Source organism: Haloprofundus salinisoli (assembly GCF_020097815.1).
Taxonomy (GTDB): domain Archaea; phylum Halobacteriota; class Halobacteria; order Halobacteriales; family Haloferacaceae; genus Haloprofundus; species Haloprofundus salinisoli.
Genome location: NZ_CP083663.1, coordinates 2,362,365 through 2,418,099, shown reverse-complemented (window position 1 = coordinate 2,418,099; position 55,735 = coordinate 2,362,365). Strand labels below are relative to the sequence as shown.

The following is a 55,735-nucleotide window of genomic DNA, read 5'->3' as shown; positions in this document are numbered from 1 at the left end:
TCGTCGTACACCTTGATGCCGCGCTTGACGAGCTGCTCGTACATCGTGTGGAGCAACTGGTGGCCCGTCTCCGCGCCCGCGTACGTCGTCCGCGGGAACGAGAGGCCGCCGAACGGTCGCTGACTGACGCGGCCGTCGTCGTCGCGGGAGAACGCCATCCCCCAGTGTTCGAGTTGGATCGTCTCCTTCGGGCTGTCCTTACAGAGCGTTTCGATGGCCGGCGCGTCGCCGAGGTAGTCCGACCCCTTCATCGTGTCGTACGCGTGGTCTTCCCACGAGTCGCCCTCGCGGAGCGCGGCGTTGATGCCGCCCTCTGCCGCGCCGGTGTGACTGCGTACGGGGTGGAGTTTCGAGACGATGGCCACGTCCGCCCCCTCTTCCTGCGCCGCGATAGCGGCGCGCAGGCCGGCGCCGCCCGCGCCGACTACGATTACGTCGTGTTCGTACATATCTGATTTTTGAGCGTTGTTAAGACTGGGTGAACTCGAGGTTCACTACCAGAACTTCAGGTTGTTCTTGACGGCCTCTCGCTTGAGTTCCTGGATGTGCGCCGTCAGCGGGATGTCTTTCGGGCACACGTCGGTACAGGAGAACTGTGTCTGACAGCGCCAGACGCCGTGTTCCTGTTCGAGGATGCGCATGCGATGCTCCTTCATGTCCGAGCCCTCGCGTTCGTCCATCGCAAAGCGGTACGCTTTGTTGATGGCCGCGGGGCCGAGAAACTTGTTGTCGCCGGCCGCGATGTTGCACGAAGACATGCACGCGCCACACCAGATGCAGCGCGTCGACATCTTCACTTTCTCGCGGTTCTCGCGGCTTTGACGCTGCTCGTCGAGTTCGCCGTCGGGCAGGTCGTTCGTCTGGAAGTACGGCTCGACCGCCTTCATCTGGTCGTAGAAGTGCTCCATGTCGACGACTAGATCCTTGACGACCTCCTGGTGCGGCAGCGGTTCGACGCGGACCGGCTCTTCGAGGTCCGAGAGCTGCGTCTTACAGCAGAGCCGCTGGCTCCCGTTGACGAACATCGCGTCGGAGCCACAGATGGCCTGTCGGCAGGAGTGTCGGAACGTCAGCGAGGAGTCGAAGTGGTCCCGCGCGTAGATGAGCGCGTCGAGGACGGTCATCCCCTTGTGGTAGGGGACGTGGAACTCGTCGAACCGCGGTTCCTGCTTCCCCTCGACTTCGGGGTCGTAGCGGAACACCTTCAGGTGGTAGCGACTCTCGTCGCTCGCGGTCTCCTCTTCGGTCCGCTCGCGTTCGCGTTCGGCGACGCGCTCGCGGCGGTCGGTCTTCCGCTGTTGGCGCTGCTGCTGTGCGACGGGGACCGACTCCGCCTGGGTCTCCGCCTCCGATTCGTCGGCTTCCTGTGTTTCGGGTACTTGCGTGCTCATGTTAGAGTGGGATGCCTCCGGCCCACGCGAGGGCGGTCCGGACGCCTTGAATGATGAGAACTGCGCTGGCGACGACGAGCGTCCACTTCACGACGCTCAGTCTCGTGCCAGTCAGCCCTTGGTTGACGAGTGCGTTGTAGACGCCGTTGACGCCGTGGAACGTCGCGGTGACGAGAAACAGGATCATCAACGAGAAGTACGTCAGCGTCTCCATCCGCGCCTGACTCGCGGCGAACGTCACTTCGGCGGCGTGGTTGACGAAGTGGAGCAGGAAGAAGTGGAACGCGAGCACGACGACGAGAAACGCCGCCGTGATGCGCTGCCACAGCCACCGCCGGCCGCCGCGCTCGAACGAGGAGTAACGCTCCGCCATCTCAGAACGCCCCCGCGACGAACGTCGGGATACTGGCGACGACGATCGCGCCCGTCAGTACCAGCGACGCGTAGAAACTCTTGTCCTGTGCTTCCAGTCCGACGCCGAGGTCGACGAACAGTAGCCGAAGCCCGTTGAGGATGTGGAACACCGCCACCGCGAGCAGCCCGACTTCGAGAATGCGCACGACGGCGAGTGCTTCCAGCCCCTGGATGGTGTTGGTGTACGCCTGTGGAGTCGTCAGCGCCGTCGAGAGGACGGCGATATGGGTGAACAGGTAGCCCACCAACACCCACCCGGTGAACTTGTGGAAAATCCAGGCCCACATGCCAGCCGAGAACTCCCGCCAACGGCCGAAGTCCTCCACGAGGCCTCGATTGTACGATTGACTCATACTCCCATGTGTCTCGGAACCGGGGTGCTATAGAAGTTACGTGTATCCGCGCGCCCAACCGGGTGCGCTCGCCTGCTTTGCCGCTTTCTATTCCGAACTGAAGTATTTCTTCAACAATGGCGAGAGCCCCTGCCCGGCGCGTTAGGTCTCGGCCTCCGCCGCGGGCGACTGCTCGCGTTCGAGCACCCGCCGCGTCGACGTGCTCAGTTCGACGAGGTGGCAGATGGGGTTGCCCGGATAGACGACCGGGTTCTCCAAGATGCCGACGAGCAACCCGGTAAACGGCGCTTCGACGGCGACGTTGTCGTCGAGAAACGGGTTCGTGATGGTGCAGACGCGGTCGCCCTCGTGGACGAGCGCGCCCCGCGAGTAGTGCATGTCGACGATGCCGCCGACGTCGGCGCGGATCCAGGTCTTCTCGCGGTCGCCCGTGATGACCGTCCGCCAGCCGGGCCAGCGGACGGTGTCCGTCGCGCTGAGACCGACCTCGGCGAAGACGCTCTCAACGCCCGCTAACGCCTCGTCGATGAGGCCGCGCTGGAACCGGTGGGCCTCGCCCATCTCCAGCGTGATCGTCGGGACACCCGCGCGCGTCGCCTCCCCGCGCAGCGACCCGTCCGGCCCCTCGCTGTCGAGGATGACGTTCGACCCGAACGCGCGAGCGAGGCGGTTCACCTCCTCGTCGGCGAGGTTGCCGCGGGCGTGGAGCATGTTCGTCCGGCCTCGGGTCGAGGTGTGGAAATCGAGGCCGAAGTCACACGGCGCGATGAAGTTGTGGAAGATGTGGTACGCCATCCGCTTCGCGCTCGTGGAGCTCTCCGACCCCGGGAACGAGCGGTTCAGGTCGCGGTCGAGAATCGGTAGGTACCGCTGCTGGGCGAGAAAGCCCGGCACGTTCAGTACCGGCATGCAGACGAGCGTCCCGCAGAGCTCTGAGTGGTCCCATCCGTGGGCGACGGTTCGCACGACCTCGATGCCGTTCAGTTCGTCGCCGTGCGCCGCCGCCGAGAGAAACACCGTGGGTCCGTCGCGCTCGCCGTTGACGATGGTGACCGGAATGCGTACCGGGTCGCCGAGATACGTCTCGCTCACGCTGTATCGGAGGTTCTGCGTTTCGCCCGGATCGACCTTTCCTCCGTTGTACGTGAAGGCCGAATCGTCGCTCATACTGTCTCTGTGGCAGGAGCCTATATAAGAGACACTACCGAACCGTCGGCCGTTCGCTCGGGCGAAGTTCGACCGCGCCTCGGCGAGCCGCTCGTCCCGAAGCGACGTAGCCCGACTCTCGCCGTCGCACACAGTGTTTTGGACCGGCATACCTTTGAAACTGCATTCGGTATATTCGTTCATATGGCTCTTTCAGATGACGAGGCTGTTCGCGTCGGTGTTCTCTCGCTTCACACCAGCAAGGAGACGAAAGCGATTCTGAACGCAGTCGAGGACCTCGGTCACGAACCGGTGTGGCTCCGTCGCGAGAACACCGCGATGAGCATCGAGGACAGCGAGGTGTCGATCGAACCGGGCGTCGACATCATCGCGAACCGCTTGCTACTCTCGAACACCGAGGAACCCGCAGAGGGACTCGGGCTGGCGGCGACGTTCAACCGCGTCCGGCCGATGCTGAACGAACCCGGGGCGGTGCTGACCGCCATCCACAAGTTCGCGACGGCGGCGACGCTGGCCGACTGGAACATCCAGGTGCCGAACGCGCTGCTCGCGCTCTCGAACGACCGGCTGAACCAGGACCGACAGAAGTTCGGCGACGTCGGCGTTTACAAGACCGCCATCGGCACCCACGGCGGCGGCACGTGGAAAGTCGACCTCACCGAGCCGGTCAACCCGAAGGTCGGCAACCGACAGGCGTTCCTGCAGGAGCTCATCGAACGCGACAGCGACCGACACCGCGACCTGCGCGTCTACGTCGTCGGCGAGCAGATCGTCGGCGCGATGCACCGCTACGCGCCGGAGGGCGACTGGCGAACGAACGTCGCCCTCGGCGGTGACGTGCAGAACGCGACCGAGACGATGCCGAAGGAGGCCGCCGAAACCGCGTTGTACGCCGCGGAGGTGATCGGCCTCGACTACGCGGGCGTCGACCTCGTCGAAGGCAACGACGGCTGGTACGTCCTCGAGGTGAACCCGACGGCCGGGTTCAAAGGGCTGTACAAGGCGACCGGCAAGAGCCCCGCGCCGTACATCGCACAGCTGGCTATCGAGCGCGTCGGCGGCGACGTCGACGACGAACGCGTCGAGGAACTGTCGGCGACGCTCGACGACTCGCGGCCGTCGTCGATGCCGCGCATCGAACCGCCGGAGAACGAGGAAGTGCCGATGATCGGCTACATCGAAGATGTAGTCGTCAGCGGGACCAGCGGGTCGTCGCAGACGCTCGCAAAGTCCGACACGGGTGCGACGCGGACGAGTATCGACACCTCGCTGGCCGCCGAAATCGGCGCGGGCCCCATCAAGAGTATGACGCGCGTCAAATCCGGGAGCATGAAGCGCGGGAAGGCCCGCCCGGTCGTCGACCTCGTCATCGGTATCGGCGGTACGCAGCACACGGTGACCGCGAGCGTCGAGGACCGCAGCCACATGGACTATCCACTTCTGTTGGGCCGCGATATCCTCGAACACTACCGCGTCGACGTTCGCCGCCGCGCCGACGTCGAGGCCAAAGACGACCTCGAACGCGAAGAGGAGTATCTGGAGTAACCGACTCGGCCGTCGGCGTCGCGGCGCGTTTCCCCGCGGGTTCCTCGTTTCCTCTTTTCACTGTTTCCGGTTCTCTCGGTTCTGGGGGAGTCTCCGCCTCTCGCTTCGTCTCTTCGTTTCACCGTCTCCCCATTTCGTCGCTCCCGGCTGACCGCGAGCGGGCATCGACGCGAGAACCGCGTCACTGCGCCGAGACGCGACCCGGGGCTCCGACCGAGACGCATTTCCCTTCGCACTCCCTGAATCACATCGTTCACAGTATGACAGACGAGGCCGAGTCCGTGCTCCGACGAGACCCAGTGATGGCGGAGCTCGTCGACAGGCACGACCCCTACTCCGAACCGAGCTGGACCGAGTACGAACGTCTCTGCATCTCCATCATCAACCAGCAGCTCTCGACGGCGAGCGCCGCCGCCGTCAGGAGTCGAGTGTTCGACCTGCTGGACGACGAAATCACGCCGGAAGCGGTACTCAGCGCGGACGAGGAGGCGCTCCGCGATGCCGGACTCTCCCGAATGAAGACCGAGTATCTGCGGAACGCCGCCCGTGCGTTCCAGCAGAACGACTTCACGAGAGAGGCGCTCGCGGGATACACCGACGCGCAGGTCGTCGACCTACTCACCGAAATCAAAGGTGTCGGGGAGTGGACCGCGCAGATGTTCCTCCTGTTCGTCCTCGACCGAGACGACGTCTTGCCGCTCGGGGACCTCGCGGTCCGGCGGGGCATCGAACTGCTGTACGCCGACGGTGAGGAGATGACTCGCGAGGAGATGCGCGAAATCGCGGAGCAGTGGCGGCCGTTCCGCTCGGTCGCGACGAAGTACATCTGGGCCGAGTACGAGTCCGATTCGTGAGGACGCGCGCGTCGACCGACTCGCCGAACCGAGGGTTCTCTGTACGAGAGGCACGTTCGGCGCTCCAAAATCCCTCACGAACCATATAAATAAACTAAATTCGAGTTGTCCGAATGCACGAGGGAAACGTTGAAACTGACGGCAGCCGAGGGTTCGGCCATGGACCTGGATGACGTCAACAGTATCACGGTTCTCGGTGCGGGGAACATGGGCCACGGCATCGCGGAGGTCGCGGCGCTCGCCGGCTACGACGTAGTACTGCGCGACATCAACGAGGAGTTCGTCCAGAACGGCTACGACCAGATCGAGTGGAGCCTCGGCAAACTGGCCGAGAAGGACCAGCTGAGCGAGGAGGAGGCCGACGCCGCGATCGACCGCGTCACGCCGGTCGTCGACCTCGGCGAGGCCGTCGCCGACGCCGACGTGGTCGTCGAAGCGGTGCCCGAGAAGATGGAGATAAAGAAGGACGTGTACGGGGAACTGGAGGAGAAGGCCCCCGATCGGACCGTCTTCGCGACGAACACGTCGAGTCTCTCTATCACCGAACTCTCGGAAGTCACGGAGCGCCCAGAGCAGTTCTGCGGGATGCACTTCTTCAACCCCCCCGTTCGGATGCCGCTGGTCGAGGTCATCTCCGGCACGCACACCGCCGACGAGACGATGGACCTCGTCGATGAACTCGCCGAGTCGATGGGCAAGACGCCGGTCCGCGTCCGCAAGGACAGTCCCGGCTTCATCGTCAACCGCATCCTCGTCCCCCTGATGAACGAGGCGGCCTGGATAGTCCACGATGAGGTCGCCACGGTCGAGGAGGTCGACAGCACGACGAAGTTCGACATCGGCCTACCGATGGGCAGTTTCGAACTCGCCGACCAGGTCGGCATCGACGTGGGCTACCACGTGCTCGAGTACATGCACGAAGTGCTAGGCGACGCCTACGAACCGTGTCCCCTCCTCGCGGAGAAGGTCGAAAACGAGAACCTCGGGAAGAAGACCGGCAAGGGCTTCTACGACTACGAGAACGGCGGCGTCGACGTGCCGACCGACGCCGCGCGCGAGGACGTGAAGCGCCGTCTGCTCGCCGTGATGGCCAACGAAGTCGCGGCGCTCGTCGAGAACGACGTCGCCGACGCCGATGCCATCGACCGCGCGGTGATGCTCGGCGGCGGCTTTCCCGACGGCCCGGCGAAGATGGCCGACGACGCCGGCATCGAGACGCTCGTCGAGACGCTGGACGAACTCCACGAGGAAACCGGCGCGGAGCGCTACCAGGTCGTCGACGCTCTCCGCGAACTCGCCGAATCGGACGAGGGGTTCCACGGCAGTGACGACGAGAAGTCGGGGACGCTGGAGTTCGACAACCTCCGCGTCGAGATGGAGGGCGCTGTCGCCCACGTGGTCCTCGACCGGCCGCACCGCCTCAACACCATCAGCGGCGACCTGATGGACGACCTCTCCGACGCCATCGACGCGCTGAGCGACGACGACGAAGTTCGCGCCATCCTGCTCACCGGCGCGGGCGACCGAGCCTTCTCCGCCGGCGCGGACGTGACGAGCATGGCCGCCGGCGGCGCGGACCCGATACCTGCGGTCGAGCTCTCCCGTAAAGGGCAGAAGACGTTCGGCAAACTCGAAAATTGCGACAAACCGGTCGTCGTGGGCATCGACGGCTTCTGTCTCGGCGGCGGGATGGAACTCGCCGCGTGCGCGGACCTCCGCATCGCCACCGAGCGCTCCGAGCTCGGCCAACCCGAGCACAACCTGGGTCTCATCCCGGGATGGGGCGGCACCGTCCGCCTCCAGCGTATCGTCGGCACCGGTCGCGCTAAAGAGATCATCTTCACCGCCGAGCGCTACGACGCCGAGACGATGGCCGACTACGGCTTCGTCAACCGAGTAGTGGAGAACGACGAACTCGAAGCCGAGGCGATGGAGCTCGCGCAGTCGCTCGCCGGCGGGCCGCCCATCGCCCAACGCTACACGAAACGCGCGATGCACCGCGGATGGGAGGACACCGAGGCCGGTCTGGAGGTCGAAGCGCAGGCGTTCGGCATCCTGTTTGCGACCGACGATCTGATGGAGGGCGTCATGGCCTTTTCCAGCGACCGCGAACCGGAGTTCGAGGGGAAATAACACGCACACTCGCCACGTAACGGAATCTTTAAACTCCTCTGGGCGACAGTTGAGAACGTCGCTCGGTTGGTGTAGTCCGGCCAATCATCTTGGCCTTTCGAGCCGAGGACAGGGGTTCAAATCCCCTACCGAGCATCCTCAAGGCTTCTACCGCCTGTTTTCAGCCGTGGAGTGACAAAACTATGTTCACCCCACAGGCCAATTCGATTCGACCGAATAGCTACCCCACTGCCGTACAGCGATTAGCATTTCTGTCAGGCTCAATTTACGAAACGGGAGACTCCCGATGAGTCTCAGCCCCGAAGATTTCCCGCTTGTGACGGACAAAAGTCGGGAATTACTGAAAGAGAAGCAGGTGGTTGACTACGAGGCTCACCGCATCGAGTTCGTTCGTTGGCTCATCCATCTCGGTAAGAATCCTGACCTCGCAGAAGGCTACGGACGAGACACTATCCGAGCGACGGCGTACCGTACCGACCAGTTCGCACGGCAGGTGTGGACAGAACAGGAGGACGGCTACACAGTCGCGTTCACCCACGACCACGCGGACGCCTACATGACCGAACTCCTCTACTCGGATAACTCAGCCACCCACAAGGCGAACACGCAGAAGGCTCTCAAGCGCCTGTTCAAGTGGCGTTCTAACGAGAAAGGTGATACCCTGTGGGAGCCAGAGCGTACCTTCAGCAACGCGAATACTGACGCTGGACCACGCGAGTTTCTCACCATCGAGGAGCGGAAACAGGTTCGTGAAGCCGCGCTGGACTACGGTTCCATACCATCGTACAGTAGTCTCTCTCCGGGCGACCGCGACGAGTGGAAAGCACTCCTCGCACAACGGTTCGGGAAGCCTAAGTCAGAGGTGACACCGGACGACTGGAAGCGAGCGAACAGTTGGAAGTTCACCTCGATCACGTGGGCGAGTCTCGACTGCGGGCTTCGACCCACCGAGGTGGAGCGTGCGAAAGTATCGTGGGTCGATGTGGAGAACAGCGTACTCCGTATCCCGAAGGAAGACTCCGCGAAGAACGAAGGGAACTGGGTCGTTGCACTCTCTGACCGTACCGCCGATGCCCTCGAACGGTGGCTGAGTGAGCGCGGACGGTACGAGAAGTACGACGATACCGATGAATTGTGGCTGACCCGCGAGGGAAATCCATACCAGACACAGAGTCTTCGGCGTCTTCTCGTGAAGCTCTGCGAGATAGCTGGGATTCCGACGGAGAACCGGCAGATGAGCTGGTATGCGCTTCGTCATTCCACGGGAACTGCGATGACCCACGAACGTGACCTTGCGGCGGCGAAGGCTCAACTCCGACACAAGAGCGAGCAAACGACGATGAAGTACGACCAAGCACCGGTAGAAGATCGACGGAACGCGCTTGACCGGATGGGATGAACACGATGACAGAGAACTACCTACACGACGTGGACGAGACTGAGCGGCTGATTGTGGAGTATGGCCTGTCGGGGTCGCACGCCGAGAAAAAACGCATCGAGGGGCGGATACTCGATGAGACAATCGGTACAGCGTATCGCGAGAACGCTCCCAAGGAAACTGGATTTCCGTCTGGAACACCACTCCTTGCGGCACTCCTGAAACTCCACATGGACACCGAAGAAGAAGAGATGCTCGGACTCATCGAGCAGGAGATTGGGGCGGTGACTGACGGGTTCGTTGAAGTGGCGGACTTTGGGCTTCGACCGCTTCCCTACGCCGCGTATTTCGACCTCATGGACTACGCCGATTACTTCGAGAGTCGTGACCCCTCGATAGGTCGGTACTTCCGGCTTCGGACGTTCGAAGAATTGGGCGCGTTCGACGACAAGGGATTGCTTCGACATTACGAATCCGAGAATGGACTCATCGAGGGGTTGAGTGAGATACTACACGATTACCTCCGAAAGATGCACGACTCGATACGATAGACCGGGGGTAGAAGAGGGCAGAACACGGCTTCAGTTTTTGATTTTCTCTTCGATAGTCGCTATGTTGCAGTCTGTTGTGTAGAAGTCGAATTGGCAATGCTACAGTCTTCACACGCCAGAATTAAGAAGCGGGACCCCGTCTAGTAAAGTGAGGACCTTTTCCGGCGGAATCTACTCTGAGTCTCAATGTCGTCCAGTAGTAGCTACTGCCGTAGCGTCCATTCCATCTATGAGTGTCGAACATATCACTACTGAGCCTGTACTACACTCCGAACCTTCTGACTCGCATTCTGCCACCCCTGAGGTTGCTCCAGAGACTCCAAAGTCTGATTTCGAGCAATTGTTGGCTGAGAAGGATGAAGAGGAGACGAAGCGAGAATTGCGCATCGACGGTGATGCGTACAATCAACTCACGAAACCAGACCCGCACTGGGCGACTCTATTTCGCGCCAAGGATGTTCGTGGGCAACGATGGAGTAGTGATTTCCTGAAGCTCGACAAGGAGTCGTACTTCAAGATGCTGGGTGAGATTCATCGTGGCGAGAAGAATGGACCGAAGTGGGAGCATTCAGAGCTGAAGACGTATCGGCTCAGAGTGTATCTCGTAGAGAATATCGGTGAACGACTGAACCTCACGTCCCTCCAGATCGACCGCGCGAAAGCGAGAGCAACGAACGTAGATGCCGAAAAATTCGGCAAGAAGCTGGAGCTAGTCGCGTTCTGTTCGTGCGCCTACGTTGTCCACCGTGACGAGAACACGCCGTATGCGGCCGAGAGGAAGTACCATCCCAACTGTGCCGAATCCGACGAGATATTCAATCAGGTCGCCCTTGAGTTCGGACTTCGACAACACGATATCGACCGTGTGTGTCGGCAGTTCGACCAGATGTTCTCTGAGCGACTCCCACCGAAGGGCTTCGACGAACGAAAACCGAACTGGACGCCAACCACCACTCGATGAAGCCACCACAAAGGGTGGTATATAAACCCCTTAGCATTACGTTAGGGTGGAGCGGCATTACGAGGATATACACGACTGCTTCTACGCCAAAGTTCGTTCGGATGGACAACTGCATCGAGGCGGGGGCCAAGTACGGACTACTAATCTATCATCGAACAGTAGAAACATCGAGTATTCAACGACAATTCCAAACCTCTACGAATCTTTTTCCTCCTAAACGCCTCGATGCGGTGAATCAGACAAGCTAAAAGGTTTAAATCTAAACATAATTAGGAGTCAACTTTTAATTCTGTCTAAAAAAAGAGAGATAGATGAGGTTTCCGGCGTTCCGGAGTAGGGTATTGCGACCCTGAATCTCCCTCGGAACGTCAGAATACTTCGAGGTAATCCTCAATGACGTTGCGTTCGTCTTCGGTGAGATTGAACAGGTCGTAGACTGTGTCGTCAATCTCTGCTTCGAGGTCTTCGATGCTCGTCTCTTCGACGGTCTGTTTGTCGGCTTCTAACGCCTCAATGAGTTGTTCCACGTCATCGGTACGCTTCGGGATTGGGATGTTCATCTCTTCTCCCTTTTTCATGTTCCGTCCGTTGACAGCCGCGTGAACGTACTTCGCTCTGAGCTTGCGGTCGTCACGGTCACCTTTGTCCATCTGAGGAGCGGTGATTTCGTCGGAAATTCCCGCTGTTACTGCAAAGCGACCATCATCAAGTTCCTCAATTTTCGCTTTTACCGGATAACGACGAGTCTGCCACTCATAATCAATGTAGTCGATTTCGCCACTCTGTCCACTAATATATGAACTGGGGAAATCCGTAATGTTGTTATGTTTTTTCACTATAGTTCTTATTTTGGCAACATAATCTGAGAGACCACTAATTTTTTTAGGTATTGGAACCTGTCTTAAAAGGTCCTCGCTAAGTTGATAGTAACCATTTGCTTTGCTTGGAGCTGACGCTTTCACGAACGCACCAACAAGTGTGGAATTGAGATATCCGAGTAGTTCATCTTCTGAAACTGAACTGTCGGGTATAATTCCAAGCACTCCTGCTGTACCGCCAACAAAGATTGACCCATTTCTATTCTTTGCAAAATTCATCTTGTTAGTAAGAGCTGGTGTCAAGATGCAAGTTTTGCTGTAGATGTCGTAATCGTCGATGTACATTGGAGCGTACCACTCGCCATGTAGTTCTACTGGACCCTGGTCGAACCAAACTCGTTCCCGAAGCTCAATTTCATGATTTTTGAAATGTTCATGTGTCTGTGGGTACTTTGTCTGTAGTGTTTTTTCATCAATTGCTGAATTATCCTTGAGTGGATAAATCATATATCGGCCTTTCCAGGCTTCTTCCCACCGTCTCACATCCTTTCCTTTTACAATTGGTTTAAGAATCTCATTTTCGATTTTTACGACCTCCCCACTCTGCATCTCGAATTCGTTGGACCCGTCAACAGATGTCTGAGTACCAATAAAGACGTCATCCTTACCGATACGAGCGCCAGAGATCGGCTCAGAGGCGCTATCAAGTCTCTTACCATTTTCTCTCATATTATCAAAAATCGAATAGAGGTTTGTAGGAATGAGTGACCAAATATTTTCAGACAAGTTTGATGGAGATACGTAGAAGCTAGTGTAGTCATCGCTTGAGAAGTCTTCTGTATTCACAACTTCTCGAACGGTTTCCATAGCTAGTTCGATCGGCTTGTGAACTACCACTACAGGTACTGGGCTAGTCGTCTTTCCGTGACCCAATGTTAGAATACATGGATAGTTTGTAGCGTCCTCAAAAACGCCAGTATCACCAAAGTCAATTATTTCTTTGATGTGAGACTTTTCGCTAAGATGCTTCCGTAGCTTTTTACCGTACCTTCTCGTCATAAATTGATCCGAAATAATATAAGAGAGCGATCCATCTTCTGTTAACATATTCAGACCCCGCTCAACGAACAAAACGTAGAGGTCATAGTGCCAATGTGGCGTTTCATAGATTTCTCGATACATTTGGTCCTTTGAATCCGGAATATACCTACGATTCACATAGGGTGGGTTGCCAACGATATATTCATATTTCATATAGTTCTTTACGACAAGTGACAAAACGGTGTCTTCGAAGATTTTGAACAGTCGCCCGTCTCCGTGTTCGGTACGAAGATAGCGTACCGTTTCGAGAATCTCCTCCAAGTACGGAACGAAGAACTCCTCAATACCGTCGTACTCTCTTGTCGTGTAACGGTCGATACCCTGTTTCAGACCGCCGTTGTAGTCCCATTCCCCTTCGTGGAGATACCACTTCGCTACGTCGAGGACACCCTGAAGGGCCGCAAAGTATTCTCCGAAGTTTCGAACACCAGTATTCAGCCGAATGTTTTTGAACAATGGCATCCGAATTTTCTGCACGAGGAACCCGTCTTCGTACTCGGACACATCGACCTCGTTTTCGTCCACTTCGACCGGCAGTGGAACAGGGATACGAACGTCTTGGTTGTCTTCAGTCATCGCATCAAGCGTCACCTGAGCAGAACCATCGTCACCGAGGTCGATACCACTTAGTTCACGTTCGTTCCGAAGCGAGTCCGTCCGGAAAATCGGAAGACGTCGGATAGTGAAGTCCCCGTTGCTCCGTTTCGCCTCTCGGTACTTCGGGAGGATAGCGACCATGAACCGAATCTGGGCCATCAGGACGGCGAACGGGTGAATGTCGAGGCCAACGATGTGGGGACGGGTGCAGAGCCTCGTCAGATGCTCTTCCCAGTCTGGGTCGTCGTTGTACCGCTCTACGTCCTCAATGTAACGTTCCACGGCTTCGACGAGAAATGTCCCAGAACCGCAGGAAGGGTCGATAAGTCGTTCATCGTGGATGCCCATGTCGTAGCCGACGCCGTCCATGATGTAGTCCACGACCTCCTGTGGCGTGTAGAACTCCCCGAGCGCCTTGCGAGTCTCAGGGTCGAAGTATCGCTGATACAGATCACCGAGTGGGTCGCCTTCGACCGCCGAGAAGTCGAACTTCAGAACGGAGAAGATGACGTGTGCGACAGCCCGGCTGAACCGCTCACGCGTAGCGGGAGAAACACGACTGACCTCTGTGCCCTCTTTCGCAACGTCGCGGAAGCGATTGAACTGGTTCTTATGTAGACTCGCTGTCTCTTTCGCGTAGCCGTCACTCCACCAGATGAAAATGTCGTCCTCGAACAGACTCTCAACCAGCTGGTTCCGCATGTCCTCTATCATCCCATTCGCCGCGACGGGGTACGCATCGAGGCTGACAGTACCGTCGAAACCGCCAAGTTCCTTGAAGTAACGTTCGAGGCCCCTGTCATCGGGGAAGAACTCGTGGTCGAGAGACGCCTTTGCGAGAAGCAGTCGGGCCAGAAGTGCGTGGCCACTTTCGAGAGCGAACATGAAGTCCCGAAGTTCCTGCTTTCCGCCGTCGATGAAGCTGTCCCATGAATCGGGAATTTCGTCAGGTTCCGATGCATAGCTCGCCTCCCAGAAGTCGTAGGCTCCCTTCACGAACTTCGCTTCGTCCTCGTCACGGAGTTCACGGAGCAGATCGACCATCGAAGTCACGAGGTCTGCGAACGGACTGTCGGGTTCGAGTCGGAATGTGTCGAAGAAGTGTTCGCGTCCGAGTTCTCCAGAGAGTTCCACCGCGTCGAGGCGGTTCAGGTAGTCGTTGACGCTCGATGGGTTGGTAATGTCCCACTCTGGCTTCTGGAGTGCCGCACTAAGGTCGGAAGCATGGCTCCCTGTTACTTCTGAGAGAGATACAGCAAGCATCCGAGCGTGTCCATCCCGAGAGTAGAGGCGAAGTTCCTCGCCGTTGGTCAGCACCCCGTAGTCGGCCTTGAGTTCGTCTACGTAGTGGAACAATTGATCTTCTTGCTTCTTCCCGAGTTGCTTACCCGACGTTTTGAACTCGTAGATTGCGGTTACTGACTCGTTCGCATCGAGGGTGACGTAATCTGGTCGTTTGTTGTCAGGAAGCGTCCACTCACTCCGGAGGTCGTGACCAGCACCGGAGTAACCAAGGAGGGAATAGAAGTTCTCGTTCAGAAATGCGTTCTCCACGTCCTTTTCGCTCATGTCCCCATCTATTCGGGAACCGATTCCATGGAGAGCTTCAAGGAATGCCGACGTGTCGGTCATATTCGGCCTCTCTCAATCATGCGGTATAACGTTTCATGTATGCTACCGGTCGTGGTTCAACACATCGAGCGTCGGTAAGCTACTGTTCGATATTTTTGGACATTTGTCCAGTATCCTGAGAAGATACCAGAAGGTAGACAATAAGCGCCAGTAACTATCGAGAGCACCGCTCCCAACATCAATCTCACAACCACTACTACAGTGTACTACTATAGTATATACAGTATAGTAGATAGTAGTGTTGAATAGTACTTCTTGTTACTATTTGTTGAACGTTTAGACCAAACTATTTGGTTAACATACCCCTCGATGTATTGAACCATCTGATTTTGCCAGTCTGTAGATACTCTACTGTATATCCTGTATAGTCGGAGGTCATCCACCCGGAGTGGGGGAAATACTCGGGGAGTACGGATTGTGGGGGAGACTTACTACCTCGTGATTGATTCTGATAGCCACAGGAGGCTTGCTATTCGATTTTTACGTCGAGTCTGGGTCTCCCGTCATTCTTTCCCATCAAATCCGTCTACGAATCACTGAGAGTGTCTCAGAGAATCCGAGAGAGACGGAATATCATTGAGAGCTGAAACATGCCCTCTGCCCTGTAAATTGGACGTATGTTCAATTCCTAACCACAGCTAATAGTACGTCTCTGAGAAGACGGGGAGTTAGAACATTCGACTTGGCCCGCCACTACGACATTTAGTAGCTCCGACTCAGAAATTGGGAGTTTCTGAGAGCGATCTCGGAGTTGCTGAAACGCTCGAAATTAGGCGTCTTTGATTCCGGGGAAACAGGCAGAATGGACGCCCGACTCGATGTAGTGATTCGCTCTTTTCGGTCGGGTTTCTCGCATTGGGATAGATATATCAGTTGTCCTGAGAGAATGTGTGTATGGTTGGCTTGGGACAGGGAGACAAACTGGAGGTAACGATCAACCGGGTCAGCAAGAAGGACAATGCGATTGTGTTTCTGGATGGAGGGGAGAAGCACATCAACCTCGGGAAGATCAACCATGGCGTTGGTGAGACGGTCGAGGTCGAAATTACTCGTGTCTGTGGTCATCACTACTACGCTCGGTTAGCGTCAGTCCGAGGCAAGAGCTTCAAAGCGTCAAAGTCACCATCAGTTGGAAAGACACGTTCGATGGATTCCAGCGATGCAAGCGTCCACGAGAGAGATTTCGATCCACGAACTTACGGTGCGCCCGAAATCAATCGACCTGAGCCGAAGTGGTACGAGGTAAGTGAGGAAGTGAAAGAAAGCGAAGCAAGAAGCTCTGCCCCCAATATGGCTTCGTTGGCCGAAATCGCACAGAACTGTGACGAACCCTTCACCGAGAAGCGAGAAAAAGAGGCGAGGGTGTGTATTCGGAAACGAGAATGGCACCAAAAGCCCCCGCTCGATGTGTCGAAGAAGCCGTAGGAACTACCGTGTATCTCGAAATCTACGAATTAAGGGCGACGCACTGGGTTGACGACAAGAAGTTCAGTGAAGTTCAATTCGAGCCGTACAGCTACACATACGACGGGTGGAATGACGCTATCGCAGATTACCTTGCAACAGAGCCGAGGTTTGGGAAGGTAGTTTCAGCTCCAGAAAGTGCGGGCGCACCAGAAATGCGAGAAGTAACTGATGAGAGGGAGCGACTGATCCGGTTGTCCGGGAAGTTGGTCTGTCGTGGGGCATCCCGATGTGAAATTGTTGATGAGTGAGTTTGCTCACTCGATATAGTGAGACGCTGTGAAGAGACAGATGAGACAGCCTACTTCTGACGGCACAGATTGGTCAAATGCGATTTGAGTTAGATTGGCCCGGAATACCAAGCAGGCTCTAAGAGTCATCTAGATAACATATATTGCCGGTAATCGCTCGAACGTCACTTGGCTGTCGGCCAAACAACTGGGTTTTAAATACCTACGGTTATTAGAATGTAGTATCCACTGCTGAAACAAACCCGATTTCGGGTATTTGGTGGTACTCACGCGCCGAAGGCGCGGGCCAATCATCTTGGCCTTTCGAGCCGAGGACAGGGGTTCAAATCCCCTACCGAGCACTTCTCGAAACGCCACGTTCGGAGCCACAGCGTAGATTCTCCCTGTATCCTCGCGTTCGCGGATTCCCTTTCGCGTGAAGAACTCCGTTACTCGTCCCGAGAGAGGGACATGTACGTTTCGTACGCCGTGAGAAGGGCAAAGAGCAGTCCGCACCCTACGGGGGCAGCGAGTCCGACACCGGGGACGAGCATCCAGAGGGCGATCAACAGCAAGCCCAGCACGCCAATACCCAGCGCGTACGGTGGCGCATCCGGTTCGTCGGTGCCGGAAAATCGCATGTAGGCGAGTACCCGGTCGGCGTTCCCCTCCAGCGAGACTCGCTTTGAGTTGTCGTCGTAGTCGACGACGCCGAGATCGTCGAGTTTCGGCAGGTGCGTCTGGTGCAGCGAGATGTAGACGCTCTGCCTGACGTTTCGCGGCGGTGGGTCCTCGCCGGACTCGATGGCACCGATATGCTCGGAGAGGTCCCGAACGGTCTCCTCGCCGGTCTCGGCGAGTCGCTCGAGCGTCAGGCGTCGCCGGTCGTTCCGAAGGACATCGTGAACGTCGGCCTCGGAGAGTTCGTCGGTCGGCGAGTTCTCGGTCTCCGTTCGCGTCATCGGCTGGTTGTCATACTGTCAGGAGTGGTCGGAACCGCGCGCCGCGTCGGTGCGCTACGCCGTCCGACGGAGGGGTAGGGTGATGAAACTGTACTTTCGGTGCCGCGTTCGGCCGGGAGAGACAGACGACCTCGCTTCACCGCTGGAGTGCGAGGAGACGACCGCGAGCGACGAAAAAGCCGGCCGCGAGCGCCGTCAACGACAGAAACGCCAGTCCGACGACGGACGGAGCGACCGACAGGACGGGTGCGCCGAGTACGCCGGCGGCGACAAGCGCCGACCCGACGACGCCGAGGCCGAGGTAGAGCTCGTCGTGTCGGGACCGATCGGTCGGTGTATCCATCAGATAGGCGGCGACTGTCTGGGTGTGTCGTCCGGGAGCGACGTCCTTCGCGTCGGCGTCATAGTCGACGATATCAAGATCGTCGAGTTTCGGGATGTGGGTCTGGCAGAGCGAGACGTAGACGCTGTGACGGACGTTGCGCGGGGGAGTGTTGCTGTCCGTCTCGATGGCGGCGATATGCTCGGAGAGCGCCCTGACCGACTGGGTCTCCGCTCTGTCGGCCAATCGTTCGACGACGTGCTGCCTGCGCTCGTTTTTCAACACGCCGTAGATGTCCGTCTCCGCGAGCGAGTTCCGTCGGTCGCTCTCCCCCTGTCGCTGCCGGAGCGCTGCTCCCATGATAGCCATTCGTCTCCACTGAAATAACAAGAAGTTATCGGATTTCTTTGTGCTTTTCTTCGTGGAGAAATATACACGAAGGCGAGAAGTAGCGGCCGACGGCTCGGAACCGGCGCGGCGGAAAAACCACTTACGAGAGCCACTCGTCGGGTTTCGTGTCGTAGTCGATGTCGCCGGCGGCGATTCGTTCTTCGAGTTCCGGTTCGAGGTCGTGGTGTTCGAACGTCTCGCCGTCGTACCGGATGCGGATGCCGTTCTCGACGGGCGTCGGTTCGCGGTTGCGCCGGCGGGCCACCTCCACGTCGTGGTCGTCGTACTCCTTGAGAATCGTCATCAGATTCACGGGGTGGCCCCAGAGGTCGTACGTCCGTTTCAGCACCTGTTTGGCCTCTCCCAGATCGAGCATGATGCCGTTGTACTGGTGGCCCAACAGCAGTTCGTTGCGGTTGCCGTAGTTACCGTCGTAGACGGCGACGGTCGGTTTGCCGAAGTTCGTGAACTGCAGCAGCAGTTTCTTCTTCACGTCCTGGTAGTCGGTGCTCGTCACGCGGAAGTCGCCGCTGGCGCGGGTGAACTCGTAGGTGAAGTAGTGGTTGTTCGTGACGAACTCCTGGGTGAGGAACGCGTCGAGGAACGTCACGTCGTTGTGACTCTCCCGAATCTCGCGCATCCGGTCCCAGCCGGCGGCGTAGTCGACGTCGGAGATCGCCTCCTCGACCGTCTCGTACTGCTCGTCGTCGAACATGTACCGCGAGAGCTGTTCGAGTTCGGAGCGCCGGATGCGCCCGAGGAACCCTCTGTTCTGGGGTTTGACGAGCGAGAAGTGCCGCTCGGCGAGCCCCTCGTAGGTGAGCACCTTCCAGGGGTACTTCCCGACGTCGACGGTCCGCTCCTCGTCGTCGAGAGTGTCGTCCGCGCCCTCCGACACCGCCCGGTCGAGCGCGTCGGGGTCGACGCGCGGGTCGTCGCCGAGCGCGACGAGTTCGTCCAGCGTGTCCGGGCGGATGCTGTCGAGGGCGGGGTGCGGCTTCAACAGCTCCTGCACCTCGTCGAAGTCGACGACTTCCTGGAAGTTGCGCCAGGAGATGCCCTCGACGCGCAGGAGCTTGTCGGCGACCTCGCGGCGGTTCGTCGTGTTCTCGATGTACTCCCAGAGCTCCTTGCCCAGTTTGTACGGGTTCAGCCCGGGTGAGCCGAGCACTTTGGCCTGGTGGTCGGCGTAGAGCAGGAACTCGTTCTCGCCGGCGAAGCGCTCCTCGCCCATCATCAGCGACTCCCAGTAGGCGGCCCAGCCCTCGTTCATCACCTTCGTCATCTTCTGGGGGGCGAAGTAGTACGCCTCCGTCCGGAGCATGTCGAGGACGTCGCGCTGCCACGGCTCCATCTCGGCGGCCTTCCCCTCCTCCTCGTCGTACTGCATGCCGTGGCGCTGGAGGTAGCCGAGGACGTCCTTCTGGGGGTCGGTGAGGTCGGCGGCGGCCTCTTCCGCCTCCGCCAGTCGGTCGAGCCACTCCTCGTCGAACACCTGTCGCCGCACCTCGTCGGAGATGTTCATCCCCTCCAGTCGCTCGCGGAGGTCCTCGGGCGTCGTTCGCTCGCGGGGGTCGGTCGCCTCGCCGAACGGGCGGTGCTGGTCGATGCAGTCCTCCAAGCAGAGCACCGCGTCGATGAACTTCTCGACCTCCGCGCGGTCGATTTCGGGATCTTCCATGTAGTTGGCGATGGCCTCGGAGTGGCGTTCGAGCATCGCCGCCGCGTCCAGGTCGCTGCCGAACAGCCCGAACCAGCTGTTGTTGGCGAAGAAGTCGGCGTGGGCCTCGACGTGGGTGATGACCGCCTTCTGGTCGGCCAGGGTGTTCGACTCCTGGAGGAAGGCGTGGCTCGGGTTGTCGTTGTTGACGATCTCGAACGCTTTGCCCATCCCGAACTGGTCCTGTTTCTGCTGGCGGTCGTACGTCATCCCCCAGCGCCAGTGCGGATACCGCGTCTGGAAGCCGCCGTAGGCGATGAGCGCGTTCATCTCGTCGTAGCTGACGACCCAGTAGTTTACCGGGTACGGTTCGAGACCGAGCTTTCGCGCGAGTTTCGCCGCCTCGCGCGTCGGTTCTTCGAGTTTCGTCGCTGCTTTGCGTGCGGTCAGTCGGTTCGGTCTCATTGGTCGTCGTCCTCCGTGCTCAGGATGTCGTAGATGGCGTCGATCACGTCCTCGGGGCGCGAGACGCGCGCGACGACGACGTTACCGCTGTCGCCGAGCGCCCGTTCGACCTCCTCGGCGTGCGTCGCGTTGATGGCGTTGCCGCCGGGTTGCGTCTCGACGTACGCGTGCAGGTTCGCCGGAATCTGTTCCATCAGCGGCACGACGTTCTCGGTCGTGTCGTTCGAGGAGTTCTCGCTGTCGCCCGCCGCGAACACGTAGCGGTTCCACTCGTGCCACGGGTACTCCTCTTCGAGAATCGCCGCGGCGAGCTCGTAGGCAGAGGAGATCTTCGTGCCACCGCCCGAGCGGATGCCGAAGAACTCCTCGCGTTCGACCTCCCACGCCTCGGCGTCGTGGGCGATGTAGACGAATTCGGCGTTGTCGTACTTGCCGGTCAGATACCAGTCCAGCGGCGTGAACGTCCGCTCGACGAGTTCGCGCTTCTTCTCGCGCATCGACCCGGAGACGTCGCGGATGTTGACGACGACGACGTTCTTCTCCTTCTTCTCGATTATCTCGGGGTGGCGGTAGCGCTCGTCCTCGCGGCGGAACGGCACCTCGCGCAGGCCGTCGCGGCGGATGCGCTGGAGCGTGGTCGTCTGCTCGACGTTCTCGTCCATCTCCTCGAAGCTCGACCACTTGCCGCGCTCCTCTTCGGGGATGTCGCCGTAGGCGTCGTCGACCCACGCCCACGAGACGAGGATGTTCTGGTCTCTGGCCCACCGGAACACGTCCTCGGCGTCCTTGCCTTCGACTTTCAGCGCCTCTCTGACGTACTCCTCGTCGAAGTCCATCGAGAGCTTGCGCTTCAGCCCCTCCTTGAACAGGCGCTCGAAGTCGAGCGTGCTGTTCGGGCCGGTCCGCGTCACGTCGGTGAAGTCGCCCTCTATCTCCTCGATGACCTCCTTCCCTTTGGGTTCGAGGTCGAGACCGAGCTGCTCGTCGAGCTCCTGGGCGAACTCCTCGGGGTCCATCTGGTAGTACTCGTGGTCGGCCCCCTCCTCGCCGGGGTCGCCCTCCTCGTCGCCGTCGCCGGGTTGCGGCTGCCCGACGGGTTGGCCCACGTCGGGCGTGCCGCCCTGACCCTGGCCGACGCCGCCGCGGTCGCGGACGTCGTAGGCGAACTCCGGGAGGTCCACCACTTTGATGGGGATGTTGATGCTGTTCGCACCCGACCCGCCGAGATCACCGTAGCTGATGAACTCTTCGAGGTCCTCTCTGCGCTCTTCGCCCACTTCGCGGAACCGTTCGAGGTCGTCTCTCAGTCCCATCTGTAGCTCACCTCTCGCATCACTTTTCGGCTGGTCAGCTCGGCGCTGGCCGCCGAGTAGCCCGCCTTCGTCATCCGCTCGATGGTCTTCTCCTTCAGCCGCGCCGTCTCGGTGTTCGCCGGCGGGTCCTCCCACTGTCGCGGGTCGAAATCCTCGAACAGACGCTTCACGTCGCTCCACTCGTGGTTCTCCAGAACCGCGCGAATGACCGGAATCTCGGTGAAGTCCACCTTGTGGACCGCGAACCCTTCGTCGCGGTTCTCCCACGCGTAGCGGTTCAACGCGGAGATGACCTTCTCGCGGCGGAAGCGCGCCACCTGCGGCGACGGGTCGTTGCCGGTGTACGCGCTGTCGTCGAACCGGCCGAGATGTTCGGTCTCGAACAGCTTCATCAGCAGCGCGTCGGGTTCGACGGGACCGCGTTCGGTCTCTATCTCCTCGTCGCCCGCCCACGCGTAGACGTGTTCGACGTACTCGGCGACCGTCTCCTGTTCGACGTGTTTCTCCGCGAGGATGGCGTCGAGCACGTCGCGTTCCTGCTGGTCGTAGATGTAACCTTTGACGCCGGCCAGCCGCGACTCGTACTCGGCGGCCTCGCCCCGGGAGAACACCGGTGCGGTGCGAAGCCCGTCGGCCATCGCGTCGAGCACGTCGTCGGGCATGACGACCCGTTCGACGGGCAGGTCGGCGTGGGCGCGCTCGCTTTCGGTCTGCAACAGGTCCGCGACGGTGTCGCGGGTGTACGTTACGGGGATGCCGTGAGTGCCCTCCTCGCCGTCGCGGTCGAACTCGAAGTCGTCGATGGTCTGGCGCTCGTCGCCCTCCTGCAGGTAGCCGCGGTCGAACAGCAGCGCCTTGTCGACGAGCGTCAGCCCGGAGGGGAGGTCCTCGCCGTCGAGGCGCGTGACGACGCTGTACAGCGCCGCCGCCTCGACGGTGTGCGGCGCGAGCTCCCGCTCGATGACGACGCCGCTCTCGTCGCGCACTGACACCGTCACCGGTTCGCGGATGCGCGCCTCCAGGTCGGCGTAGTCGCGGCTCTCCCACACCGCCGTCTCGTTCGTCAGTTCGCGGTGGACGAGTTGCGTCTCGAGGCTCAGGTTCGTCAGGTAGCGGAACTCGTGTTTGTCGAGGCGGCGCTTCAGCGCCTTCAGCGGGTCGCGCCCGTTCCGGTCGGCGAACTTGTCGAGTTCGACGCCCAGGTCGGGGTTCGAGATGATGAGCAACTGGGTGTCGAGGTCCATCCCGATACCTTTGTCCAGTTTCACGCGCCCCTCGTCGGGGACGTTCAGCAGTTTCTGCAGGAGGTCGGAGTGCTGCGTGGCGTCCTCGACGATGGTCAAGAGACCGTTACCCTGCGAGAGCACGCCGTCGTAGCTGAACGCCTGCGGGTTCTTCCGACCCCGCGAGTCGAGTTCGCGGAGCATCCCCGGCATCCAACTGCCGACGAGTCGCTCCTTCGGGCTCCCGTCGTCCTCGGAGTGGAGCACGCCGATGCCGCGACCCACGTCGACGACGTAGTTTTTCACCCGGAGGTGGCGCGTGTCGGCCACCGCCGAGAACAAATCGGCTTTTCCGTTGCGGCGGTACTGCTCTTCGAGGTAGGAGTACGCCTCCCGCGAGAACGGGTCGAGTTCCTCGTCGACGACGGTGGGGATGTGGTCGCCCGACGACTCGTTGAGGTCGGTGAGCAAGGTTTTGCGCACGTCCGGCGGGAACACCGTCAGCGGGTGGACCTGCACCGGACTCTCGTACCAGTTGTCCTCGTTCTCGCCCGACTCGTCGCCGCCGTAGCTCAGCCCCCGGGTGTCGGACGCCGTCGAGATGTTCCACTCGACGGTGTAGCGTCGCCCCTCCGGCGTCTTCGAGTACTCCCGGAGGCCGTTGATGAGGCAGCGCTTCAGTTCGGATTTACCGGTCGCCGTCGGCCCGTCGAACCAGAGAATCTTCTCGCTCTTGCCGCGTTCGGCGGCGATGGTCCGGAGGTCGGCGACGAAGCCGTTGAGCACCTCGGTGTTACCGAGGATGGCGTGTTCGCCGTCGTTGTGCGGGTCGTCGAAGAAGCGGTAGCGCTGGCGCTCCTCGCCCTCCTCGACGACGGTTCGCGTCCCCATCGACTCGATAGCCTCCAAGAGGTACTTCGAGGCGTGCGAGGCGATGGAGGGCGACTCGAACGCGGCGTCGACGTACGTTTCGAGGCTCATCGGCTCTTCGTACGCGCCGCGCAACTCGGCGTCGGCGGCGCGGATGTAATCTTCGCGCATGGGTTTACGTCTCAAGCTCGGCTTTGGCCACCTCCGCGCCGGCGAATTCGAGCACTTCTCGCGCCCCCTCGCGGGAGTACCCCTGCTCTTCGAGGGCGTCTATCCAGGCGTTGCGCTCGTCGTCGTCCAGTTCGTTCGCCGACACCAACGCGGAGAAGTTGATGTTGTGTTTCTTGTCCTCCCACAGTTTGCGCTCCAGGGCGCGGCGGAGTCTGTCGTTGTCCTGCGGGTTGAACGATGTCCCCTCGCGGGCGCGGCGGGAGACCCAGTTCGAGACCTCCTGGCGGAAGTCGTCCTTGCGGTCGCCCGGAATCTCCAGTTTCTCCTCGACCGAGCGGAGGAACTTCTCGTCGGGGTCCTGCTCGCGCCCGGTGAGTTCGTCGCGGACGGTGGCGTCGTCGATGTACGCCATCACGTGGTCCATGTACTTCTCGCCCTGCCGCTGAATCTCGTCGAGGTCGTAGGCGAGCGCGTGGCGGACGTCCTCGATGGCGCGCTCCTTGTACTCGTCGCGGACCATCTCGAGGTAGCGGTGGTAGCGCTCGACGTTCTCCTCGGGGATGGAGCCGTGATTCTCGAGGTTCTCCTCGAAGTGGGTGAAGATCGAGAGCGGGCTGAGGTAGTCGCGGCCGCGGTGCGTCGAGTCCATGATGGCCTCGGCGATCTCGTCGCCGATGAACCGCGCGGAGACACCCTCCATCCCCTCGGCGATGTCGGCTTTCGACTCGCCCTCCTCGCGGAGTTTCTTCACGTCGACGTCGTCGCCGTCGTCTATCTCGCCGTTGTACGCCTTCGCCTTCTGCGTCAGCGAGATGCGCTCGCCGTCGGGTTCGGTGATGCGCGTCAGCACGCCGAAGAGGCCGGCCATCTCCATCGCGTGCGGTTCGATGTGCATGTGCGGAACGTCGGCGTTCCGAAGCATCTTCCTGTATATTTCGGCCTCCTGAGTGTACTCGAGGACGTACGGGAAGTCGATGCGCTTCGTCCGGTCGTTGAACGCCTCCATCTTCTCGTCGCCCTTCTTCTCGCGGTACTCGGGCATGTTCGTCCGACCGACGATGACCTGGTCGATGTCGATACGGGGGTTGTTCTTCGGCTTGATGGTCTGTTCCTGGCTCGCGTGCAGGAAGTCGTAGAGGAACTCCCGCTGGAGTTTCAACAGCTCCTCGCCGGAGAACAGTCCTCGATTAGCGTTACAGAACGCCCCCGAGTAGTCGAACGCGCGGGGGTCGGACTCGCCGTAGACGGCGAGCTTCGAGTAGTTGACGTCACCCGTCAGTTCCGTCTCGTCCTGGTTCTTCTTGTCCTTCGGCTCGAACGTCTCGATGCACTGGCGTTTGTTCTCGCTGGCGACCAGTCTGATGATCTCGACGTGGTTCTCCAGTACCGACTGGAGGTCGTCGTCGTAGTACGCCAGCAGTTTGTCCATGTAGAACTCGCTGGCGGGGTCCAGCGACTGCTCGTTGCGGATGGTGTACGGGGCGTCGAGGTTCTCGTTCAGCCGTTCGATGACTCTGTCGCGCTGCTCCTGCGGGAGCAACACGATGGGGTCCTGGTTCATCGGCGACTGGACGGTGTCGTCGGCGGGGTCCTGGTCGCGGATGACGTCGCAGAGGTTCGTCCAGCGGAAGGTGTACATGCGCCCTTCGTCGCGCATCGTGTAGTCCTCGTAGTAGCGTCGGACCATCAGGTCGAAGTGCGACTTGCCGGACCCGACGGGGCCGAGGAGCAGTTTGATGCGCTTTTCGGGACCGAGTCCGCGGGCCCCGCTTTTCACCTTGTTGACGAACTCGTGGATGGACTCGTGGACCTCACGGCCGTAGAAGACGTTCTCGCCGTCGTGGAGGGGGTCTTCCGACGCCATGAGGTACTCGACGACACCGGCGTCTTCGTCGTACTCGGTGCCGTAGTAGTCGAACAGGTCGGCAACGCGCTGGTGGGCGTTGCGAGCGATGCGCGGGTCGTCGTACAGTTCGCGCAGATACCAGTCGAACGTGTTCGCCTCGCGGAGGTCCGCTGGCACGGAGTCCTGGTAGTGCTGGCTCAGGTCTTCGAGGGTTTCGATTTCGCCATTCATTGTATCACTGACGGAGTCTCGTGTAGTCTGCGGACGGGCATCTGTCGTGGACGAAGGCCCCGTCGCGTGACGACCGGCCGTGACTCGCCGACCCGCTGACGCGTCGCTCGCGCCGGGGGGCGTGGCGGTCGTGGCCGACAGTCGTTCGTCCGTGACATTGTCTGACACACCTCCTTCGCGCACGACGACGTTATCGGCGACTGCGAACGACACAGAACGGCTCTCGTTCGATGAGCGGTGCGGGGAGGGTGATTGCTGCATCCACCTCGGAGTTGTCCGAGACTATTTAGAGTGTGAGTCAGTAGCATACATAAGTCTTTTCCCAATTTCGGGTCCATTCACGAAACTGGAATGGAGAAAATAGGCAGACGGAGCGGCGATGAGGAACATTCTCGGAACCTATCAGGAGAGAGATTTATGTACTAGCTCGCGCTTTCGAGGAGTAATATCGAGACACGGGGGCGGCATCCGGTCGGTGCCGAGCGTCCGGCGCAACCGGCGACGACGAACGAGTCGGCTTAACCGCTCGGCGACCGAACCCCCGCGTATGAGCTTCGACGCACTCCCCGAGGGATGGACCGTCTGGAACGACGAACCGGAGGGTCGGGCGATTCTCGCCTACCGTCCGGACGTGTTCGACAGCCAGCAGTTCCCCGCCCCCTGTATGCCGACGGTGTTTCTCAGCAACGGGTCCAGGAGGCGGCGGCCCGGTGCCTCTCAGATAGAGACCGCCACGTGGCACGTGACGCTGCTGTTGGAACCCGAAATCGAGGCCGAAACCACCGAGTACGACTCCCGAGAAGCCGGCGTCGACGGCGCTGTCGAGTGCGCGCGTCGCTTCGCTGACGGGGAGGTGGACTACCGCTCGCTGTACCAGGTCCCCCGCGAGCAGTACTTCGAGAAACTCGACGAACTCACCGGCCGCGAGAACTGACCTTCAGGTCCGCCGACCCAGTGCCCGGTGGACGCGAGGCTTAACACCGAGGCCGTCAAACGGCCGCTCATGTCGACCGTCACGCTCATCGGCACCCGTCTGGCGGAGTCGGGCCGCGAGTTCGTCTACGAGGGAGAGTCCACCGCCTGCAAGGGGTGTCCGTACCGAAAACAGTGTCTGAACCTCTCGGAGGGGACGCGCTACCGCGTCGTCGACGTCCGCGAGAACACCCAGACGCTCGAATGCGCCGTCCACGACGCCGGCATCCGCGCCGTCGAGGTCGAACCCGCGTCCGTCCCCGCGAACGTCCCCTCCAAGGGCGCGTACGCCGGGAGCAAAGCCCGCCTACAGGGTCCGTGCCCGCACACCGAGTGTCCGAGCCACGAGTTCTGCGAACCCGCCGGCGCGGAGTTCGACGAGGAGTACCGCATCCAATCTATCGTCGGCGACCCCCCGCACGACTACTGTCACCTCGACCGCTCGCTGACGCTCGTGGAGTTGGAACCGAAGGAGAACTGAATCGAGAGAGTCGCCCTCCGCACGTCGTCTCGCCGCTCTCGAATCTGTTACTCTACTACTCTAAGGTACCGACCTTCTCGGCGGTGTAGCCGAACAGGTCGGGGTAGCCGTACGGCGAGAGCAGCACCGGGTAGAAGTCGACTTCGGCGGTGAGCTCTTCGCCGTCGTAGGTGGCGAACCGCGCGCCCGCCTCGACCGGTTCGAAGTTCGTCGCGAGCACCTCGTACTCGCCGGCCGGCGGTTTCGGTATCTTGTCGGCCAGTCGGAAGACGGTCACCTCGTCGCTCAGGCCCGCGTCCAGGCGGTCGGTGCTCTCGGGGGCCGGGAGGACGCCCGTCGCCGCGAGGAAGCCACGAATCAGGTCGTAGGCGTTCTCGGCGGCCTCGTCGCTGCCCTGCAGCCCGCACTCGACTTCGACGGTGTGGGCGTGGTCGATGAGTCGGCCCTCCGCGAAGCCGGCGGTTTCGACCAGCACGTCGACGGGGAGGTGCGGGCAGACCGCGCGCGTGACGGCGTCGACGCGGTCGGCGACGGCGAACGGCCGCGCCGTCGACTGCGTGGAGTGCAGCGCCAGCACCGTGCAGTCGCGGAGCTCGTTGACGAGGTCGTACGCGAGGCGGCGTTCGTGGCTCTCGGCGTCCGCCGACCCCGGAAACGAGCGGTTCAGGTCGTCGTCGAGATAGCGGACGCCGCGTTCGAGCGCCTCCTCGTTGGCGACGACGAGTTTGACGGGGCGTTCGACGGCCGGGTCTTCGACGAGAAGGCGGTCGACCGCCAGCGGACCGCACGGTTCGTCGCCGTGGATTCCGGCGACGACGGCGACTTCGGGTGTTCCGTCACCCAATTGGTGAACTCGCATGAATGTGGTCAAAGACGGCGACAGTCATATCGCTTTAGGATTCGCCGGAGAGGTGTCATCGAGGCGACGCCAGCGGGCGGGCCCGAAGCACGCTCAGTCGAGGCGCTCGGCGTACTCGTAGTCGACCTCGTACGCCGTCGGTCGGTGGTCGTCGAGACTGATACGAAATCCCTCCAGCGCCGTCGGGTCGTCCAGTGCTGCCTGCATCGTCTCTCGAATCTCGGGCAGGTCCACGCCGTAGAAGTCGTCCGGGACGCCGCGGAGATACTGCAGCGCGGTCCGGAACAGCGAGCGCATCCCGTCGTCGTCCTCGAAGTCGAAATGCTTGTAGCTTCCCGCGGCGACCTGCACCATTCCGTGGAGGAAGGCGCTCTCGGCGGTGCCGCTGCCGTAGTTGTACCACTCGTCCTCGAAGCAGTCGTGGCTCTCGTGGAACTCGCCGGCGTTGAACAGCCGGACGCCGTGTTCGACGGCGCGGCGGAGCGTAGCGTGTTCCCACTGGTTGTCCGCTCGCCACCCGGTCGGGTCGCCGAGCGGCGGGGCCACGCTCGGGTCGCGGGTGTGCTCGTCCATACCGGTTGGTCCGCGTCGAGACGGGTAACTGCATCGGTGCTAACGATTGCCACGTCGGCGCGGTTCGCTACGACTCCGTCGCGGCGGCCAACATCTCGTCGATAAACTCGTCCAACTCCGCGTTCTCGGGCCCGGGGCGGGTGTGCGTCTCGTAGTCGATTTTCTCGGGGAGCGTCGCCGTCTCGTAACCGATCCGGTCGCCGATTTCTCCGTTGTCCCCGCGGCGCTTTCGCTCGACCAGCTCCTCGGCCAGCGCGAGCAGGTCGTCGTCGAAGACGCTGGGCGCCTGGTCGACGAGGAACGTCGGGAAGTCGACGTGCGGCAGTTCGTGCGCGCCGGCCTCGCCCGTGGCGAGGAGGTATCGCGCGTTCATCACCGCGACGAGCACCGCGAGGTTTCGCTTGACCGTCCGTCTGGTCTTCGTCGACCGAACGGTTCGCTCGACGAATCCGGACGACGCTCGTTCCGCTTCGCTCGTCGACTTCGATTCGACGTGTTCGACGGGTATGCGCGCCGGGTCGCCGCTATCGACGAGATGGCGCGGAATCGAGAACTGTCCGCCGCTTCGGCGACTGCGGACGACGTACTCGGTGTCGGTGCGCTCGACAATCGGGTACAGCTGCTTCTTGCTGTCGGTGAGGTGCCGCGAGAGGTACTTCCGGTAGTTCGACTTCGCGATGCCCCGATAGCAGTAGTAGAGCCCGACGGGATTGTACGTCTCTTCGACGTACTCGCGGAGCGCGTCGGCGTCGAAGCGCTCGCGGTATCGAATCGGGCTCCGGAGCGTGTCGATCGCGCCGTCGTTCGACTGCGAGAGCAGCGTCGCGAACTTCGTCACGTCCCACCCCGAGAGCTCGACGTCGGGTCCGAACGTCCGCTCGACGGTGTCGCGCGGTCTGGAGAGGTGAAACCCCGTCCGGAGGTCGTCGGGCGCGTAGACGACGCCCACGTCGTAGTCGCTCTCCGGCGAGTCGAGTCCCCACGCGTGGCTTCCGCGGGCGACGGCGAGAACGACCGAGATATCGTGTTCCGCTTCGAGTTCGCGGAGCGCCGCTTCGATTCGCTCCCGCCCCTCCGCCGGAATCGTGGTCATCTCGATGTACTGCCCGCGCCGGCGGAGTAGCTGTTTCGGACGCTTGCTACCCGTTCTCGAGCCCGCACTGCCTCCGGGTGTGCCACGATTTCCGGAACGTTTTAGCGTTCCGAGGTACCACCGAACACTGCGTGCGAGGGTAGCCAAGCCCGGAAACGGCGGCGGACTCAAGATCCGCTCCTGTAGAGGTCCGTGGGTTCAAATCCCTCCCCTCGCACTGCGCCTGTCACCAGGCAAAGTGCGGGAAGACCGCTCTCGGAGCGCTCTTCCCTCGCAAAACTTCTCATCACGACGAGCCTCCGAGCGACTGCACCGTCCCGCGACACCACTGACAGCGATGCGTCTCACGACGTAGTGAGCGCGAAAAAGCGGGAACGCAACTGCCTCGTCGCCAACAGAGCTCTCCGAGCCTACTTCTCGCCGCCGTCGGTCAGCGGTCGCCCGCCCTCGGTCACGAGGCTGTCGGCGAACATCTGCGCTTCGTCGGCGGTCGGTCGGCACCCGTCGCCCATCTCGTCGCAGATGCGACCGACCAGGTCGGTCATGTGCTGTCGTTCGCCGTTCTCGTAGACGTAGTCGAACACGTCGTTGTAGGCGTACTCCTCCCAGTGGCTGGCACTGTCCTCCTCGAAGCGCGTGTCGGCGAGGTACTTCAGCTGTCGAGCGGCAGTTTCTGGGTGCATATCCACGTGTTCTACCTCGACAGCCATAAAAGTACTCTATTTCAGAACTGAGTTAATTAATCGGAGGGCCGAGTTACGGCCGCTCACGCCTCGAAACTGGCGTCGAGATAGGCGTTCAGGAGGTTCGGGAAGTCGCGCCCGCGGAGGTAGCGAAGGCCGAAATCTTCCGCCCAATCGATGATACCCGTGTCCTCGGTGACGACGCCGGCGTCGAGTTCGCGGGCGAGCACCAGCAGGTCGAAATCCTCCTGCGAGTCGACGACGCCGCGGCGGAGCGTCTTCCGGTAGTCGTGACGGAGGTCCGAGATGGCGTCGTCGGCGACGCCCGCCTCGGCGGCGTCTCGGACCGCGTTCTCGGCGACGCGCAGACCGCCGTCGACGCGCGAACTCATCTCGCGCATGAACCGCGAGACGACCTCGGCCGGAATCATCACCTCGAAGCGCGAGGGGTGTTTGCGGATGACCCACGTGTTCAGTTGCGCCGTCGTCTCCTCGCCGACGTCCCGATTTCGAAGGACGACCATCAGTTCGTCGTGCACCGACGGCGGCATGTAACAGGAGATGTTGAGTCGGAGTTTCGCCAGCGCCAAGGTGTCCAGCAGTCGGACGAGCGCGGCTTCCATCGTCTCGCCCTCCTCGCGGATCTCGTCGGAGAGAAACAGCGAGGTGTCGAGGACGAACCGCTGTTTCAGCGGGTAGTCGGCCATCGAGCGTCGATAGGCGGGGACGGTACATGAACTTCCGTGACGACCCGACCGAAATCCGTCGGACCGACGCCGACGTATTCCCGACCGTGAGAAAAGATTCATGGTGTTAGCTAGCATACCACAGTATGCGAGAGTCGCAAGGATACACCGGACGACCGCATCCGTTCACACCGGACGTGGTTAGACGTAAACACCGAGAAATCCGTAAGAGGAAATCGAGGTCAACGCGTCGCAGGAGAACCGACTTCGCCCGCATTTGGCCGTACGAGGCCAGAAGAAGGCCAAGTATCGGACGACGTGAAAACGGCGTTCGGGAAACCGACGCAAGTCGGACGAGCCGTTAGGGCGGCTGAAAACGTCTCCCGTCCGAGTCCAATTTGTGATTCTCGCTTTCTTACCCGCCGAGACGCGGAGCGTCGTTTCTCCGCACCCGCTGTTTCTCCGCACCCGCTGTTTCTCCGCACCCGCTGTTTCTCCGCACCCGCTGTTTCTCCGCACCCGCCGTTCTCTCCTCACTTCGAGTGCTCGTCGAGCAGTCGCCGCATCGACCGCAGATACTCCGTCGCCACCGCCGGGTCGTGGTCGACCAGCGACGGGAGCTCCGCCCACCCGTGCAGCAGGCGCGCTCTGAGCGGTCCGTCCGGCAGTTCGTTCTTCGTCACGGTCTCTCCCGTTTCGACGAGTTCCTGAGCCGTCTCCGAATTTCCCGCTCGGACGTGTTCGTGCGTCTCGTCGAGCAATTGGGTCAGCACCGCGTGTACGTCCGGCGAGCGGTCAGTCATCGTCTGTTCTTCGGGTGGCACGCCGAAAAAGCGGCCGAAAGAGCGGGGCGAGAGAAACGAAACCGACGACTATTCAGGGTGTACGACCGGCGAACCACCAATGGCAGACGAGGCACTCCGCGCGGCCGTCGCCCGACGCGCCGCGGAGGCCGGGGCAGCGGTCGCGTTCGACCGCTTCCGGCGGGGGATCGACGTAGAGACGAAAGACGGCAAGACCGACGTCGTGACGCAGGCCGACAGGGACGCACAGGCCCGCGTCGCCGACGTCATCGACGGGGCGTTCCCCGAAGACGAGCTCGTCGGAGAAGAGGACGACGCGCTCAAAACCGTCCCCGACGACGGCGACGCGTGGGTCGTCGACCCCATCGACGGGACGAACAACTACGTCCGGAACATCCGCATCTGGGCGACGGCCGTCGCCGCCGTCCGCGAGGGCGAACCCGTCGCCGCCGCGAGCGCCCTCCCGGCGCTGGGCGACACGTACGTCGCCGACGCCGACGCCGTCTACCGAAACGGTCACGAAATCTCGGTCAGCGCCGAGACCGACCCCGAGAAGAGTACGGTCGTCCCGACGGTCTGGTGGGACTTCGACCACCGCGACGAGTACGCGGCGGCGACGCGCGAACTCGTCGAGCGCTTCGGCGACATGCGTCGATTCGGCTGTGCGCAGGCCGTGTTGGCGATGGTCGCCGACGGCTCGCTCGAGGGGACGATAACGAACATCGTCGCCAACCCGTGGGACACCGTCGCCGGCGTGTACATGGTTCGGCGCGCGGGCGGCACCGTCACCGACCTGGAGGGTAACCGCTGGCGACACGACTCGAAGGGACTCGTCGCCTCCAACGGCGCGGTCCACGACGAGGTGCTCGCCGCGGCCCGCGGCATCGAGGAACTGGACGGCTGACCGGACGGTCCGACGCTCGTCACCGGTTCCAGGCGGGTCGCGCGATTCGGTAGGCAAAAGTCACCCGCCGTCCAGTTGCGCGCATGGAACTCGACGACACGGACCGTGCGATTCTCCGCATCCTCCAGGAGGACGCCCGTACCCCGTTCAGCGAGATCGCACGTCGAATCGACATGTCGAGTGCAACCGTCCACGACCGGGTGGGGCGGATGGAGAACGCCGGCGTCATCGAGGGGTACCACGCCAAGGTCGACCCCAAGGCGGCGGGGTACGGCACGTCTGCGCTGGTCGGCCTCCGCGTCGAACAGGGCCACGAGGCCGAAGCGTTAGAGCGTCTCGAAAATCTCGACGCGGTCAAGGAGATCTACCTGACGACCGGCGAGTGGGACGTGATGCTCCGGGTGTTCGCACACGACACAGAGGGACTGCGCGAGCTGATGTTCGACCACATCGCGGCGATGGACGGCTTCTCGCGCTCGCAGACGATGGTCATCCTCGGCACGGAGTACGAACGCGCCGGACTACCGCTCTGAGCGTCGGCCCGCCGATTCCGCCGTCTCGGCCGTCCCGTCCGTCTCGGACGCCCGAGACCGGAACCCTCAACATCTGCCCCTACAGGTGTGTGGATATGGCAACGGTCGCAGAGCGCGTGGAGGCGGACCCCGAGCGGACGTGGCTCGCCGCGATGGCCGCGCTCCTCACCGCCCTCGTCGGCGGGTCGCTCCTCTTTCCCCGCATCGTCTACGATGGCTTCCTCTGGCGTTACTTCTGGGGCCCGGTCGTCGCCGACGGCGAAGGCGCGACGTGCGCCGTCCGCGCCGACGGCACGACGACGCTCCTCGACAGCGCGGCAGCGTGTCAGTCCGCGACGGGCTTCGTCGCCTATCCCGGCTACACGCTCGTCTCTGAGGCCGGCTACGTCGTTACCCTCCTCCTGATGCTCGGCGGCGTCGTTTTGCTGCTTCGTCGGTTGAACATCGGCACGAGTCGCAAGTTCTTCTACGCGCTCTTCCCGTTCATGCTGTTCGGCGGGGCGCTGCGCGTCGTCGAAGACGCGGGCATCGCGGCGATGCGCGCCGGCGTCGAACCCGCGATTCCGTTCCCCTGGAGCGCGCTCATCATCAGCCCGTTCATCTACTTCACCGTCTTCTTCATCACGCTCGCCGCCGTCGTCGCCACGGTGTTACTCTCGCGGCGCGGCGTGTTCGACGAGTTCTACCGGCCATTGGCGGTCGTCGGCAGCGTCGTCCTCGCGGTGACGCTCGCGTACCTCGGCTACCTCGCGGCGACGACGGAGTACGTCACGTTCTACCCGCAGGTCATCACGGTGATGCTCGTGTTGACCACCGTCGTCACCGCGGTCACGTGGTGGCTCATCGAGAGGTACAAACCCGAACTAAACGCCGGAACCGTCTACGTCGGACTCCTCCTCATCTGGGGGCACGCGCTCGACGGCGTCGCCAACGTCGTCGGCCTCGACTGGATGCCGGCGCTCGGCGCGGGGCCGAACCTCGTGCCCAAACATCCGGTGAACCAGGGTATCGTCGACATCACCGCCGCGGCGCTGCCGGCGTCGGTGCTCGCGGTGACCGGCGACGCGTGGCCGTTCCTGCTCGTGAAACTCGCCGCCGCGGTGTTCATCATCTGGATCTTCGAACCGGAGATATTCGAGGAGAGTCCGCGGTACGCGATGCTGCTTCTCATCGCGGCGCTCGCGGTGGGACTCGGCCCCGGCACTCGCGACATGCTCCGGGCGACGTTCGGCATCTGAACCGACTCGGAGACCCGATTTTCCGCCGTCTCAGCCGTTTATGGTACTCGCCTCGCCGTCGGCGCGGACCGTGATGACCGTGCAGTCGAGTTTCTCGCGGAGATACGCCTCGATGTCCGGATTGTTTAGGAACCTCCGGAGCATCCGCCGCCAGCGCCCGGCCTGCTTCGACCCGATGACGACGATGTCCGCTCCTTCGGCGGCGACCTCTTCCAGAATCGTCTCTTCGACGAGAAAGCCGCGGCGGATGACGTAACGGGCGCGCGGCAGGCGGCCAAACTCCGTCTGCGTCGCCCGTTTCAGTTCCGCGCGGGTGATGTTTTCGCCGTTCTGATAGAGGTTCACGTGGAGGACGGTCAACTCGGCGTCTCGTTCCTCGGCGATACGCACAGCTTCGCGTAGCGTCGCCTTCGAGTGGCTGGTCAGCGGATACCGAACCGGGACGACAACTAACGTCATTACAGGACGGTCAGTGTTCTCGGGTGTGAATATTTCTATCCGGTCGACGACACGTACCGGGTGCTGACGTTCTCGTCGGTTGAGTGGACGGGCGTCGGGCGTCGCCTCCCGACTCGCGGGCGGTCAGTCGATCGCGGGCCGTCGAATCCGACCGTCGACGCTCGCGGAGACGCCGAACTGGCGGGCGTACTCGGCCAGAATCTCGTGTTGGATGCCGTGTTCGCTCGCTCGGTGGCGCTCCTCGATGACCGGGAACTCGTGGTCGCTGTGCAGGAGGTACTCCGCCGTCGCCACCCGGTACAGTCGGGTCGGGTCGACGGGGTCGCCGCCGACGCGCACCTCGTCGAGTTCGTTCCGGTCGTCGTCCCACCGCAGCGTCGCGCCGCTGACGTGCCCGTGCCACCAGTGCGGTTCGCCGAAATCGACCGCGCCGCCCGCGGCCTGCCGAAACGCCGTCAGCAGCTCTTCACCCGTGAGTTCGGCGACGACGACGGGTTCGGCGAAGGGGACGACGCTCACCAGGTCGGCGACGGTCACCTCGCCCGACAGCGGCGGGCCGTTTCGGATGCCGCCGCTGTTCTGGAGGCCCACGTCGGCGGCGGCGGCCCAGCGGTAGGCGTCGGCGACGAAGTTGCCGATGGCGCACTCGCCGCCGAAGACGACGCCTTCGGTCCGCCGCATCGGCGTCTCCGCCTCGCCGACGACGCTGTCGAGGCCGGACTCGGCGAGTCGACCGCGGAGCGCCGCCACCAGCGACTCGTCGACCGTTGCGTCGCGCGCCTCGGGGTCGTGGCGCTCCGCGCGTGCGCCGTCTTCGTCCAGCGTGACTTCGAGCACCGTCCGACCGTTGACGCCCGGACGTACGAGGAGGGTCTCGTCGACGTACTCGGCGCGTTCGGAATGGACGTGACCGCCGAGCACCGCGTCGACGTCGACGCGGCGGGCGAGTTCGTCGTCGCCCGCGCCGAGATGCGAGACGGCGACGACGTAGTCGACGCCCTCGGCGCGGAGTTCGGAGACGGCGCGTTCGGCCGCCTCGTACGGGTCGGTGAACGTCAACTCGGCGGCCTGCGGGTTGAGCGAGTCGGTGGCGGGGTCGGTGAGGCCAAAGAAGCCGACGACGTCGCCGCCGGCGGTTTCGACGGTCCACGGGACGACGCCCTCGGCGCGGCCGAACCTGTCGCCACGTTCGTCGCGAACGTTCGCGCTCACCCACGTCTGCGGGGCGTCGGTGACCAGTTCGCGGGTCGCGTCGGGGCCGTAGTCGAAGTCGTGGTTGCCGAACGTCTCCACGTCGCTGCCGACGGCGCGGAAGAAGTCCAGCGCCTGCCGACCTTTCGAGACTAACGCGAGGACGCCCGGTGAGGTGTTGTCTCCGCTGCCGACGACGAGCGAATCGGGTCCACCGAGCGTGGAGAGCAACCCTGCGAGACGGCCCGCGCGCTCGGGGTCGTCGTAGACGTTCTCGATATCGGAGTAGTGGAGCAACCGCGGCATTCACTCCGCGTCGGGGTGGCCGCGGTAAGAAGCCACCGAGTTCGGTCGACCGTTCGAGTCGGTTCGGTCGACCGTTCGTGCTGGTTCGCTCGACTATTCGAGCTGGAACGCGACGGTGACCTCGGCTTGATACTCTCGCCCCTCCTGGGCGAGTTCGACCATCAGGTCGTCCACTTCGACCCAGTAGACGTTCTCCAGCGTCTCCTCTGCGCGGTCGACGGCGTCGTCGACAGCCGAATCGAATCCCTCGTCGCTCTGACCGATGAGCGTGATTTTCTTGAACACCATTTCGGGTACGCCTACGACTCCTGGCAGTAAAAATGCACGCGGCGCTCACACGTCACGAGAAACGACCGGGCGTGCGCGCGTCGTCGGAGAGGTCAGTTACTCCGACTCCGCCCGCCCCCGCCCGAACTTCCCCGCCACCGCGCCGACGACGTCCGAGAGATGCGCCGTCCCCCAGACGGCGACGACGACGCCGCCGAGCGTGTTGAACATGATGTCGACGAGCGTGTCGTCGGGGCCGAACTGCGTCAACACGGGGTCGCCGCCGGTCATCGCCGCCACCTCGCCGATGGCGAACTCCAGTACCTCCCAGAAGACGCCGAAGGCGACGGTGAACATGAGGATGAACACGAACATGAACCGCGGCGGGAGTTTGACCGAGTCGGTGTGCACGTCGAACGCGCGGGCGACGGTGTAGCCGACGGCGGCGACGATGGACGCCGACAGCGTGTGCGTCATGTGATCCCACCACCAGAACTGCCGGTAGAAGCCGGTCTCGAAGCCTGGAATCCCGCCGCTGCCGACGGCGTGCAGGAAGACGGCCGTCGTCACCCACAGCGTCAGTCCGGCGTCCATCGGGATGTGGTAGTCGCGCTCCAACAGCGCGGGGACGTACGTCACCGCGAGGGCGACGCCCGCGTTGACGACGACGCCCCAGTCGCCGCGCTCGACGCCGATGGCGACCATGCCGACGAGGACGAGTTGCATCGCCCGCGCCACCTGTATCTGTCGGCGCTCGCTGATGCCCAGTTTTTCGCGGGCTCTCATCGGCTCTCACCCCCGCTGATAGCCGCCGGGAGTCGCTCTCGGCTGTGGGCGCGGCGGCGGAAGTAGTACTCGAACAGCAGTCCGGCCCCGACACCTGCCAGCGTCGCGGCGACGAAGTCCCACATCATCGCGGTGTGGATGATGTCGTCCGGACGGCCGTCCAGCAGGAACTCGGTACCGAGATAGAGATCCGAGAGCCACTGGACGACGGCCCACACGCCGGCGGCGGCCATCGTCGTGACGGTGACGAACAACACGGCGAACGAGTAGTTCATCCGGACGGACGTGAACACGTCGAGTTCGACGGCGACGACGAGCGCGACGGCGGCGACGGCGAAGTATCGGACGACGCGCCCGCTGAGCGTCACCCCGTCGATGGTCTGGCCGCCGACGAACGCCTGTCCAAGCACCGGCAACACCGCAAGCGCCAACACCTCCCACGGGAGCATCGCCCGTGGGTTCCGGTAGGCGACGGCCGGAACGACCGCCAGCGCGGCGGTTCCGAGGACGAACCCCGCCTGCACGAGTTCGCCGGTCAGCAGTTCCCCGACGCCGGCGACGCAGAAGACGACGACGAAGAACCATCCGACGGCGGCGTTCGTCCGTTCGTTCTCGACGATGTCGCTCAGTCCCGACCGGTCCATGCCCTCCTATCGTCGCGTTTCGAGCAAAAGGTTTCCCACTAAGACGGTCGCGCGCGACGACTACCGAAGGGACGACTCGACCGCGGCTACGCGACCAGATACGCGACCGTGTACGCGAATCCGGCGATGCTGATCGCCGCGAGACCGGTGCAGAGCGCGGCGAGTCTATCGGGTAACTCGACCCGTCGACTCCGGATTCGGACGCGCGGGGCCGCGCCGACGACGCCGACGGCGAGCACGCTGAAGACGAACGGATACGAGAGTTCGAGCGTCGGCGCGGGGATGAGGAGGACGCTCACCGCGTACGCCGCGCCGAGCGCCGCGCGGCCGTCGACGGCGTCCCGGAGCGAGTAGCCCGAGAGGTGGAGCGCGACGAGCAGTCCCGACCAGATGACGAGCAGTTCGAGACCGAACGCGCCCAGCAGGTTCAGCGTCGGGTCGACGCTGAACGAGAGCCGGTCGGTGAACACCGTCGCGTCGAACGGGTAGAACATCGCCGGGGGTGACCCGGTGAACAGGTCGCCGAACGGGTGCGAGACCAGTCCGACGAGCGCCGCCGAGAACGTCGCTCGCGGGCCGAGGTCGGTCCAGCGCTCGGTCCCCTCGGTGATGCCGACGGCGACGGCGGCGAACAGCAGCATCACGAACACCCCGAGACCGCCGGAGACCACGGCAGCGACGGCGACGACGGCCGCGAGCAACCCGCTCGCGGCGACGAGTTCGCGCCATCTGTGGAGGCGCCGTCCTCTGAGCCACAGCGCCGCCGCGACGGCGACGACGGGCGCGACGGCCACCGAGTGCGTCATCGTTCGGTGGACGAGGTTACCGGTCTGCCAGAACTGCGAGGCGACCGACAGCGCGCTCGTTGCCTCCGCGCCGACGACGCCGACGAAGGCGTACGCGATGTCGACGTCGGGGGCGGCGGCGAACGCCGCAGCGACCGCCCCCAGCGAGAACGCGCGCGTCGAGTCGACGCCGCGAATCACCGCCGCACCGGCGACGAGCGCGAACGCGAACACCGCGTGCCCGACGAACATACCGGTGGTTACGCGCCGGAATAGATAAGATGTACGGACCGCAGAACCGCCGACGCCGTCGGTGAGTCGAACATCGAACGGTGCCGGGGCGTCCCCGTCTTAGGCGTAGTCGTCGAGTTTCGTCCACCGGTTTTCGATCTCGGCGTTGCCCTGGACCACGGTGTCGTCCTCGACGCGCAGTCGGGTTTTGCGGAGTTCGATGCTCACTACCTCGCCGGTGACGTCGCCGGTGGTGACCCGGTCGCCGGGGTTGAAGTCGGGGTCACGGAGGAGGTAGACGCCGGCCACCGCGTCGGCTATCATCCCCGAGGTGGCGTAGGAGACGCCGAGCGCGACGAAGCCCGCGGCGGTGCCGAGCGACGTCGCGATACCTTCGAGGCCGACGATCGAGAGAAACGACAGCGCGACGCCGAACCAGAGAAACACCGAGACGATGGTCACGATGAACTGTCGGTAGACGGGCGACTCGCCCGGTAGCGCCCGCGCCAACACCGCTTTCACCACGAAGAGGACGACCTTGACGACGGTGGCGGCGAGTACCAGAAACACGAGGCCGACGAGTAACACCGGAATCGCGTCGACCAACTGGCCGAGAAACCGCTCCAACGCCTCTTCGACGATGCCCGTCTGTAAGATGGGTGACCCCATACCCGAAACTACCCTCCGGACTGATAAATAAGCGACTCCGGACTCTCAGGCGACGGCCGCGACGTCTTCGCGGATGACCCGATAGTCGTTGGCGTCTCCGACGCTGATTACCGCCCATTCGTAGGTCCGAGCGGCGCGTTCGAGTCGCCGACAGAGCGAGTCGGCGTGTTCGTCCCAGGTGACGAAGCAGCGGAGCGGTGGACCGTCGTCGCGTCCGCCGTCGGCGAGCGCGTGACCGATTGTATCGTCGTCTGCGACAGCCGTCACTTGTACGGTACGCCACTTTCGTTCGGCCCGTAGGTCCGTCCCCTCTCCGGATACGGTGTAGCCGAGGCGGGTGAAAATACTCTTGGCCTCCTCGACTGGTGGCATGGTAACAGGGGCCATGTAAGCGAACGTACTCTCCCTCGTGTGATAAACTTTGTCACAGACTGCGGGAACAGTCACGAACGTCGAACCACGTCAAGCGAAACAGCCGAAACCGGACGACGGTCCGTTTTCGTCCGTCAATTCACTCGTGGGCGGCGTCCCACTCGTCGGGTTTCTTGATGTTGCCGCAGGCGTTGCACTCGATGCGGCCCATCGTGTCCATCGCGTTGTCGAACGTCTCGCAGTTACCGCAGAAATAGCCCCAGCGGATGTCGCGCGATTCGGAGACGTACGCGGTGTAAAACGGCGCTTTCGACCCGCGGGTCCCCTCACTGCGGTCGACGTAGACGGTGTCGTCTGCGGATGTCGTGGCGACTTCCAGTTCCATGTGTTCGAGTTCGGGTGACGGGAGTTAACTACGTTTCTACGTGCGGAAGCTCTCACCGCAGCCGCACTCGGAGACGACGTTCGGGTTCTCGACGTGGAACCCCGCAGCCTGTAAGCCGCCCTCGTAGTCGAGGACGCTCCCGCCGATGTAGCGGCCACTCGCCGGGTCGACGAAGATGCGAAGTCCGTGGTGTTCGGTCACCGCGTCGTCGGACTCGGGTTCGTTGTCGAAGCGCATGCCGTAGGAAAGCCCCGCGCAGCCGCCCTGCTGGACGAACAGGCGAAGCCCCGCTACGTCGGTGTCCATTCCCTCTCGCTCCAAGAGCGACAGCGCCTCCGACGCCGCGTTCTCTGTCACCTTCACCGGCGTCTCAGCGTCGCCGTCGACGGATTCGGTACTCATGACTGAGCGTATCGTCCGGAGGCTGTTAACTGTGACGCTGGTTCACGGGGCCGAGCGCCGCCGCCGAAACGGGAATGACACGGCTGCCACATTCTGAAAATTGTACAATTTCCACAAATTACCAGATTTGCAGAATTCTCGAACGGCGTCCCCGAAACTCCGCTATTCGCCGGTCTCGTCGCCGTCGAGTCGAACGCGCACGCTCTCGGCGTGGGCCTCTAACCCCTCGGCCTCCGCGAGCGTCGTGACCGTCTCCGAGAGCGCGTTCAAGCCGTCCTCGTCGAGACGTTGGACCGTCGTCGAGCGGAGGAACGTGTCGACCGAGAGCCCGCCGTAGAGTTTCGCGCCGCCGCTCGTCGGCAGCACGTGGTTCGTCCCCGAGGCGTAGTCGCCCGCGGCGACGGGGGTGTACGGACCGAGGAAGACGCTCCCGGCGTTGGTGATGCGGTCGAGCAGTTCCTCGTCGTCGCGCGCCTGAATCGAGAGGTGTTCGGCGGCGTACTCCTCGGCGAAGAGGACGGCCTCCGGCATCGACCGCGCGAGCAGGACGCCGCTGGCGTCGTTGTCGAGCGCCGCCGAAATCACGTCGCTGCGCTCGCGCTCGTCGATTCCCGCCTCGACCGCCTCGGCGACGGCCTCGGCCGTCTCCCCGTCGTCGGTCACGGCGACGACGGAGGCTTCGGGGTCGTGTTCGGCCTGCGCTAAGAGGTCGGCAGCGACGAACTCGGGAGTGGCCGTCTCGTCGGCGACGACCAGAATCTCGCTCGGCCCGGCGAGGAAGTCGATCTCGACGTCACCGCGGACCTCGGCTTTCGCCGCCGTCACCCACTTGTTGCCGGGGCCGACGACCTTCTGGACCGCGTTGACAGTCTCCGTGCCGTAGGCGAGCGCCGAAATCGCCTGCGCACCGCCGGCGGCGTACACCACGTCCGCTCCGGCGGCGTGAATCGCCGCGAGCGTCACCGGGTTGATCTCGTCGGCGGGTGGCGTGGCGACGGCGACGTGCTCGACGCCGGCGACTTTCGCGGGGATGACGCCCATCAGCGCGCTCGACGGGTAGGCGGCCGCGCCGCCGGGGACGTAGACGCCGACGCGTTCGAGCGGCCGGAACCGACGACCGAGTTCCCGGCTGCCGGAAGAGCTTCGCACTTCCGCAGTCACGTTCGCTTCGCTCACGTGACCCGAGAAGTCGTCGCGCCAGTCCTCGGGGAGCTGCCGTTCGTGGAACTCGCGGACGTTCTCGGCGGCTGTCTCGATGGCCTCGCGCATCCCCTCGTCGATGTCGTCGTACGCCCGTTCGGCGAGGTCCGTCACGTCGACGTTGCCGACTTCGACGCCGTCGAACTCGCGGGAGAACTCCCGGAGCGCCACGTCGCCCTCCTCGCGGACGCGGTCGACGATGTCGCGGACGTCGTTGCGGACGGCGTCGACGCCCGCGTCGCGCTCGAACAGCGCGTCGCGCTCGCCGGGGCCGAGATCCGCGATTCGCTTGACTTGCATGGGCGCGCTTTGACGGCGGCGGGAAAAGACGTTCCGATAGCGAGAGAGCAGCTCTCACGAACGTTTATCCGAGAGGACGCGACCACTCCCGGCCGTGCCCTGACGACGCGACGCGCGGAGAACGAGGCGGGTGTGCGGCGGTCCTCCGCGTGCCGGTAGCTTCGCCGCCTGTCTGCCCCGATAAACGCCTTCGCTCCCGTCGTTACGTCTCCTCGATGGGGACGACCCCGAGAAACGAGAGCGTCGCGCGGACGAACAGGTAGCCGACGAGGCCGAATGCCGCGAAGAACGTCGGCGCGGCGAGCAACCGCGCGACGTCGTAGGGGAGGAAGATTCTGCTCGTCCCCATGACGACGAAACTGACGAGGATGAGGCCGAACGCCAGAAACGAGAGTTGGACGAAGCGGTCGCGGTTCACACGTCCACGAGTCCGAAGCAACACGACATAGCTGTTCCGTACTCGCGGACTCAGTCGTCGCCGAGTTCTCGCATCGTTCCCTCCGAGTCGAAGACCGCGTCGACGACCCGCTGTACCCGATGCGCTTCCTCGAAGGAGACCAGGTCGCCATCGCCGCCGTCGAGGCTGGTGACGAACTCGTCGACGAGCGTCAGCGTCGTCTGCTCGCGCATCTCGTTGAGTGTCGTCCCGCTCTCCTCGCTCGCGCCGCGGTTCTCGACGAGTCTGTACCACTCGGTCAGCGTGAGCGACGACTCCGACCCGACGACCGTAATCGAGTTCTCCTCGGACTGCTCGTGGTTGCAGAGCAGATCGAGCGTTCCGTGGACGCCGCCGACCTCGAAGTAGCCGACGATAGACTCCTCGTACGTCTCGGGGCCGGTGTACGTGACCTCGGCGCTGAGTCGCTCGACGGGGCCGAAAATCTCCTGGACGCCGAAGAGAAAGTGCGTGCCGACCTCGCGGAGCGGACCGCCCTGTTCTCTGCTCTTCAGCCACTCGACGTCCTGCCACTCGCGGGGCCACTGGGGGAACCTGAAGTCGAGCGAGATCCGCTTCGGGCGGCCGACGTCGCCGTCGCTGACTCGCTCTCGCATCTCGACGAACCCAGGTGTGTACCGAAACGGAAGGTTGACGGCCGTCGTCTGCTCGGACGACAGTTCGAGTTCGACCATCTTCTCTCCCTGCTCGGCGCTCTCGGCGATGGGTTTCTCGCAGATGATGTCTTTCTCGTGTTCGAACGCGAACTGCGTGACTTCGAGGTGGCCGGTCGGCGGGATGCCGACGTAGACGACGTCCACCGCGTCGGCCCCTACCAGTTCCCGATAGTCGGTGAACGGGGCGCAGTCGTACTCGTCGGCGAACGCCTCGACTTTGGACTCGACGAGGTCGCAGGCTCCCCAGACGTTCGTCCGCTCGTGAGCGGCGAACGACTCGGCGAGCCGGTTCCCGATGACCCCACACCCGACGATTCCGACGTCGTAACCTGGTTCGGACGACATGGCGTCGAAGAGCAGCGTCGGAGCAATGACTCTGCTCATTCCGGAACGTCCCGCGACACCGTCGGGTCTTCCCGCGCCGAACTCGTCACGGAGACGAGACGTGCGCCGCCGACAAGCTATCGTCGCTCGCGCCCGTGTACACTCACTACATGGACGACTCAATCCGGGTCACCGTCGAGACCGACGACGAAGAGGAGACGGTCCGAGTCTACGACGCCGAAGGGTCGGTCGAGGTCGACGACGCGACGTTTCGATTCAGTGTCGACGACGCGACCGTCGACGGGGCTAACGAAACCAACGAAACCAAAGAGCCCGACCCGTCGCCCGCGAAAGCCGACTCGCCGAGCGATTCGCATCGACTCGTCGCTGTCGACGACGTGCCCGCGAGAGGGACGGTTCGGTTCGAGGCTCTCAACGGAGAGCGCGGGACCGAGGGGATACTCGAACGCAGCGGCGACGAGGTATACGCGTGGCGCAACTCCTGTCCGCACAAACCGCACGTCCGGCTCGACCCCGGGTTCGGCGCGCGGACGACCAACGACCACATCGTCTGTCACGAACACGGGGCGCGGTTCGTCCGCGGCGACGGGTTCTGCACGCGGGGTCCGTGTCGCGGTCAGTCGCTCGACCTGATCGAGGTCGAGTGCCGAGACGGCGACGTGTATCTCTCCGACGACCGATTCGACTCGGGGCGGCGGTTGTAACGACCTCCTCGAGTCCGAACACTCGTCGGATCGTCCGAGGGTTCTGCGACGCTCCCGCCGCGTAGAGCGCTGTCGGCACTAACGGATCGAAAATGACAGAATGTGGGGTCGTTTTGCCGCCGCAGGCGGCGTACTAAACTAATTTACAGGCGCGTGAGGTTCGTCGCGCGCGGGCCCTTCGGGGCCTGCTCGATGTCGAACTCCACTTCCTGTCCCTCTTCGAGGTCCGGGCCGCCAACGTCCTCCATGTGGAAGAACACGTCGTCGTCCGCGTCGTCAGTCGAGATGAAACCGTAGCCGCCAGTGTCGTTGAAGAAATCAACTTCGCCTTTCGCCATTGCTTCTGAAACCAATCGGCGTCGAGGGATAAGGCTTGCGAATTTGCATCTATAGGACCCGTATAAATTGACGATTATTGCAAAATAGAAAATAAATACAGACGTTTGAATACTATTTGCCGCGCCTTATTGGCATTGTTGGCTCTTTTGGCGGCTATTTCGCGTGCTTCTGTGGTAATCGAGCGTTCCCGTCGTGGCTCGTTCGTCACTCTCGGCAGTCGAGCGCTGAAAGTGTCGCCCGGAACACTAACGACCGGCCTCATCCCGTGGCGGCATGCCGCGTCGGCCGGGAAACCCTCGTGCCGGGCAGTCGTCCCTTTCGGCCGGACGACAGTTGCACTGATGTTGCGCGCCCGGGTTCGCCGCGCGGTCATCGCTCCCGAAGTGGGATCACTCGGGCGGGGACTAAAGGCACGCAGTCGACGTACTCTCTGCGCCCTCATACGGGTTTCGACCCGCTTCGCCGACAGACTCGAACTCGATTCGGGTGGCCGCCGAGAGTCTTTCGGCAAATGGGTGAATCGGGCGGCAAACCGCCCAATGTTCACGAACATACGCAAGATTGCGTCCGAATCCGAACCCACTTATGGGAGTGTCACCCACCCCCACGCTAATGGCAGTACGCGTTGGCATCCTCGGCGCCACCGGCGCAGTCGGACAGCGATTCATCCAACTTCTCGACGGTCACTCGAGCTTCGAGCTCGCGGCCGTCACCGCGAGCGACGAGAGCGCGGGCAAGAGCTACCGCGAGGCCGCCAAGTGGCGCGTCGACACGCCCATCCCGGACGACGTCGCCGAGATGACGGTCCGACGCACCGCCGTCGACGACGTGCCCGACGACCTGGACCTCGTCTTCTCCTCGCTTCCCTCCTCTGCGGCCGCGAACGTCGAACCCGAGTTCGCCGAAGCCGGCTACGTCGTCTCCTCGAACTCCTCGAACGACCGGATGGCCCCCGACGTCCCCCTCACGATTCCGGAGGTCAACGCCGACCACCTCGGCCTCATCGAAGTCCAGCGCGACGAACGCGGCTGGGACGGCGCGCTCATCAAGAACCCCAACTGCTCGACGATCACGATGACGCCGACGCTCGCCGCGCTCGACGAGTTCGGCCTCGAACGCGTCCACGTCTCGACGCTCCAGGCGGTCTCCGGCGCGGGCTACTCCGGCGTCACCTCGATGGAGATCATCGACAACGCCATCCCGCACATCGGCGGCGAGGAGGAGAAGATGGAGAGCGAGTCGCGCAAACTGCTCGGCTCGTTCGACGGCGCGGAGCTCTCGTTGCACGACGCCGACGTCTCCGCCTCCTGTAACCGGATTCCGACGCTCGACGGCCACCTCGAAAACGTCTTTGCCGAACTCGAAGACGACCCGTCGGTCGACGAGATCGCCGACGCGATGCGCGAGTTCCCCGGCGTCGACCTCCCGAGCGCGCCGGACCCGCTCATCCGCGTCTTCGAGGACCCGACGCGGCCACAGCCGCGCCTCGACCGGATGCACGGCGACGGGATGGCCATCTCCGCGGGCGGCATCGAGGAGACGAGTTCGGGTATCAAGTACAACTGCCTCGCGCATAACACGATTCGCGGCGCGGCGGGCGCGAGCGTCCTCAACGGCGAGTTGCTGGTCGAAGAAGGCTGGGTCTAAACACCCACCTTTTGCGCTGCGGGCGCGCTTCGCGCGCCCTCGGCAAAAGCTGGACAAAAACACTCCTCCTTCACTTCGCGCTCGCAGAGCGAGCGCTCCGTTCAGTCGTCGGTCGAAAATCGCGTAGCGATTTTCGTACAGTGGACTACGCACTGCGGTTGGTTGGGCAAGCCGCAGACACATTTTCTCACCGAACTGCGTGGGGTCGGTCCGTGCTCTTTAGAAACGCAGCCTCCGCCGCTTCCGGTACCACTTTCGAGCCGTAGTGGGAGTACCGACCATGCGAATCGCCCGTATTCAGACCCCCGACGGACCGCGCGAGGGCGAGTACCGAGACGGAACCGTCGTCGCGGACGACGGTGAGTACGTCGTCGGCGAGGACGGCTCGCTGCTCGCGCCGTGCGAACCCTCGGCGGTGTACTGCGTCGGCCGCAACTACGCCGCGACTCTCGAACAGATGGAGTACGAGCGACCCGAGGAACCAGACTTCTTCATCAAACCGCCGACCTCGGTCATCGCCCACGAGGAGCCGATTCCCTACCCTCCGTTCACCGACGAACTCACCTACGCGGGCGAACTCGTCGCCGTCATCGACGAGGAGTGTCACGACATCTCGGTCGACGAAGTCCCGGAGTACGTCCGCGGCTACACCATCATGAACGACGTGGACGCGCTCGACCAGCAGGGTAGAACCGCGAGAAAGGCGTTCGACGGCTCCGGACCGCTCGGTCCGTGGATCGAGACCGAGTTGGACCCCCGAAACCTCGACATGCACACGGACGTGAGCGGCGAGCGCCGACAGGAGGCGAACACGGAACTGATGCTGTTCGGCCCGTACGAGGTCGTCTCCTACCTTTCGAAGCGGTTCACGTTCCGACCGGGCGACGCCATCGCGTTCGGCAGCCCGGCGAACCCCGGAACCATCGAGCCGGACGATGTGGTCGAAATCACCTACGAGGGTATCGGGACGCTACGGAACACTGTAGAGTAGCGGGCGGACATTCCCGTTTGTCGTACCGCGAGCGACCGGAGTTCCCGTGAGCGACTGAAGAAGGGGAACGGGAACACTGAAGAGCGAAGCTCTACAGGAGCGAGCGAGTGGACCGAGGAACGCTCGAAGGCGCAAAGCGCCTCGGGGGTGACGCTGTGCTTTTGGTCCGAGAGCGGGCGCGAAGCGTCTGCCACGCCTCCGCGGCGGAACCGCAAAGAGAGCTAGAGCTTTCACCGACCGAGCGGAGCGTAACAGGTCGTGGTTCTAGACCGCTTGATTCTCCAACTCCTCAAACGCGCCCGTCTCCTCGGCGTGCTCCAGATTCCGTGCCATGATGTCCGCACGCCGCGCCCAGTACTTCGGCGTGTGCCCCGCGTTGTGCGGCGTGACGAGCACGTTGTCGAACGACCACAGGGGATGCTCCCGCGGGAGCGGTTCCGGGTCGGTCACGTCCAACGCCGCACCGCGGAGGCCATTCGTCTGGAGCGTCGAGACGAGCGCGTCGGTGTCGACGATGGGGCCGCGCCCGACGTTGACGAGCACCGAGTGCGGCGGCATCGTCCGCAGCGCCGACTCGCCGATGAGGCCCGCCGTCGTCTCGGTCAGCGGCGCGGCGACGACGACGTAGTCGCTGTCGGCGAGCGCCTCGTGAATCTCGTCGAAGCCGTACACCTCGTCGGTCGGCCCACCTTTCTCCGGCGAGTAGCGGACGCCGATGGTGTGGACGCCGAACGGTTCCAGCCGGTCGACGATACTCTCTCCGATAGCGCCGAGGCCGACGACCGCGACTCTGCTTCCGTGGACTTCGGTGGCCTGATACGACCGCCACTCGGCGCGCTCCTTTCGCCGCCACGCCGTGTCGAACCCGCGGGCGAACGAGAGAATCGCGCCGAGGGCGTACTCGGCGATGTTCGGTCCGTGGACGCCCGAGGCGTTCGTCACCGCGACGCCGCGCTCGGCGAACGAGTCGAGCTCCAGATGCCCCGTTCCGGCGTAGACGCAGGCGAACAGTTCGAGGTTCGGCGCGGCGTCGAGTTCGTCGGCGTCGAGCGAGAAGCCGGTGGCGACGCGGGCCGTCCGGAGGTACTCGCGTTCCTCCGCAGGGGTCTTCGCCAGCGCGACGTCGTAGTCGGGTAGCCGCTCGCGGAGCGTCTCGGCGTAGGCGGCCGCGGAGAGCCCGTGAATCTTCTGTCGTAAGACGACGATGTCGGGGTCGGTCATACCCCTCCATTTTTGGAGCGACCGTATGAGTGCATCTCCTTCGGCAGTCGCGGCCTGTTTCAACGGAGTAGACTGCGGAGAATACATCACTGGCTCGGAACGTATTTATCCGATGACCGTTACGGTGGCGTGTATGTTACGGTCGCAGACGACGCGGCGACGTGTTCTGGGCGCGGTCGGGGTGGGTGTCGCCGGCATCGTCGGTGGATGCGCCAGCGCGGGCGTTCTCGGGGAGTCCGAAGGGGCGACGCAGCTGGGCGAACTCCAACTCAGCAACTCGCACGTCGAGTCGCACAGTGTCGACCTCATCGTCCGGCGCGACGGAGAACTCGTCCACTGGACCTCACACGACCTCGACGGCGTCGAGAACAACGTCTCCGACGGCGAGACGGTGGACCTCTCTTGGAGCCAGACGCCCGGGTCGTACGTCATCTCCGCGCGTCTTGACGACGCCGAGAGGTGGGAGACGTTCGCGCTGTCGGATCTCGGCGACGCGCCGTGTTACCGTCTGTTGGTGAAAGTCGACCACGAGGGTCGACTCGGCATCTGGTCGATGGCGAGTCCGGACGCCTGCGGCGACGATTCGGCGACGCCCGCCGAGTAGCCGTCGTTTCTCCTCGCCCTCTCGAACTCCTGCAGACCCCGTCGGCAGCTCTGCGTTCACTCGCCGGATGACCGTTCGTTGCGCGGAACGTTCCGGACCTTTAATGGCGATGTACTGCCGGATACGTGGTATGCAGCGCGTAGACGTAGCCATCGTCGGCGGCGGTCCGGGCGGTACGGCAGCGGCGCACGCGGCCGCGTCCGCCGGAGCGACGGCCGTCGTGATGGAGAAAGGCGTCCCGCGGGCCGACCGAGAGGGACTCGGTCCGGACTCGACGGACGCCGCGGGAATCCTCGACTACTGGGTGGATATCATGGGTATCCACCCCGACGAGATGCCCGACGGAATCGTCCTCCAGACGCTCGATCGCGCGGAGTTCGTCGGCCCGAACGAGTCGTTGACGCTCCGCGCGACGGGCATCGAATCGCCGTACGACGAGTTCGGCTACACCTTCCACCGCGCTCGGTTCGACGACTGGATGCGCCAACGCGCCGAGGACGCGGGCGCGGAGTACCGCGTGAAAGCCTCGGTGAAGAACGTCGAGACGAACCTCGCGTCAACCGGCGACGGCCCGCGACACACCGTCGAACTCAAAGGCGGCGAGAACGTCGGTGCCGACTTCCTGATTCTGGCCGACGGTCCCCAGCGAACCGTGACGAACCGCGTGCTCGACCGCTTCCTCCCCGACGGCGAGAAAGCCTCCGAACGTCTCTCCTCGCCGCGGGCGAACCACATCGCCTACCAGGAGTACCGCCGCTTCCCCGAGGAACTGTTCGAGGAGATCAGATCGGCGATCACGTTCTGGTGGGGGTACATGCCCGGTCACACCGCCTACCCGTGGGTGTTCCCGAACGACGACAACGTCTGTCGCGTCGGCCTCACGATGCCCATCGGGATGGACATAGACGAGGTAAACGACCGCGAGAAGTACGCGCTCCTCCGCCCGGAGGACGAGCGCATCCCGCAGGGCAAAGAGTACATCCGACGTCTCCTCGACCACGTCTACGGCGACGAGTACGACCTCGACGACTTCCCGCTGGTCGAAGACCGCGGCAAGCGCGGCGGGACGGAGACGTACGCCATCTCCTCGACGCGACCCATCGACTCGCCGGTCGGCGCGGACATCGCCGTCGTCGGCGGCGCGATGGGTGCGACCTCCGCGTTCCACGAGGGCGGCGATCACGTCGCCGTCCGTACGGGCGCTATCGCCGGCGAACTCGCTGCCACCGGCGATCTCTCGGCGTACAACCAGCGCTGGAAGGACGCGATAGACGACGAAATTCTGCGAAACGTTGCCATGGCCGACCTCGTCCACGACTACGGCCCCGACGACTGGGACTGGGCGTTCGAGACGGCGCGTAAGCTCTTGGACACCGACGGGGGAGTCCAGATTCTCGAAGGCGGCGCTCGCGCGGGCGTCAACGCCGCCCGCCTCGCGGGCGCGTACAAGAAACGGAAGTACAAGTTCCGCAAGGGCCGCTACGTTCAGCTGAAAGAGTCCGAATACACGGTCTGAATCGGACGTTCTCGGTCTCCGCACCTCGATTCGAACGCCGTCGCTGAGGGGCTCTTTCTCGAATCCGAACTCGGAAAAACGGACGTTTATGCGGCGGCTGCCTGCGACTGCTTCTTGCGCGTGACGTAACCGGCGATGCGGTTGCGGACGCCTTTCGAGTCGACGTTGGTCAGTTTGTCGACGTTCTCCTTGTTCGTCTCGAAGTCGGTGTTGAACGCCTGCGGGTACTTCTCCAGCAGCAGCGCACCCATCTGCTTGACGTACTTGGGTTTGATAGCCATACGGGAATCTTCCGTCGTAGCCCACTAAAACGATTCGTTCCGCGCCTGCAGTGTGGGCGACGGTGGCACGGCTCGCGTTCTCACGACCGACCTCGGGTCAGCGCGCATCCCGGTCATCGCGTCGCTCGCGTCCGTCGCGTCGCTCTCGCCACCCCGTCTCGGCGCTTAGTCGCTCGAACGCCTCTCGCTCGGCGTCGCCGCCGCAGTTCTCGACCGTCTCCTCGAAGTATTCGAGGCGCTCGATCAGCACGTCGGTGTCGTAGGCGGGCACGTCCAACCGCGACGCCGCGACCGTCGCGTCGACGACGGCGTAGAACCCGCGGTTGATGGTTCGGACGCCCGTCTCGACCACGTTCGACTCCAGCGGCCGGAGTTCCCACCGCTCGATGGTCGTTTCCCGGCGCTCTTGGCTTTCGACGCAGCGGACTTCGACGCGCACCCACGCGTCGACGCTGTCGAGCACCGGGCCCGACTCCTCGCGTACCGTCACCGCGGCGTCGACGAACGTCCGCGGGTCGGTGACGAACTGGACGACGCCCTCAGCCTGCCGATGGAAGTTCCGACGCGTCCGGGTGTTGCCCCACGTCGTCGCCGTCGCAGGCGCGTTCGACTCTTCGGGCGCGCGAACCCCGAGCGCCGCGACGTTCCACAGGTCGTTCGGCCCGAGCGTCGTCACCACCGATTCCGTGACGCCCCGGAGTTCGACGGGCCACCGTCCGACCGCCTCGCCGTCCCCGTCGCCCTCCCCCGGCTCGCTCACACGCGCACCCCCCGTTCGAGCGCGACGAACAGCGCCGCGGCCGTGATGTCGGCGGTCGTCCCCGGGTTGACACTCTCGGCGACGAGCGCCTCCGCGAGTCGCTCCGCTGCCGCCTCGTCGCCGCGGGCGTCGGCGGCCCACTTCGACACCGCGACGGCGACCTCCTCGCCGTGCTGGGTGGTGACGAGCGTGTCCGATTCCTCGGCGAGCAAATCGAGAAACGCCCGCGCCGCGCGGTCCGGAACCGGGCCGTCGTCGTCGCAAATCGCGTCGGCGGCGGCGAACGTTCGCCGGAACCCGCCGACCCACTCGCGGGCGTTGCCGTCGCGGTCCGCGCCCATCTCCATCACGTCGTACAGCGTCAGCCCCTGAGATTCGAGCGCGGGAATCGCCTCCGACCCGCGGCGAACGTCCAGTTCGGGGGCGTCCTCCGGCGGGTCGGCGACGGCGACGTCGACGTGCTCGAACGAGCGGTAGAAGTCGGCGGCGTCGGCGACGGTGGTCGATTCGACGACGCGCGTCGCGTCTTCGGGGGTGAGCGCACCGTCGAATTCGACGGCCGCTTTCACCAGCGGCACGAGCAACAGCAGGCAGCCGAACTGGGTGTTGCCGCCCCCCTGTCGACTCATTCCCTCGACTGCGCACTCGAACGCCTCCCCGACGGACGCGTCGTTGGCGGCCATCCGGAGCCCCTCGCCCGACCCGACGGCACCCGCGAGGAAGTGTTCGAACCGCAAGTCGTCCAAATCGCGGTTCCGGTCGACGTTGCCCGGTTTCGGCGTACTCGCAACCTCCAAGAGGAGTGCGAGTTGCGCGCGCTCGGCGGGCGTCACGCCGACACCTCCGGTTCGTCGGACCCGTCGGGTTCGTCGGCTCCGTCCGCCCCGAACCACTCGTCGACGGCGGCGCGGACCCGTTTCAGAACGCGGGGGTCGTCGCTCGGCCGCCCGACGCTCACCGCGTCCGCCCCGTACTCGACGTACTCGCCGACGCTGGCGGCATCGCGGACGCCGTTGTTGGCGACGAGGTAGAGGTCGTCTCCGACGGCCGCGGCGACGTCGCCGACGACGTGCTCGGAGTCCATCGCGTCGACGTGGAGCATCGTCGCGCCCGCGTCGGCGACGCGTCGCGCCGTCTCCGGGAGGTCGACCCCCGGAACCTCCGTTCGGACTTTGACGCTCACGGTCGCACCGATATCGGCGGCGGCGGCGACGTGTCGGCAGAGGCGGTCGGTGTCGGACAGTAACGCCTCGCCGCAACCCACCGCGCAGAGTTCGTCCTGCCGGCAGTGAGCGTTGATTTCGAGTATCGCGTCGTGGTCGGCGCAGACGACACCCGCCGAACGAATCGGCGAGACGGTCGCACTGCGCACGTTGACGCCGACTCGGAGGGGCGCGTCGACCAGCCTCCCGAGCTCGGCGTCGACGAACGCCAGCGGGTCTTCTGGAAGGAATTCCGTGCGTCCGCGAGCGGCGAGTTCCCGCGCCGCCTCACGCGAGGCGTCGTCTAACGCGACGCCGCCGAGAAACGCCGCGTCGACGTACGGGGCGGCCGTTTCGGCCCACTGTGAATCGGACTCACCGCTCAGACTCGCGGCGGCGAGGCGTACTCGATTCACGCCGGAACACCTCGACGGCGAGCGCTCACGAGACCGCCTCCAGCGCGTCCTCGACAGCACCCATCACGCGCGCAGCGTCGTCGGGACCGTCGAGTCTCGTATCGGTTCTGACGACCGGTCGGTCGAGTCGCGTCCCGTCCTCGTCGTCGAGGACGAACGCGTCGGCGAACGGGTACGCCTCGGCGACGCCCGCGGTGCTGGCCTCGTAGCCGACGCCGCGCATCAGTTCGGCGGCCGGCCCGGAGAACACCGTGTCCTCGACGAACGGCGAGACGGCGACCACCGGCGTCGCGTCGAGCGCCTCCCGGATGCCGGGGACCGCGAGCATCGGCCCGATACTCGTGACCGGGTTGGAGGGACCGACGACGACTGGAGAGTCGAGCGCTTCGAGCACCGCGTCGGTCGGCTCGGCGTCGTCGGCCCCGCGGAACGCCACGTCGCGGACCGCGGGGTCGGCGCGGCGGCCCACCCAGTACTCCTGGAAGTGCATCGGTCCCTCGTCGGTGTGGACGACGGAGGCGACGGGGTCGTCCGACATCGGGAGAAGCGTCACGTCGAGGTCGAACGCGTCGGCCAGTGTCCGAGTGACCTCGGTGAGGCTGTGGCCTTCGTCGAGGAGACTCGTCCGCGTCACGTGGACCGCGCGGTCTCTGTCGCCGAGTTCCATGAACTCCGCGACGCCCGAGAAGCGTCGCCAGCGGGCGATTCTCCTCCCCTCCGTCTGGGCGTCCTCGGGGAGGTAGCGAGGGCCACCGCCGAGGCCGGCGGCGTCGGCGAGGCGGTGCAGCTCCTCGTGGGTCTCGGTGGTGTCGCCGTCGATGCCCCACCAGCGTTCGCGGTCGAGGACGCCGCCGCCGTCGAACAAGACGGTGTCGAGGTCCGGGCAGACGAGCACGCCGCCGAGTTCCACGTCGTCGCCGGTGTTGCCGACGACTGTCGCCTCCGCAGGGTCGAACGTCGACCCGTCGAGGCCGTCGAGCAACTTCGGGGTGCCCGTCCCCCCGGCGAGAAAGGTGACCATTTGCGGGAGGTTGACCGGGCAGCGATTTGTATCTGGCCTTCACGGCGACGCGCTCGCGCGGCCGCACACCGCGCCGCACCTCGACGGGAGACGGGCGAGGACCCCCGATACCGAGTGAACGGGTTCCGACGCCAAGTGAGCGGTGCCCGATGCCGGGGTGGTCGAGCGCTCGACGCCGAGTGAGCCGGCTATTTGTTCCCCGATTGCGAAGTTGGGTGCCATGAACGCCATCAAGGACAGCGTCCACGACTACATCCCCGTGGACCCCGTCGCACGCGCCCTCCTCGACACGCCCGAACTCCAGCGACTCCGCCACATCAAACAGCTCTCCACCGTCCGACTCGTCTACCCGTCGGCGAACCACACGCGCTTCGAACACAGCCTCGGCGTTTATCACCTCGCCTCCCGCGCGCTCGACCACCTCGGCGTCGACGACGACCGGGCCGCGCACGTCCGCGCCGCCGCGCTGCTGCACGACATCGGCCACGGCCCCTACGGCCACCAGACCGAGGAGGTCATCATGCGCCGGACCGGCGAGCACCACGACGAGATCGGTAACCTGCTCGCCTCGTCGGCCGCCGGCGAGGTGCTCCGGGACCACGGCCTCCACCCGGCTCGGGTCGCCGAACTCGTCCGCGGCGAGGGCGAGCTGGGCCAACTCGTCTCCGGGGAGTTGGACGTCGACCGGATGGACTACCTCGTGCGCGACGC

General features: G+C 63.4%; 57 protein-coding genes and 2 tRNA genes (2 of these 59 only partly in view). 21 read left to right on the top strand and 38 right to left on the bottom strand.

What is annotated here, in order from left to right:
* From LAQ73_RS12750 to LAQ73_RS12730, 5 genes are all read right to left on the bottom strand, one after another.
* Positions 1-449, bottom strand: partial view of an FAD-binding protein gene (locus LAQ73_RS12750; RefSeq protein ID WP_224268659.1) — the start only. Its footprint begins 1,459 nt before the window's first position; 449 of the gene's 1,908 nt are visible here — the first part of the coding sequence; the start codon lies at positions 447-449; its stop codon lies off the left edge, out of view.
* Positions 450-494: 45 nt separating this feature from the next.
* Positions 495-1,391, bottom strand: a complete 897-nt coding sequence (locus LAQ73_RS12745; RefSeq protein ID WP_224268658.1) for a succinate dehydrogenase/fumarate reductase iron-sulfur subunit — start codon at positions 1,389-1,391, stop codon at positions 495-497.
* Position 1,392: 1 nt separating this feature from the next.
* Positions 1,393-1,764 carry a succinate dehydrogenase/fumarate reductase transmembrane subunit gene (locus LAQ73_RS12740; RefSeq protein ID WP_224268657.1) on the bottom strand — a complete coding sequence of 124 codons (372 nt, stop codon included), beginning with the start codon at positions 1,762-1,764 and terminating at the stop codon, positions 1,393-1,395.
* 1 nt (position 1,765) lies between these two features.
* Positions 1,766-2,158 (bottom strand): succinate dehydrogenase, cytochrome b556 subunit, encoded by a 393-nt coding sequence (gene sdhC, locus LAQ73_RS12735; RefSeq protein WP_224268656.1) that lies wholly within the window; start codon positions 2,156-2,158, stop codon positions 1,766-1,768.
* Positions 2,159-2,299: 141 nt separating this feature from the next.
* A complete protein-coding gene (locus LAQ73_RS12730) occupies positions 2,300-3,325 on the bottom strand; it encodes a succinylglutamate desuccinylase/aspartoacylase family protein (RefSeq protein WP_224268655.1) in 1,026 nt (341 codons plus the stop codon).
* Positions 3,326-3,508: 183 nt separating this feature from the next.
* Between LAQ73_RS12730 and LAQ73_RS12725 the strand changes: the two genes are divergently transcribed.
* From LAQ73_RS12725 to LAQ73_RS12695, 7 genes are all read left to right on the top strand, one after another.
* Positions 3,509-4,870, top strand: a complete 1,362-nt coding sequence (locus LAQ73_RS12725; protein WP_224268654.1) for a putative ATP-dependent zinc protease — start codon at positions 3,509-3,511, stop codon at positions 4,868-4,870.
* 260 nt (positions 4,871-5,130) lie between these two features.
* Positions 5,131-5,724 (top strand): DNA-3-methyladenine glycosylase family protein, encoded by a 594-nt coding sequence (locus LAQ73_RS12720; protein WP_224268653.1) that lies wholly within the window; start codon positions 5,131-5,133, stop codon positions 5,722-5,724.
* Positions 5,725-5,883: 159 nt separating this feature from the next.
* Entirely contained in the window at positions 5,884-7,857 is a 1,974-nt protein-coding gene (locus LAQ73_RS12715; protein WP_224268652.1) for a 3-hydroxyacyl-CoA dehydrogenase/enoyl-CoA hydratase family protein, read from the top strand.
* A 60-nt stretch (positions 7,858-7,917) separates the two neighbouring features.
* A tRNA-Glu gene (locus LAQ73_RS12710) sits at positions 7,918-7,992 on the top strand.
* Positions 7,993-8,143: 151 nt separating this feature from the next.
* Complete coding sequence (locus LAQ73_RS12705) at positions 8,144-9,256, top strand: tyrosine-type recombinase/integrase (RefSeq protein ID WP_224268651.1); 1,113 nt, start codon at positions 8,144-8,146, stop codon at positions 9,254-9,256.
* Between the two features lie 5 nt (positions 9,257-9,261).
* Positions 9,262-9,786, top strand: coding sequence for a hypothetical protein (locus tag LAQ73_RS12700; RefSeq protein WP_224268650.1), 525 nt, complete (start codon positions 9,262-9,264; stop codon positions 9,784-9,786).
* A 343-nt stretch (positions 9,787-10,129) separates the two neighbouring features.
* Positions 10,130-10,747, top strand: a complete 618-nt coding sequence (locus LAQ73_RS12695; RefSeq protein ID WP_224268649.1) for a hypothetical protein — start codon at positions 10,130-10,132, stop codon at positions 10,745-10,747.
* 368 nt (positions 10,748-11,115) lie between these two features.
* On the opposite strand, the gene LAQ73_RS12690 is transcribed toward LAQ73_RS12695, so the two are convergent.
* A complete protein-coding gene (locus LAQ73_RS12690) occupies positions 11,116-14,895 on the bottom strand; it encodes an Eco57I restriction-modification methylase domain-containing protein (RefSeq protein WP_224268648.1) in 3,780 nt (1,259 codons plus the stop codon).
* An 894-nt stretch (positions 14,896-15,789) separates the two neighbouring features.
* On the opposite strand from LAQ73_RS12690, the gene LAQ73_RS12685 reads away from it, so the two are divergent.
* Both LAQ73_RS12685 and LAQ73_RS12680 read left to right on the top strand, forming a co-directional pair.
* Positions 15,790-16,320, top strand: coding sequence for a hypothetical protein (locus LAQ73_RS12685; protein ID WP_224268647.1), 531 nt, complete (start codon positions 15,790-15,792; stop codon positions 16,318-16,320).
* 8 nt (positions 16,321-16,328) lie between these two features.
* Positions 16,329-16,610 (top strand): hypothetical protein, encoded by a 282-nt coding sequence (locus tag LAQ73_RS12680; RefSeq protein WP_224268646.1) that lies wholly within the window; start codon positions 16,329-16,331, stop codon positions 16,608-16,610.
* A 428-nt stretch (positions 16,611-17,038) separates the two neighbouring features.
* On the opposite strand, the gene LAQ73_RS12675 is transcribed toward LAQ73_RS12680, so the two are convergent.
* The 6 genes from LAQ73_RS12675 to LAQ73_RS12650 form a co-directional block, all read right to left on the bottom strand.
* Positions 17,039-17,551, bottom strand: a complete 513-nt coding sequence (locus LAQ73_RS12675; protein WP_224268645.1) for a DUF7344 domain-containing protein — start codon at positions 17,549-17,551, stop codon at positions 17,039-17,041.
* 136 nt (positions 17,552-17,687) lie between these two features.
* Complete coding sequence (locus LAQ73_RS12670) at positions 17,688-18,233, bottom strand: DUF7344 domain-containing protein (RefSeq protein WP_224268644.1); 546 nt, start codon at positions 18,231-18,233, stop codon at positions 17,688-17,690.
* A gap of 130 nt (positions 18,234-18,363) precedes the next feature.
* A complete protein-coding gene (locus tag LAQ73_RS12665; protein ID WP_224268643.1) occupies positions 18,364-20,388 on the bottom strand; it encodes a SpoVR family protein in 2,025 nt (674 codons plus the stop codon).
* Positions 20,385-21,701, bottom strand: a complete 1,317-nt coding sequence (locus tag LAQ73_RS12660; protein WP_224268642.1) for a YeaH/YhbH family protein — start codon at positions 21,699-21,701, stop codon at positions 20,385-20,387. Before LAQ73_RS12660 ends, LAQ73_RS12665 begins: the two co-directional genes overlap by 4 nt.
* The gene (locus LAQ73_RS12655; protein ID WP_224268641.1) at positions 21,692-23,965 is read right to left on the bottom strand and encodes a PrkA family serine protein kinase; all 2,274 of its coding nucleotides are present in this window, start codon (positions 23,963-23,965) and stop codon (positions 21,692-21,694) included. Before LAQ73_RS12655 ends, LAQ73_RS12660 begins: the two co-directional genes overlap by 10 nt.
* A gap of 4 nt (positions 23,966-23,969) precedes the next feature.
* Positions 23,970-26,042 carry a PrkA family serine protein kinase gene (locus LAQ73_RS12650; protein WP_224268640.1) on the bottom strand — a complete coding sequence of 691 codons (2,073 nt, stop codon included), beginning with the start codon at positions 26,040-26,042 and terminating at the stop codon, positions 23,970-23,972.
* Between the two features lie 547 nt (positions 26,043-26,589).
* Between LAQ73_RS12650 and LAQ73_RS12645 the strand changes: the two genes are divergently transcribed.
* Both LAQ73_RS12645 and LAQ73_RS12640 read left to right on the top strand, forming a co-directional pair.
* Positions 26,590-26,976, top strand: coding sequence for a DUF5820 family protein (locus LAQ73_RS12645; protein ID WP_224268639.1), 387 nt, complete (start codon positions 26,590-26,592; stop codon positions 26,974-26,976).
* Between the two features lie 69 nt (positions 26,977-27,045).
* On the top strand, positions 27,046-27,495 hold the full coding sequence (locus LAQ73_RS12640) for a UPF0179 family protein (RefSeq protein ID WP_224268638.1): 450 nt from the start codon (positions 27,046-27,048) through the stop codon (positions 27,493-27,495).
* A gap of 55 nt (positions 27,496-27,550) precedes the next feature.
* Here LAQ73_RS12640 and LAQ73_RS12635 read toward each other — a convergent pair whose 3' ends face one another.
* The 3 genes from LAQ73_RS12635 to LAQ73_RS12625 form a co-directional block, all read right to left on the bottom strand.
* The gene (locus tag LAQ73_RS12635) at positions 27,551-28,354 is read right to left on the bottom strand and encodes a M14 family metallopeptidase (protein WP_224268637.1); all 804 of its coding nucleotides are present in this window, start codon (positions 28,352-28,354) and stop codon (positions 27,551-27,553) included.
* A 93-nt stretch (positions 28,355-28,447) separates the two neighbouring features.
* The gene (locus LAQ73_RS12630) at positions 28,448-28,927 is read right to left on the bottom strand and encodes a DUF309 domain-containing protein (RefSeq protein WP_224268636.1); all 480 of its coding nucleotides are present in this window, start codon (positions 28,925-28,927) and stop codon (positions 28,448-28,450) included.
* A gap of 67 nt (positions 28,928-28,994) precedes the next feature.
* Positions 28,995-30,020 (bottom strand): nucleotidyltransferase domain-containing protein, encoded by a 1,026-nt coding sequence (locus LAQ73_RS12625; protein WP_224268635.1) that lies wholly within the window; start codon positions 30,018-30,020, stop codon positions 28,995-28,997.
* A gap of 133 nt (positions 30,021-30,153) precedes the next feature.
* On the opposite strand from LAQ73_RS12625, the gene LAQ73_RS12620 reads away from it, so the two are divergent.
* Positions 30,154-30,237, top strand: a tRNA-Leu gene (locus LAQ73_RS12620).
* Between the two features lie 193 nt (positions 30,238-30,430).
* Here LAQ73_RS12620 and LAQ73_RS12615 read toward each other — a convergent pair.
* From LAQ73_RS12615 to LAQ73_RS12605, 3 genes are all read right to left on the bottom strand, one after another.
* Positions 30,431-30,703 carry a hypothetical protein gene (locus LAQ73_RS12615; protein WP_224268634.1) on the bottom strand — a complete coding sequence of 91 codons (273 nt, stop codon included), beginning with the start codon at positions 30,701-30,703 and terminating at the stop codon, positions 30,431-30,433.
* A gap of 83 nt (positions 30,704-30,786) precedes the next feature.
* Positions 30,787-31,410, bottom strand: a complete 624-nt coding sequence (locus LAQ73_RS12610) for an RNA ligase partner protein (protein WP_224268633.1) — start codon at positions 31,408-31,410, stop codon at positions 30,787-30,789.
* A gap of 512 nt (positions 31,411-31,922) precedes the next feature.
* Complete coding sequence (locus LAQ73_RS12605; protein ID WP_224268632.1) at positions 31,923-32,192, bottom strand: DUF8101 family protein; 270 nt, start codon at positions 32,190-32,192, stop codon at positions 31,923-31,925.
* A 100-nt stretch (positions 32,193-32,292) separates the two neighbouring features.
* Here LAQ73_RS12605 and LAQ73_RS12600 point away from each other — a divergent pair, with 100 nt between their 5' ends.
* The 3 genes from LAQ73_RS12600 (at position 32,293) to LAQ73_RS12590 (ending at position 34,867) form a co-directional block, all read left to right on the top strand.
* A complete protein-coding gene (locus LAQ73_RS12600; protein WP_224268631.1) occupies positions 32,293-33,096 on the top strand; it encodes an inositol monophosphatase family protein in 804 nt (267 codons plus the stop codon).
* An 83-nt stretch (positions 33,097-33,179) separates the two neighbouring features.
* Positions 33,180-33,629: an Lrp/AsnC family transcriptional regulator gene (locus LAQ73_RS12595; RefSeq protein WP_224268630.1), complete on the top strand. Its 450-nt coding sequence runs from the start codon at positions 33,180-33,182 to the stop codon at positions 33,627-33,629.
* A gap of 95 nt (positions 33,630-33,724) precedes the next feature.
* Positions 33,725-34,867, top strand: a complete 1,143-nt coding sequence (locus tag LAQ73_RS12590; protein WP_224268629.1) for a DUF63 family protein — start codon at positions 33,725-33,727, stop codon at positions 34,865-34,867.
* Between the two features lie 30 nt (positions 34,868-34,897).
* On the opposite strand, the gene LAQ73_RS12585 is transcribed toward LAQ73_RS12590, so the two are convergent.
* The 13 genes from LAQ73_RS12585 to LAQ73_RS12525 form a co-directional block, all read right to left on the bottom strand.
* Entirely contained in the window at positions 34,898-35,326 is a 429-nt protein-coding gene (locus LAQ73_RS12585) for a universal stress protein (protein ID WP_224268628.1), read from the bottom strand.
* A 123-nt stretch (positions 35,327-35,449) separates the two neighbouring features.
* The gene (locus LAQ73_RS12580) at positions 35,450-36,823 is read right to left on the bottom strand and encodes a bifunctional metallophosphatase/5'-nucleotidase (protein ID WP_224268627.1); all 1,374 of its coding nucleotides are present in this window, start codon (positions 36,821-36,823) and stop codon (positions 35,450-35,452) included.
* Between the two features lie 93 nt (positions 36,824-36,916).
* Positions 36,917-37,111 (bottom strand): dodecin, encoded by a 195-nt coding sequence (locus LAQ73_RS12575; RefSeq protein WP_224268626.1) that lies wholly within the window; start codon positions 37,109-37,111, stop codon positions 36,917-36,919.
* A 96-nt stretch (positions 37,112-37,207) separates the two neighbouring features.
* On the bottom strand, positions 37,208-37,876 hold the full coding sequence (locus tag LAQ73_RS12570) for a DUF2238 domain-containing protein (protein WP_224268625.1): 669 nt from the start codon (positions 37,874-37,876) through the stop codon (positions 37,208-37,210).
* The gene (locus LAQ73_RS12565; RefSeq protein ID WP_224268624.1) at positions 37,873-38,520 is read right to left on the bottom strand and encodes a hypothetical protein; all 648 of its coding nucleotides are present in this window, start codon (positions 38,518-38,520) and stop codon (positions 37,873-37,875) included. The genes LAQ73_RS12570 and LAQ73_RS12565 overlap by 4 nt, the downstream gene beginning before the upstream one ends.
* 86 nt (positions 38,521-38,606) lie before the next feature.
* Positions 38,607-39,557 carry a metal-dependent hydrolase gene (locus tag LAQ73_RS12560; RefSeq protein WP_224268623.1) on the bottom strand — a complete coding sequence of 317 codons (951 nt, stop codon included), beginning with the start codon at positions 39,555-39,557 and terminating at the stop codon, positions 38,607-38,609.
* A gap of 99 nt (positions 39,558-39,656) precedes the next feature.
* Positions 39,657-40,205 carry a mechanosensitive ion channel domain-containing protein gene (locus LAQ73_RS12555; protein WP_224268622.1) on the bottom strand — a complete coding sequence of 183 codons (549 nt, stop codon included), beginning with the start codon at positions 40,203-40,205 and terminating at the stop codon, positions 39,657-39,659.
* 45 nt (positions 40,206-40,250) lie between these two features.
* Positions 40,251-40,592, bottom strand: a complete 342-nt coding sequence (locus LAQ73_RS12550; RefSeq protein ID WP_224268621.1) for a DUF7116 family protein — start codon at positions 40,590-40,592, stop codon at positions 40,251-40,253.
* Positions 40,593-40,716: 124 nt separating this feature from the next.
* The gene (locus LAQ73_RS12545; protein ID WP_224268620.1) at positions 40,717-40,962 is read right to left on the bottom strand and encodes a DUF5816 domain-containing protein; all 246 of its coding nucleotides are present in this window, start codon (positions 40,960-40,962) and stop codon (positions 40,717-40,719) included.
* Positions 40,963-40,998: 36 nt separating this feature from the next.
* A complete protein-coding gene (locus tag LAQ73_RS12540; RefSeq protein WP_224268619.1) occupies positions 40,999-41,364 on the bottom strand; it encodes a HesB/IscA family protein in 366 nt (121 codons plus the stop codon).
* Positions 41,365-41,526: 162 nt separating this feature from the next.
* On the bottom strand, positions 41,527-42,864 hold the full coding sequence (gene hisD, locus LAQ73_RS12535) for a histidinol dehydrogenase (protein ID WP_224268618.1): 1,338 nt from the start codon (positions 42,862-42,864) through the stop codon (positions 41,527-41,529).
* A 202-nt stretch (positions 42,865-43,066) separates the two neighbouring features.
* Entirely contained in the window at positions 43,067-43,282 is a 216-nt protein-coding gene (locus LAQ73_RS12530) for a hypothetical protein (protein WP_224268617.1), read from the bottom strand.
* A 50-nt stretch (positions 43,283-43,332) separates the two neighbouring features.
* Positions 43,333-44,322, bottom strand: a complete 990-nt coding sequence (locus tag LAQ73_RS12525) for a Gfo/Idh/MocA family protein (protein ID WP_224270759.1) — start codon at positions 44,320-44,322, stop codon at positions 43,333-43,335.
* Between the two features lie 149 nt (positions 44,323-44,471).
* Here LAQ73_RS12525 and LAQ73_RS12520 point away from each other — a divergent pair, with 149 nt between their 5' ends.
* Complete coding sequence (locus tag LAQ73_RS12520) at positions 44,472-45,026, top strand: Rieske (2Fe-2S) protein (protein WP_224268616.1); 555 nt, start codon at positions 44,472-44,474, stop codon at positions 45,024-45,026.
* Between the two features lie 143 nt (positions 45,027-45,169).
* On the opposite strand, the gene LAQ73_RS12515 is transcribed toward LAQ73_RS12520, so the two are convergent.
* The gene (locus LAQ73_RS12515) at positions 45,170-45,364 is read right to left on the bottom strand and encodes a cold-shock protein (protein WP_058582823.1); all 195 of its coding nucleotides are present in this window, start codon (positions 45,362-45,364) and stop codon (positions 45,170-45,172) included.
* 613 nt (positions 45,365-45,977) lie between these two features.
* Between LAQ73_RS12515 and asd the strand changes: the two genes are divergently transcribed.
* Both asd and LAQ73_RS12505 read left to right on the top strand, forming a co-directional pair.
* Positions 45,978-47,012, top strand: coding sequence for an aspartate-semialdehyde dehydrogenase (gene asd, locus LAQ73_RS12510; RefSeq protein WP_224268615.1), 1,035 nt, complete (start codon positions 45,978-45,980; stop codon positions 47,010-47,012).
* 280 nt (positions 47,013-47,292) lie between these two features.
* A complete protein-coding gene (locus tag LAQ73_RS12505) occupies positions 47,293-48,003 on the top strand; it encodes a fumarylacetoacetate hydrolase family protein (protein WP_224268614.1) in 711 nt (236 codons plus the stop codon).
* 264 nt (positions 48,004-48,267) lie between these two features.
* On the opposite strand, the gene LAQ73_RS12500 is transcribed toward LAQ73_RS12505, so the two are convergent.
* The gene (locus LAQ73_RS12500; RefSeq protein ID WP_224268613.1) at positions 48,268-49,224 is read right to left on the bottom strand and encodes a D-2-hydroxyacid dehydrogenase; all 957 of its coding nucleotides are present in this window, start codon (positions 49,222-49,224) and stop codon (positions 48,268-48,270) included.
* Positions 49,225-49,357: 133 nt separating this feature from the next.
* Between LAQ73_RS12500 and LAQ73_RS12495 the strand changes: the two genes are divergently transcribed.
* Both LAQ73_RS12495 and LAQ73_RS12490 read left to right on the top strand, forming a co-directional pair.
* Positions 49,358-49,828 (top strand): hypothetical protein, encoded by a 471-nt coding sequence (locus LAQ73_RS12495; RefSeq protein WP_224268612.1) that lies wholly within the window; start codon positions 49,358-49,360, stop codon positions 49,826-49,828.
* A gap of 130 nt (positions 49,829-49,958) precedes the next feature.
* Complete coding sequence (locus tag LAQ73_RS12490; RefSeq protein WP_224268611.1) at positions 49,959-51,344, top strand: NAD(P)/FAD-dependent oxidoreductase; 1,386 nt, start codon at positions 49,959-49,961, stop codon at positions 51,342-51,344.
* An 86-nt stretch (positions 51,345-51,430) separates the two neighbouring features.
* Here LAQ73_RS12490 and LAQ73_RS12485 read toward each other — a convergent pair whose 3' ends face one another.
* The 5 genes from LAQ73_RS12485 to cofD form a co-directional block, all read right to left on the bottom strand.
* Positions 51,431-51,625 (bottom strand): 30S ribosomal protein S17e, encoded by a 195-nt coding sequence (locus LAQ73_RS12485; protein WP_224268610.1) that lies wholly within the window; start codon positions 51,623-51,625, stop codon positions 51,431-51,433.
* Positions 51,626-51,722: 97 nt separating this feature from the next.
* Positions 51,723-52,385, bottom strand: a complete 663-nt coding sequence (locus tag LAQ73_RS12480) for a DUF447 domain-containing protein (protein WP_224268609.1) — start codon at positions 52,383-52,385, stop codon at positions 51,723-51,725.
* On the bottom strand, positions 52,382-53,218 hold the full coding sequence (locus tag LAQ73_RS12475; RefSeq protein WP_224268608.1) for a triphosphoribosyl-dephospho-CoA synthase: 837 nt from the start codon (positions 53,216-53,218) through the stop codon (positions 52,382-52,384). The genes LAQ73_RS12480 and LAQ73_RS12475 overlap by 4 nt, the downstream gene beginning before the upstream one ends.
* Entirely contained in the window at positions 53,215-54,003 is a 789-nt protein-coding gene (locus tag LAQ73_RS12470; protein WP_224268607.1) for a tRNA-dihydrouridine synthase, read from the bottom strand. The genes LAQ73_RS12475 and LAQ73_RS12470 overlap by 4 nt, the downstream gene beginning before the upstream one ends.
* A 25-nt stretch (positions 54,004-54,028) precedes the next feature.
* A complete protein-coding gene (gene cofD, locus LAQ73_RS12465; RefSeq protein ID WP_224268606.1) occupies positions 54,029-55,024 on the bottom strand; it encodes a 2-phospho-L-lactate transferase in 996 nt (331 codons plus the stop codon).
* A gap of 220 nt (positions 55,025-55,244) precedes the next feature.
* On the opposite strand from cofD, the gene LAQ73_RS12460 reads away from it, so the two are divergent.
* Positions 55,245-55,735, top strand: the beginning of a protein-coding gene (locus LAQ73_RS12460; protein ID WP_224268605.1) for an HD domain-containing protein. It continues 667 nt past the right edge of the window; 491 of the gene's 1,158 nt are visible here — the first part of the coding sequence; it begins with the start codon at positions 55,245-55,247; its stop codon lies beyond the right edge, outside the window.

Coding starts and splice junctions, on each gene's coding strand:
- LAQ73_RS12605 (WP_224268632.1), bottom strand. CDS start 32,192: ATGACTGACCGCTCGCCGGACGTACACGCGGTGCTGACCCAATTGCTC.
- LAQ73_RS12665 (WP_224268643.1), bottom strand. CDS start 20,388: ATGAGACCGAACCGACTGACCGCACGCAAAGCAGCGACGAAACTCGAA.
- LAQ73_RS12515 (WP_058582823.1), bottom strand. CDS start 45,364: ATGGCGAAAGGCGAAGTTGATTTCTTCAACGACACTGGCGGCTACGGT.
- LAQ73_RS12625 (WP_224268635.1), bottom strand. CDS start 30,020: ATGACCACGATTCCGGCGGAGGGGCGGGAGCGAATCGAAGCGGCGCTC.
- LAQ73_RS12720 (WP_224268653.1), top strand. CDS start 5,131: ATGACAGACGAGGCCGAGTCCGTGCTCCGACGAGACCCAGTGATGGCG.
- LAQ73_RS12595 (WP_224268630.1), top strand. CDS start 33,180: ATGGAACTCGACGACACGGACCGTGCGATTCTCCGCATCCTCCAGGAG.
- LAQ73_RS12690 (WP_224268648.1), bottom strand. CDS start 14,895: ATGACCGACACGTCGGCATTCCTTGAAGCTCTCCATGGAATCGGTTCC.
- LAQ73_RS12715 (WP_224268652.1), top strand. CDS start 5,884: ATGGACCTGGATGACGTCAACAGTATCACGGTTCTCGGTGCGGGGAAC.
- LAQ73_RS12565 (WP_224268624.1), bottom strand. CDS start 38,520: ATGGACCGGTCGGGACTGAGCGACATCGTCGAGAACGAACGGACGAAC.
- LAQ73_RS12675 (WP_224268645.1), bottom strand. CDS start 17,551: ATGACGCGAACGGAGACCGAGAACTCGCCGACCGACGAACTCTCCGAG.
- LAQ73_RS12505 (WP_224268614.1), top strand. CDS start 47,293: ATGCGAATCGCCCGTATTCAGACCCCCGACGGACCGCGCGAGGGCGAG.
- LAQ73_RS12645 (WP_224268639.1), top strand. CDS start 26,590: ATGAGCTTCGACGCACTCCCCGAGGGATGGACCGTCTGGAACGACGAA.
- LAQ73_RS12560 (WP_224268623.1), bottom strand. CDS start 39,557: ATGTTCGTCGGGCACGCGGTGTTCGCGTTCGCGCTCGTCGCCGGTGCG.
- LAQ73_RS12550 (WP_224268621.1), bottom strand. CDS start 40,592: ATGGCCCCTGTTACCATGCCACCAGTCGAGGAGGCCAAGAGTATTTTC.
- LAQ73_RS12730 (WP_224268655.1), bottom strand. CDS start 3,325: ATGAGCGACGATTCGGCCTTCACGTACAACGGAGGAAAGGTCGATCCG.
- LAQ73_RS12570 (WP_224268625.1), bottom strand. CDS start 37,876: ATGAGAGCCCGCGAAAAACTGGGCATCAGCGAGCGCCGACAGATACAG.
- LAQ73_RS12700 (WP_224268650.1), top strand. CDS start 9,262: ATGACAGAGAACTACCTACACGACGTGGACGAGACTGAGCGGCTGATT.
- LAQ73_RS12495 (WP_224268612.1), top strand. CDS start 49,358: ATGTTACGGTCGCAGACGACGCGGCGACGTGTTCTGGGCGCGGTCGGG.
- sdhC (WP_224268656.1), bottom strand. CDS start 2,158: ATGAGTCAATCGTACAATCGAGGCCTCGTGGAGGACTTCGGCCGTTGG.
- LAQ73_RS12555 (WP_224268622.1), bottom strand. CDS start 40,205: ATGGGGTCACCCATCTTACAGACGGGCATCGTCGAAGAGGCGTTGGAG.
- LAQ73_RS12540 (WP_224268619.1), bottom strand. CDS start 41,364: ATGAGTACCGAATCCGTCGACGGCGACGCTGAGACGCCGGTGAAGGTG.
- LAQ73_RS12660 (WP_224268642.1), bottom strand. CDS start 21,701: ATGGGACTGAGAGACGACCTCGAACGGTTCCGCGAAGTGGGCGAAGAG.
- LAQ73_RS12490 (WP_224268611.1), top strand. CDS start 49,959: ATGCAGCGCGTAGACGTAGCCATCGTCGGCGGCGGTCCGGGCGGTACG.
- LAQ73_RS12585 (WP_224268628.1), bottom strand. CDS start 35,326: ATGACGTTAGTTGTCGTCCCGGTTCGGTATCCGCTGACCAGCCACTCG.
- LAQ73_RS12600 (WP_224268631.1), top strand. CDS start 32,293: ATGGCAGACGAGGCACTCCGCGCGGCCGTCGCCCGACGCGCCGCGGAG.
- LAQ73_RS12740 (WP_224268657.1), bottom strand. CDS start 1,764: ATGGCGGAGCGTTACTCCTCGTTCGAGCGCGGCGGCCGGCGGTGGCTG.
- LAQ73_RS12745 (WP_224268658.1), bottom strand. CDS start 1,391: ATGAGCACGCAAGTACCCGAAACACAGGAAGCCGACGAATCGGAGGCG.
- LAQ73_RS12650 (WP_224268640.1), bottom strand. CDS start 26,042: ATGAATGGCGAAATCGAAACCCTCGAAGACCTGAGCCAGCACTACCAG.
- LAQ73_RS12485 (WP_224268610.1), bottom strand. CDS start 51,625: ATGGCTATCAAACCCAAGTACGTCAAGCAGATGGGTGCGCTGCTGCTG.
- hisD (WP_224268618.1), bottom strand. CDS start 42,864: ATGCAAGTCAAGCGAATCGCGGATCTCGGCCCCGGCGAGCGCGACGCG.
- asd (WP_224268615.1), top strand. CDS start 45,978: ATGGCAGTACGCGTTGGCATCCTCGGCGCCACCGGCGCAGTCGGACAG.
- LAQ73_RS12615 (WP_224268634.1), bottom strand. CDS start 30,703: ATGCACCCAGAAACTGCCGCTCGACAGCTGAAGTACCTCGCCGACACG.
- LAQ73_RS12685 (WP_224268647.1), top strand. CDS start 15,790: ATGGTTGGCTTGGGACAGGGAGACAAACTGGAGGTAACGATCAACCGG.
- LAQ73_RS12610 (WP_224268633.1), bottom strand. CDS start 31,410: ATGGCCGACTACCCGCTGAAACAGCGGTTCGTCCTCGACACCTCGCTG.
- LAQ73_RS12635 (WP_224268637.1), bottom strand. CDS start 28,354: ATGCGAGTTCACCAATTGGGTGACGGAACACCCGAAGTCGCCGTCGTC.
- LAQ73_RS12525 (WP_224270759.1), bottom strand. CDS start 44,322: ATGTCGTCCGAACCAGGTTACGACGTCGGAATCGTCGGGTGTGGGGTC.
- LAQ73_RS12705 (WP_224268651.1), top strand. CDS start 8,144: ATGAGTCTCAGCCCCGAAGATTTCCCGCTTGTGACGGACAAAAGTCGG.
- LAQ73_RS12725 (WP_224268654.1), top strand. CDS start 3,509: ATGGCTCTTTCAGATGACGAGGCTGTTCGCGTCGGTGTTCTCTCGCTT.
- LAQ73_RS12575 (WP_224268626.1), bottom strand. CDS start 37,111: ATGGTGTTCAAGAAAATCACGCTCATCGGTCAGAGCGACGAGGGATTC.
- LAQ73_RS12670 (WP_224268644.1), bottom strand. CDS start 18,233: ATGGGAGCAGCGCTCCGGCAGCGACAGGGGGAGAGCGACCGACGGAAC.
- LAQ73_RS12630 (WP_224268636.1), bottom strand. CDS start 28,927: ATGGACGAGCACACCCGCGACCCGAGCGTGGCCCCGCCGCTCGGCGAC.
- LAQ73_RS12655 (WP_224268641.1), bottom strand. CDS start 23,965: ATGCGCGAAGATTACATCCGCGCCGCCGACGCCGAGTTGCGCGGCGCG.
- LAQ73_RS12500 (WP_224268613.1), bottom strand. CDS start 49,224: ATGACCGACCCCGACATCGTCGTCTTACGACAGAAGATTCACGGGCTC.
- LAQ73_RS12640 (WP_224268638.1), top strand. CDS start 27,046: ATGTCGACCGTCACGCTCATCGGCACCCGTCTGGCGGAGTCGGGCCGC.
- LAQ73_RS12580 (WP_224268627.1), bottom strand. CDS start 36,823: ATGCCGCGGTTGCTCCACTACTCCGATATCGAGAACGTCTACGACGAC.
- LAQ73_RS12590 (WP_224268629.1), top strand. CDS start 33,725: ATGGCAACGGTCGCAGAGCGCGTGGAGGCGGACCCCGAGCGGACGTGG.
- cofD (WP_224268606.1), bottom strand. CDS start 55,024: ATGGTCACCTTTCTCGCCGGGGGGACGGGCACCCCGAAGTTGCTCGAC.
- LAQ73_RS12545 (WP_224268620.1), bottom strand. CDS start 40,962: ATGGAACTGGAAGTCGCCACGACATCCGCAGACGACACCGTCTACGTC.
- LAQ73_RS12520 (WP_224268616.1), top strand. CDS start 44,472: ATGGACGACTCAATCCGGGTCACCGTCGAGACCGACGACGAAGAGGAG.